At 57.5% G+C, this 57,671-nt stretch carries 44 protein-coding genes and 2 pseudogenes (2 of these 46 cut by a window edge); 29 read left to right on the forward strand and 17 right to left on the reverse strand.

The window, feature by feature from the left end; genetic code table 11:
• From HX812_RS24395 to HX812_RS24430, 8 genes are all read left to right on the forward strand, one after another.
• Positions 1-309, forward strand: the end of a protein-coding gene (locus HX812_RS24395) for a GntR family transcriptional regulator (RefSeq protein WP_177128152.1). It extends 447 nt beyond the left edge of the window; 309 of the gene's 756 nt are visible here — the last part of the coding sequence; the start codon falls outside the window, past its left edge; it ends in the stop codon at positions 307-309.
• Positions 306-2,036 (forward strand): fumarate reductase/succinate dehydrogenase flavoprotein subunit, encoded by a 1,731-nt coding sequence (locus HX812_RS24400; RefSeq protein WP_038847095.1) that lies wholly within the window; start codon positions 306-308, stop codon positions 2,034-2,036. The genes HX812_RS24395 and HX812_RS24400 overlap by 4 nt, the downstream gene beginning before the upstream one ends.
• 38 nt (positions 2,037-2,074) lie before the next feature.
• Complete coding sequence (locus HX812_RS24405) at positions 2,075-2,320, forward strand: ferredoxin family protein (RefSeq protein WP_028616162.1); 246 nt, start codon at positions 2,075-2,077, stop codon at positions 2,318-2,320.
• A gap of 118 nt (positions 2,321-2,438) precedes the next feature.
• The gene (locus HX812_RS24410) at positions 2,439-3,872 is read left to right on the forward strand and encodes an ABC transporter substrate-binding protein (RefSeq protein WP_038847098.1); all 1,434 of its coding nucleotides are present in this window, start codon (positions 2,439-2,441) and stop codon (positions 3,870-3,872) included.
• A gap of 1 nt (position 3,873) precedes the next feature.
• Entirely contained in the window at positions 3,874-4,650 is a 777-nt protein-coding gene (locus HX812_RS24415; RefSeq protein WP_038847101.1) for an ABC transporter permease, read from the forward strand.
• Positions 4,650-5,480, forward strand: a complete 831-nt coding sequence (locus HX812_RS24420; RefSeq protein WP_038847103.1) for an ABC transporter ATP-binding protein — start codon at positions 4,650-4,652, stop codon at positions 5,478-5,480. Before HX812_RS24415 ends, HX812_RS24420 begins: the two co-directional genes overlap by 1 nt.
• Positions 5,477-6,421: a HEAT repeat domain-containing protein gene (locus HX812_RS24425; RefSeq protein ID WP_038847107.1), complete on the forward strand. Its 945-nt coding sequence runs from the start codon at positions 5,477-5,479 to the stop codon at positions 6,419-6,421. Before HX812_RS24420 ends, HX812_RS24425 begins: the two co-directional genes overlap by 4 nt.
• On the forward strand, positions 6,418-6,726 hold the full coding sequence (locus HX812_RS24430) for a gamma-butyrobetaine hydroxylase-like domain-containing protein (protein WP_038847109.1): 309 nt from the start codon (positions 6,418-6,420) through the stop codon (positions 6,724-6,726). Before HX812_RS24425 ends, HX812_RS24430 begins: the two co-directional genes overlap by 4 nt.
• On the opposite strand, the gene HX812_RS24435 is transcribed toward HX812_RS24430, so the two are convergent.
• Positions 6,696-7,904: a multidrug effflux MFS transporter gene (locus HX812_RS24435; RefSeq protein ID WP_038847112.1), complete on the reverse strand. Its 1,209-nt coding sequence runs from the start codon at positions 7,902-7,904 to the stop codon at positions 6,696-6,698. The two genes, HX812_RS24430 and HX812_RS24435, sit on opposite strands and share 31 nt — an antisense overlap.
• A 157-nt stretch (positions 7,905-8,061) precedes the next feature.
• On the opposite strand from HX812_RS24435, the pseudogene HX812_RS32475 reads away from it, so the two are divergent.
• Both HX812_RS32475 and HX812_RS32480 read left to right on the forward strand, forming a co-directional pair.
• Positions 8,062-8,817 (forward strand): annotated as a pseudogene (locus HX812_RS32475) (MCP four helix bundle domain-containing protein); the annotation flags it as partial.
• A gap of 132 nt (positions 8,818-8,949) precedes the next feature.
• Entirely contained in the window at positions 8,950-9,675 is a 726-nt protein-coding gene (locus tag HX812_RS32480) for a methyl-accepting chemotaxis protein (RefSeq protein ID WP_371317961.1), read from the forward strand.
• A 60-nt stretch (positions 9,676-9,735) separates the two neighbouring features.
• On the opposite strand, the gene HX812_RS24445 is transcribed toward HX812_RS32480, so the two are convergent.
• Positions 9,736-10,095 (reverse strand): helix-turn-helix domain-containing protein, encoded by a 360-nt coding sequence (locus tag HX812_RS24445; protein WP_033902872.1) that lies wholly within the window; start codon positions 10,093-10,095, stop codon positions 9,736-9,738.
• Between the two features lie 104 nt (positions 10,096-10,199).
• Between HX812_RS24445 and HX812_RS24450 the strand changes: the two genes are divergently transcribed.
• The 4 genes from HX812_RS24450 (at position 10,200) to HX812_RS24465 (ending at position 16,059) form a co-directional block, all read left to right on the forward strand.
• Entirely contained in the window at positions 10,200-10,949 is a 750-nt protein-coding gene (locus tag HX812_RS24450; protein WP_038847117.1) for an SDR family NAD(P)-dependent oxidoreductase, read from the forward strand.
• A gap of 220 nt (positions 10,950-11,169) precedes the next feature.
• A complete protein-coding gene (locus tag HX812_RS24455; RefSeq protein WP_038847120.1) occupies positions 11,170-12,423 on the forward strand; it encodes a site-specific integrase in 1,254 nt (417 codons plus the stop codon).
• An 11-nt stretch (positions 12,424-12,434) separates the two neighbouring features.
• Positions 12,435-13,955: a tyrosine-type recombinase/integrase gene (locus HX812_RS24460; RefSeq protein ID WP_038847121.1), complete on the forward strand. Its 1,521-nt coding sequence runs from the start codon at positions 12,435-12,437 to the stop codon at positions 13,953-13,955.
• A complete protein-coding gene (locus tag HX812_RS24465; protein ID WP_177128150.1) occupies positions 13,942-16,059 on the forward strand; it encodes a hypothetical protein in 2,118 nt (705 codons plus the stop codon). The genes HX812_RS24460 and HX812_RS24465 overlap by 14 nt, the downstream gene beginning before the upstream one ends.
• A gap of 1,062 nt (positions 16,060-17,121) precedes the next feature.
• Here HX812_RS24465 and HX812_RS24470 read toward each other — a convergent pair.
• Entirely contained in the window at positions 17,122-19,347 is a 2,226-nt protein-coding gene (locus HX812_RS24470; RefSeq protein ID WP_038843353.1) for a Mov34/MPN/PAD-1 family protein, read from the reverse strand.
• On the reverse strand, positions 19,344-20,534 hold the full coding sequence (locus HX812_RS24475) for a hypothetical protein (protein ID WP_038843350.1): 1,191 nt from the start codon (positions 20,532-20,534) through the stop codon (positions 19,344-19,346). The genes HX812_RS24470 and HX812_RS24475 overlap by 4 nt, the downstream gene beginning before the upstream one ends.
• A 129-nt stretch (positions 20,535-20,663) precedes the next feature.
• Here HX812_RS24475 and HX812_RS24480 point away from each other — a divergent pair, with 129 nt between their 5' ends.
• Both HX812_RS24480 and HX812_RS24485 read left to right on the forward strand, forming a co-directional pair.
• Positions 20,664-21,539 carry a WYL domain-containing protein gene (locus HX812_RS24480; protein WP_038843347.1) on the forward strand — a complete coding sequence of 292 codons (876 nt, stop codon included), beginning with the start codon at positions 20,664-20,666 and terminating at the stop codon, positions 21,537-21,539.
• Positions 21,532-22,071 carry a hypothetical protein gene (locus tag HX812_RS24485; RefSeq protein ID WP_050572377.1) on the forward strand — a complete coding sequence of 180 codons (540 nt, stop codon included), beginning with the start codon at positions 21,532-21,534 and terminating at the stop codon, positions 22,069-22,071. The genes HX812_RS24480 and HX812_RS24485 overlap by 8 nt, the downstream gene beginning before the upstream one ends.
• Positions 22,072-22,142: 71 nt before the next feature.
• Here HX812_RS24485 and HX812_RS24490 read toward each other — a convergent pair whose 3' ends face one another.
• On the reverse strand, positions 22,143-23,312 hold the full coding sequence (locus HX812_RS24490) for a hypothetical protein (protein ID WP_038843345.1): 1,170 nt from the start codon (positions 23,310-23,312) through the stop codon (positions 22,143-22,145).
• 63 nt (positions 23,313-23,375) lie between these two features.
• The gene (locus HX812_RS24495; RefSeq protein WP_038843343.1) at positions 23,376-24,107 is read right to left on the reverse strand and encodes a hypothetical protein; all 732 of its coding nucleotides are present in this window, start codon (positions 24,105-24,107) and stop codon (positions 23,376-23,378) included.
• A gap of 434 nt (positions 24,108-24,541) precedes the next feature.
• Here HX812_RS24495 and HX812_RS24500 point away from each other — a divergent pair, with 434 nt between their 5' ends.
• Both HX812_RS24500 and HX812_RS24505 read left to right on the forward strand, forming a co-directional pair.
• Positions 24,542-27,160: a PD-(D/E)XK nuclease family protein gene (locus HX812_RS24500; protein WP_152514689.1), complete on the forward strand. Its 2,619-nt coding sequence runs from the start codon at positions 24,542-24,544 to the stop codon at positions 27,158-27,160.
• Positions 27,157-30,333 carry an exodeoxyribonuclease V subunit beta gene (locus HX812_RS24505; protein WP_038843341.1) on the forward strand — a complete coding sequence of 1,059 codons (3,177 nt, stop codon included), beginning with the start codon at positions 27,157-27,159 and terminating at the stop codon, positions 30,331-30,333. Before HX812_RS24500 ends, HX812_RS24505 begins: the two co-directional genes overlap by 4 nt.
• Before the next feature lie 106 nt (positions 30,334-30,439).
• Here HX812_RS24505 and HX812_RS24510 read toward each other — a convergent pair.
• From HX812_RS24510 to HX812_RS24535, 6 genes and pseudogenes are all read right to left on the reverse strand, one after another.
• A pseudogene (locus tag HX812_RS24510) lies at positions 30,440-30,589 on the reverse strand (IS3 family transposase); the annotation flags it as partial.
• 484 nt (positions 30,590-31,073) lie between these two features.
• On the reverse strand, positions 31,074-33,968 hold the full coding sequence (locus HX812_RS24515) for a CHAT domain-containing protein (RefSeq protein ID WP_050572376.1): 2,895 nt from the start codon (positions 33,966-33,968) through the stop codon (positions 31,074-31,076).
• Entirely contained in the window at positions 33,965-34,546 is a 582-nt protein-coding gene (locus HX812_RS24520; RefSeq protein ID WP_038843336.1) for a hypothetical protein, read from the reverse strand. The genes HX812_RS24515 and HX812_RS24520 overlap by 4 nt, the downstream gene beginning before the upstream one ends.
• A 113-nt stretch (positions 34,547-34,659) precedes the next feature.
• On the reverse strand, positions 34,660-35,364 hold the full coding sequence (locus HX812_RS24525) for a hypothetical protein (RefSeq protein WP_152514688.1): 705 nt from the start codon (positions 35,362-35,364) through the stop codon (positions 34,660-34,662).
• A 333-nt stretch (positions 35,365-35,697) separates the two neighbouring features.
• Positions 35,698-39,522 carry a hypothetical protein gene (locus tag HX812_RS24530; protein WP_038843332.1) on the reverse strand — a complete coding sequence of 1,275 codons (3,825 nt, stop codon included), beginning with the start codon at positions 39,520-39,522 and terminating at the stop codon, positions 35,698-35,700.
• A 778-nt stretch (positions 39,523-40,300) separates the two neighbouring features.
• Entirely contained in the window at positions 40,301-40,912 is a 612-nt protein-coding gene (locus HX812_RS24535; protein ID WP_038843329.1) for a dTMP kinase, read from the reverse strand.
• Between the two features lie 190 nt (positions 40,913-41,102).
• On the opposite strand from HX812_RS24535, the gene HX812_RS24540 reads away from it, so the two are divergent.
• The gene (locus HX812_RS24540) at positions 41,103-41,972 is read left to right on the forward strand and encodes an oxaloacetate decarboxylase (RefSeq protein WP_038843328.1); all 870 of its coding nucleotides are present in this window, start codon (positions 41,103-41,105) and stop codon (positions 41,970-41,972) included.
• A gap of 103 nt (positions 41,973-42,075) precedes the next feature.
• Here HX812_RS24540 and HX812_RS24545 read toward each other — a convergent pair whose 3' ends face one another.
• Positions 42,076-42,975, reverse strand: a complete 900-nt coding sequence (locus HX812_RS24545) for an alpha/beta fold hydrolase (RefSeq protein ID WP_080642341.1) — start codon at positions 42,973-42,975, stop codon at positions 42,076-42,078.
• A gap of 105 nt (positions 42,976-43,080) precedes the next feature.
• Here HX812_RS24545 and HX812_RS24550 point away from each other — a divergent pair, with 105 nt between their 5' ends.
• The 3 genes from HX812_RS24550 to HX812_RS24560 all read left to right on the forward strand — a co-directional run bounded on the left by HX812_RS24550 (position 43,081) and on the right by HX812_RS24560 (position 46,195).
• On the forward strand, positions 43,081-43,983 hold the full coding sequence (locus HX812_RS24550; protein ID WP_038843360.1) for a LysR substrate-binding domain-containing protein: 903 nt from the start codon (positions 43,081-43,083) through the stop codon (positions 43,981-43,983).
• A gap of 235 nt (positions 43,984-44,218) precedes the next feature.
• Positions 44,219-44,482 carry a peptidoglycan-binding protein gene (locus HX812_RS24555; RefSeq protein ID WP_038843324.1) on the forward strand — a complete coding sequence of 88 codons (264 nt, stop codon included), beginning with the start codon at positions 44,219-44,221 and terminating at the stop codon, positions 44,480-44,482.
• Between the two features lie 9 nt (positions 44,483-44,491).
• Positions 44,492-46,195: a penicillin-binding protein 2 gene (locus HX812_RS24560; protein ID WP_038843322.1), complete on the forward strand. Its 1,704-nt coding sequence runs from the start codon at positions 44,492-44,494 to the stop codon at positions 46,193-46,195.
• Here the strand turns inward: HX812_RS24560 and HX812_RS24565 are convergent.
• The gene (locus HX812_RS24565) at positions 46,192-47,073 is read right to left on the reverse strand and encodes a LysR family transcriptional regulator (protein WP_038843320.1); all 882 of its coding nucleotides are present in this window, start codon (positions 47,071-47,073) and stop codon (positions 46,192-46,194) included. The genes HX812_RS24560 and HX812_RS24565 overlap by 4 nt on opposite strands.
• A gap of 294 nt (positions 47,074-47,367) precedes the next feature.
• Here HX812_RS24565 and HX812_RS24570 point away from each other — a divergent pair, with 294 nt between their 5' ends.
• Positions 47,368-48,402 (forward strand): D-cysteine desulfhydrase family protein, encoded by a 1,035-nt coding sequence (locus HX812_RS24570; protein WP_038843318.1) that lies wholly within the window; start codon positions 47,368-47,370, stop codon positions 48,400-48,402.
• 16 nt (positions 48,403-48,418) lie between these two features.
• Here HX812_RS24570 and HX812_RS24575 read toward each other — a convergent pair whose 3' ends face one another.
• Positions 48,419-49,123 (reverse strand): GntR family transcriptional regulator, encoded by a 705-nt coding sequence (locus HX812_RS24575; protein WP_038843315.1) that lies wholly within the window; start codon positions 49,121-49,123, stop codon positions 48,419-48,421.
• A 98-nt stretch (positions 49,124-49,221) separates the two neighbouring features.
• Between HX812_RS24575 and HX812_RS24580 the strand changes: the two genes are divergently transcribed.
• The 5 genes from HX812_RS24580 (at position 49,222) to HX812_RS24600 (ending at position 55,802) form a co-directional block, all read left to right on the forward strand.
• A complete protein-coding gene (locus HX812_RS24580; protein WP_038843312.1) occupies positions 49,222-50,223 on the forward strand; it encodes an Ldh family oxidoreductase in 1,002 nt (333 codons plus the stop codon).
• A 30-nt stretch (positions 50,224-50,253) separates the two neighbouring features.
• Positions 50,254-51,465: an iron-containing alcohol dehydrogenase gene (locus HX812_RS24585; RefSeq protein ID WP_038843310.1), complete on the forward strand. Its 1,212-nt coding sequence runs from the start codon at positions 50,254-50,256 to the stop codon at positions 51,463-51,465.
• A 38-nt stretch (positions 51,466-51,503) separates the two neighbouring features.
• Positions 51,504-52,952: an NAD-dependent succinate-semialdehyde dehydrogenase gene (locus HX812_RS24590; protein WP_235165395.1), complete on the forward strand. Its 1,449-nt coding sequence runs from the start codon at positions 51,504-51,506 to the stop codon at positions 52,950-52,952.
• A gap of 163 nt (positions 52,953-53,115) precedes the next feature.
• Positions 53,116-54,492 (forward strand): amino acid permease, encoded by a 1,377-nt coding sequence (locus tag HX812_RS24595; RefSeq protein ID WP_038843358.1) that lies wholly within the window; start codon positions 53,116-53,118, stop codon positions 54,490-54,492.
• Positions 54,489-55,802, forward strand: a complete 1,314-nt coding sequence (locus HX812_RS24600) for an amino acid deaminase (protein ID WP_050572375.1) — start codon at positions 54,489-54,491, stop codon at positions 55,800-55,802. The genes HX812_RS24595 and HX812_RS24600 overlap by 4 nt, the downstream gene beginning before the upstream one ends.
• Before the next feature lie 6 nt (positions 55,803-55,808).
• On the opposite strand, the gene HX812_RS24605 is transcribed toward HX812_RS24600, so the two are convergent.
• A complete protein-coding gene (locus HX812_RS24605; protein ID WP_200864473.1) occupies positions 55,809-56,633 on the reverse strand; it encodes a hypothetical protein in 825 nt (274 codons plus the stop codon).
• A 259-nt stretch (positions 56,634-56,892) separates the two neighbouring features.
• On the opposite strand from HX812_RS24605, the gene HX812_RS24610 reads away from it, so the two are divergent.
• Positions 56,893-57,666, forward strand: coding sequence for an SDR family NAD(P)-dependent oxidoreductase (locus tag HX812_RS24610; protein ID WP_038843303.1), 774 nt, complete (start codon positions 56,893-56,895; stop codon positions 57,664-57,666).
• Here HX812_RS24610 and HX812_RS24615 read toward each other — a convergent pair.
• Positions 57,651-57,671, reverse strand: partial view of a LysR family transcriptional regulator gene (locus HX812_RS24615; protein WP_038843355.1) — the 3' end only. The gene runs 894 nt beyond the window's last position; only the last 21 of its 915 coding nucleotides appear in the window; its start codon lies off the right edge, out of view; it ends in the stop codon at positions 57,651-57,653. The genes HX812_RS24610 and HX812_RS24615 overlap by 16 nt on opposite strands.

A 57,671-nucleotide genomic window follows, 5' to 3' on the forward strand; every position in this document is an offset into this window, starting at 1 on the left:
ACCTACCTGCCGCAACCCCTCGGCGAGCGCCTGGAAAAAGCCGACCTGGTCACCCGCGATATCTTCCTGATCCTGGAAAACGACTGCGGCCTGCAACTGGGGCATGCGGACGTCGCCATCGACGCCGTGCTGGCCGACAGCGACCTGACCCAGGCGCTGAATGTGGAGCCGGGCTCGCCGATCATGCATATCGAGCGCCTGACCCACACCGCCGACGGCCAGCCGGTGGACTTTGAACACCTGTATTACCGTGGCGACGCCTTCCAGTATCGCCTGCGCATCGACCGTGAACGAGGAAGCCGCCCGTGAGCCGCACAACCCTGGAGCTGGAATACGACATCGTGGTGATCGGCGGCGGCACGGCCGGGCCGATGGCGGCGATCAAGGCCAAAGAAGCCAACCCCGCGTTACGTGTGCTGTTGGTGGACAAGGCCAATGTGAAGCGCAGCGGTGCGATCAGCATGGGCATGGACGGGTTGAACAACGCGATCATCCCCGGCCACTCGACGCCGGAGCAGTACACCAAGGAAATCACCATCGCCAATGACGGCATCGTCAACCAGGCGGCGGTGTACGCCTATGCCACGCACAGTTTCGAGACCATCGAGCAACTGGACCGCTGGGGCGTGAAGTTCGAAAAGGACGAGACCGGCGATTACGCGGTGAAAAAGGTCCATCACATGGGCGCCTATGTGCTGCCGATGCCTGAGGGGCATGACATCAAGAAAGTGCTGTACCGCCAGCTCAAGCGTGCACGGGTGACCATCACCAACCGCTTGGTGTGCACGCGCTTGCTGACTGACAGCGAAGGCGCGGTCAACGGCGTGATGGGCTTTGATTGCCGTACGGCCGACTTCCAGGTGATCAAGGCCAAGGCCGTGATCCTGTGCTGCGGCGCGGCGGGCCGATTGGGCTTGCCGTCGTCGGGCTACCTGATGGGCACTTATGAAAACCCCACCAATGCTGGCGACGGCTACGCGATGGCTTATCACGCGGGGGCCGAACTGGCGAACCTGGAGTGCTTCCAGATCAACCCGTTGATCAAGGACTACAACGGCCCGGCCTGCGCCTACGTCACCGGTCCGCTGGGCGGCTATACCGCAAATAACAAGGGCGAGCGCTTTATTGAGTGCGACTACTGGAGCGGCCAGATGATGTGGGAGTTCCATCAGGAACTCGAAAGCGGCAACGGCCCGGTGTTCCTCAAGCTCGACCACCTGGCCGAGGAAACCATCCAGAACATCGAGACCATCCTGCACAGCAATGAACGGCCGAGCCGTGGCCAGTTCCACGCCAATCGCGGCACCGATTACCGCAGCGACATGGTGGAAATGCACATTTCCGAAATCGGCTTTTGCAGCGGACATTCGGCCTCTGGTGTGTGGGTGAACGAGCGTGCGGAGACGTCGGTGAAGGGCCTGTATTCGGCCGGGGACATGGCGGCGGTGCCACATAACTACATGCTCGGCGCCTTTACCTACGGTTGGTTCGCCGGCACGAATGCTGCGCAGTACGTGGTCGAACGTGAGTTCAGCGCCGTAGATGCCGACCAGGTCACCGCCGAACAGGCCCGAGTCTACGCGCCACTGGACCGTGAAACCGGCCTGCCACCGGCCCAGGTCGAATACAAGCTGCGCCGCTTCGTGAACGATTACCTGCAGCCGCCCAAGGTCACCCGCAAGATGGAAATCGGCCTGCAGCGCTTCAGCGATATCGAGCGCGACCTGGACCAGATGAAAGCCCACAACCCCCACGAATTGATGCGCGCCATGGAAACCAGCGTGATCCGCGACTGCGCCGAAATGGCCGCCCGCGCTTCGCTGTACCGCGCCGAGAGCCGCTGGGGCCTGTACCACCATCGCGTTGATCACCCGCTGCGCAATGACGCCGACTGGTTCTGCCATTGCCACCTGAAAAAGGGCGATGACGGGCAGATGGTCAGCTTCAAGAAACCCGTTGAGCCCTATGTGATCCCGCTGGACGCCGAAGAAATGCAAGCCTACGACCGCCTGCGTGTTGGGGCTGATGCTGCTTGACCCTATAGAGAGCGCAAAAGCGCCCAGGACACCGTGAAATGGCCTACCAACCCCAGGAAATATTCTTTCGCTCCAACGCGCCGGTAACGATCGACGAAGACAAGTGCATCGCCGAAAAAGGCTGCACGGTGTGCGTCGACGTGTGCCCGATGGACCTGTTGGCGATCAATCCCGCGACGCAGAAAGCGTACATGGCGTTCGACGAATGCTGGTACTGCATGCCCTGCGAAAAGGATTGCCCCACCGGCGCCGTCAAGGTCGAGATCCCGTACCTGCTGCGCTGAGCGTTACAACTCCAAGCCATCCGCCAACTCCGGACGCCACTGCCGTACCCCTCGTTTCCCACCGTGCCTGATCACGGCGGAGACGATCCTATAACCATGATTCGAGGGGAAACACCCAATGTTCTTGCGCGCAACCTTTGCCAGCCTGGTGCTGGCTTCCATCAGCCTGTCGGTACAGGCACAAACCATCCGGGTCGCCATCGGCACCCAGGACACCACCATCAACTGCGCCGCCGGCGGCTTGCTGATCCGCGAGCTGGGCCTGCTGGACAAGTACTTGCCCCACGACGGCAAGTACAAGGACGCCACCTACGATATCCAGTGGAAGAACTTCACCAGTGGCGCACCGCTGACCAATGAGATGGTGGCCGGCAAGTTGGATTTCGGTGCCATGGCCGACTTCCCTGGCGCGTTCAATGGCGTAGCGTTTGAGGGCGCGGGCAAGCACAGCCTGTTTATCAATGTGCTGTCGGGCAATATCAAGGGCAGCGGCAATGGCATCGTGGTACCGACCGAGTCTAGCGCGCAGTCGTTGGCGGACTTGAAAGGCAAGACCATTTCGGTGCCATTCGCGTCCACCGCGCACGGTATGTTGCTGCGGGCCGTCGCCGCCCAGGGCTGGGACCCGCTCAAGGACGTCAACATCATCGCCCAGGCGCCGGAAGTGGCGGGCTCGGCGTTGCAAGCCAATAAAATCGAGGCGCATGCCGACTTCGTGCCGTTTGCCGAGCTGTTTCCCAACCGTGGTTTCGCCCGCAAGATCTACGACGGTTCGCAGTCCAACACACCGACCTTCCACGGCGCTTTAGTGGATGAAAGCTACGCCCGCCAGTACCCGGAAGTGGTGGTCGCCTACTTGCGCGCCAGTATCGAAGCCAATCAACTGCTGGCGGCAGAGCCTGAAAAATACAGCGAGCTGATCGAGAAAGTCACCGGCGTTGAAGCCGAGGTCAACTACCTGTTCCATGGCCCGCTCGGCGTACAAACCCGTGACCTGAGCTGGAAACCAGAGTATCGCCAGGCCGTCGGCACCGCCATCGACACCCTCAAGCTGCTGAAAAAAGCCGACCGCGGCCTGGACCTCAATACTTTTATCGACGACCAGTACATCCGCGCGGCCTTCAAGGCGTCCGGCCTGGACTATCAGGCTCAGCTGGGCAACTACGCCCAGGCCCCGCTCAAGGCCAACGACGCGTTGACCGGCAAGCCGATCACCGACTGGAAGCACGTGGCGCAAATCTGGGTGAAAGGCGAACCCAAGGTGCGTGATTATGCGTCGGCCGAGTCTGCCTTCAGTGCACTGGCCAACTTGAAAAAAGACGGCAAGGCAGTGCGTGCGGTGTACGCCCAGGCCGAAGACAGCGGCATCAAGCTGCTCGCCAATCAAGCCTGGTTCGCCAGTGACCGCCAGGGCAAGCTGAGCGCGTTCCTGCTCAAGGGCCAAGCCCAGCAATTCGCTGACGCCCAGGGCGCCCAGGGCGGCCAGGGCGGCCAGGGCGGCCAGGTGTTTGATTTCACCAGCGCTGGCGCCCAGGCCGTGGCCGGTCGCTGATATGTCGACTTATCGCTGGCTGCCGCGCGCGGCCTCATTGCTGGTGTGCCTGCTGTTTTGGCAGCTCGCGGCCAGTCATCACTGGAACCTGTGGCTGGTGACCTTTGCCAACGTGCCCACGCCGGGCGCTGTCGTGGAGGCAGCGCTGGGCCTGGTGGATTCGGGCAAGCTGGCCCAGCACCTGAGTGCGAGCCTGACCCGGGTGTTCGAAGGTTACCTGGCGGCGGTGCTGGTGGGCGTTGGCCTGGGCATTGCCATCGGCCGCTCGACATGGGCTGAAGATGTGCTGTTGCCGCCTCTGGAGGTGATCCGTCCGATTCCGGCAGTGGCCTGGATTCCGTTGGCAATCCTGATGTTTCCATCGTCGGAGCTGTCGATGGTGTTTATCACCTTTACCGGCGCGCTGTTTCCGATCCTGCTCAACACCGTGCATGGCGTCGAAGGCGTCGATCCCCGGCTGATCGCGTCGGCGCGCAGCCTGGGGGCCGGGCGCCGCGCAATCCTGCTGGAGGTGATTGTGCCGGGCGCCGCGCCGAGCATCATCACCGGCTTGGCCATCGGCATGGGCACCTCGTGGTTCTGCCTGGTGACGGCGGAGATGATTTCCGGGCAGTTCGGCATCGGCTATTACACCTGGGAGTCGTACACCATCCAGAACTATGCCGACATCGTGGTCGGCATGTTGTTGATCGGCGTGCTGGGCATGGGCAGCAGTTGGCTGGTCAAGCGCCTGGGCGCCGTGTTCACCCCTTGGCATCGCCCGCGAGGTAAAGCCTGATGGAAGGTCGTATAACAATCAGTGGATTGTCGATTGTGCTCGGCGAGCGTGAACAGGCGTTCGAGGCAGTCAAAGCGCTGGAGTGCAGCATCGAGCCAGGGCAATTCGTGTGCATCCTGGGGCCGTCGGGCTGCGGCAAGTCGACCTTGCTTGGCGCGCTGGCCGGGCACCTGGTGCCGAGCCAGGGCACGTTACAGATGGATGGACAGGCGGTGGTCGGCCCGTCCCAGCAGCGCGGCATGGTGTTTCAGCAGCACACGCTGTTCCCGTGGCGCACCGTGCGTGAGAACGTCGCATTTGGCTTGAAAATGCGCGGCGTGGGCAAGGCTGAACGGCTGGCGGCGGCGGATGAAATCCTCGCGCTGGTCGGGCTGGAAGGCTTTGCCGAGCGTTGGCCGAACCAGCTCTCGGGCGGCATGCAGCAGCGTGTGGAAATTGCCCGTGTGCTGGTCAACCGGCCGAGCCTGCTGCTGATGGATGAGCCGTTCGGCGCACTGGATGCGCTGACCCGCATGAAGATGCAGGCGTTGTTGCTGGATATCTGGACGCGCATCCGCACCACTGTGGTGTTTGTCACCCACGATATCGATGAAGCCCTGTTCCTGGCTGATCGCATCCTGGTGATGAGCCCACGCCCTGGGCGCATCATCGAAGACTTCCAACTGGATTTTCCCCGACCACGCCACACCGAACTGATGACCACCCCCGAATTCACTCACCTCAAGCGCCATTGCCTGGCACTGCTGCACCATGAAGATGGCCGCCAGTTGCCACGCCTGAACCCGCTCGGGTTGCCCACCGATCATTCAACACCGCGATTTGCCATATGACCTATAACCCGGAAATAGAAGCCTTGCGACCACGTCTGCAAGCCACGGACGCCGGCATGCGCCGCATTGCCCTGATTGACCTGGCCGATCTGGAAGACCCCGATAGCCTGCAATGGCTAGTGGACAGCCTGCGCAACGACTCGTCCATAGAAGTGCGCGCCCAGGCCGCGACCTTGCTGGAAGCTTGGGAAGACGGCGATGTGGTGCAGGCCTTGTGTGAAGCGCTCACGGATGCCGATTCGTCAGTGCGCGAAGCAGCAGCGCAAAGCCTGAGCGTATTGAAGACTGCCGAAGCGGGCAGGTTGCTGCTGCCTTGGACCGGGCACGCCAATATCAGCGTGCGCACCGCCATCTTCCGTGCCCTGCGCGAATTGCGCCTGGACGCTGCTGCGCCGGCAGCCTTGTCGGCCCTGGTGGATGTTGATGCGGGTGTCCGCCGCGAAGCAGTGGGCGTGCTGGGTTGGCTCAAACATCTGCCCGCGCTTGAAGCATTGGCCACCTTGGCCAGCGGTGACCCCGACACCGAAGTCCGCCGTGCCGCCACCGGAGCACTGGGCTTGGCGAGTGACGACCAGGTCCTACCGGCGTTGCACCAAGCGTTGCTGGACCCGGCCTGGCAAGTGCGCGAAGAAGCTGCGACCACCTTGGGCAAAGTCGGCAGCCTGAATGCCGGAGACGCACTGGTCGCCGCGCTGGCGGATGAGTATTGGCAGGTTCGCCTGCGCGCTACGCGCAGCCTTGGCCGGTTGCATTACTTACCCGCACTGGAAGCCTTGATCCAGACCCTGGGCCACAGCATCAGTAACCTGCGCAAGGAAGCCGCCCTGGCACTGGGTGAATTGGGCGATCGCCAAGCGCTGACGGCCTTGCGGGATGCCGCCGACGATGGCGACCCGGAGGTGCGCAAGGCCGTGCGGATTGCCTTGGCGCAACTGCAATGACCGTCGCGCCGAACGCCATAGGCAAAGGTCGCGACGGTCGATTGCGCCTGGAATGGGCGCAAGGCGCGCAGTGGATTGATCACGCACGCCTGCGCCGGGAGTGCCCGTGCTCCCAATGCCGGGCGTTTCGTCTGCGGGGCAGCCAGCCGTGGGTGTCAGAGGCGGTGAGGGTGGTGCAAATCCACCCTCAGGGTTATGGCGTGCAACTGGTGTTCAGCGATGGCCACCAGCGCGGGATTTATCCCTGGGCGTATCTGGCCGCCATGGGCAATGATCAGGAGGAGGGCGGGGCGCTGGCCAAGTGAGCCGGCAGGCGCCGCAAGGTCCACAGTGTGGTGAGCATCGCGGCGATGGCGCACAGTGCAATGCCCATCAGCATCGGCGCTGGTGTGTGATCGGCGAACACACCGATCACCGTCATGGACACGGCTGCCGTGATCATCTGGATCGCACCGAGCAAGGCTGACGCAGAACCGGCCACCGCGCCGTGGTCCTCCAGCGACAAGACGCCCGCCGCCGGTAACAGCAGACCGAGAAAACCGAAGCCGATAAACAGCAATGTCATCATCAAGGCCAGGCTATCGATCCATAGAGTGGTGGCTGCCAGTACCGCCATAACCGCCGCCACGGCCACCACCGACCAACGAATCAGCGGCGCCAGGCCATAGCGTGCGCTGAGGCGTGCCGTGAGTTGGCTCATGGCGAAAAACGACGCAGCATTCACTGCAAACCCCAGGCTGAACTGCGTGGGCGTCAGGCCGTAATGTTCGATGTACACGAACGGCGCGCTGCCGATAAACACAAAGAACGTCGCCAAACCGAATCCGCACACCACCGACAAACCGATGAATACCGGGTCACGCAACAATGCGCCGTAGCTGCTGAAGGCGTTGCCCAGGGTCTTGCCCAAGCGCCGTTCGGCGGGATGGGTTTCCGGCAATTGCACGATGGTCATCACCAGGCACGCCACTGCGAGCACCGCCAGCACGGCAAACACTTCGCGCCAGCTCCACAAAGAGATGACCAGGCTGCCAGCGAGCGGCGCAAGGATCGGCGAAACACTCATCACCAGCATCAGCAACGCCATGAGTTTCGCGGCTTCATGCCCGGTGTACAGGTCACGCACGATGGCGCGCGGAATCACCATCCCCGCGCACGCACCGAACGCCTGCAGGGCACGAAAGGCGATCAGTGATTCGATCGTCGGCGCCAGCGCGCAACCGACACTGGCTACGGCAAAAATCACCAGGCCGACATAGATCGGCGGCTTGCGCCCGAACACATCACTGATCGGACCGTAGAACAATTGGCATACGCCGATGATGACGAAGAATACGGTAAGGCTCATCTGCACCAACGCTGGCGAGGCGTGCAGGCTCGCGCCAAGGGTTGGCAGCGCCGGCAGATAGATATCGATGGCGAACGGGCCGACGGCAGTGATCAAGCCCAGCAGGAGGGCAAGGTGGGCGATGCTTCGAGACATGAGCAGTTCCGGGCAGAGCAAGGGCCGGTCAGCTTAAGGGATACGCGCAGATCCGCAAACTTAGGCTTCAATAAGCAGTAGGGATGGCCGATAACATGAGCAGCGGGGCTTCTGCGGTTGGGTTCCCAACCGGCTGACCAGGCACGGGGATACCAGCATGACGATCAAACTACGCTTGATGCTGTTGATAGCGACCGGATTGCTCGCCGCCTTGATCATGAGCCTGGCCGGCTACCTGGGAAATACCCGGATGGGCACTGCCGTGCAAGACAGCGAAGTGAGCATGACGGTGCTGCGCAACCATATGGAAGCCGACATGATGCACGACGCCCTGCGCGCTGACGTGTTGTCGGCGATGCTGGTGGGCCTGGGTAAAAGCACCAGCAGCAAGGCCGAAGTCGACAATTCTTTGAAAGAGCATGCCGAGCACTTCCGGCAGGTCTTGGCGGACAACCTCAAGTTGCCGCTGGACGCTACGCTCAAGGCAAGCCTGGAAAAAATCAAACCTAGCCTGGATAACTACATCGCCACCGGCGAGCGCATCGTCGCCCTGGCGCTGGACAATCCTGAAGCCGCGCGCGGGGAACTAGGCACATTCAACGCCGCGTTCAGCCAGTTGGAAGATCAAATGGCGGGCCTGAGCGAGTTGATCGAAACCAATAACCAGCAGACCAGCATGGGCACCCGGCAGACCATCAGCAACGCCAACGTCACCCTGGGCGTGGTGTTGATTGCCAGTCTTCTACTGCTGTTGGCCCAGGGCCGTTGGGTGATCCTCAGCATCATGGGCCCACTACAAGCGGCTAGCCGCATTGCCGCCAGCATCGCGCGTGGCAACTTGAGCGAACCCATCGTCGAGCCCCAACGCAAGGACGAAGCCAGCGCCTTGATCCGTAGCCTGGCGACGATGCAAAAGGACCTGCGCGGCATGATCGACGTGGTGCGCAGCAACGCCCATGGCGTCAATGGCATGAGCGAGCAACTGAGCCGTGGCTGCCATGAAGTGGCCGGCAGCAGCCAGCAACAGAGCGCCGCCGCCAGCACCATGGCCGCCGCAGCGAGTGAAATGACCGCGAGCATCGAGGAAATCACCCGGCATGCCGGACGCGCACTGGACATGGCCAACCAGGCGCAAATCTTGGCCAAGGACGGCGGCCGGGTGATTCATCAGGTGGTCAGTGACATGGATGGCATTGCCCGTTCCGCGCAGCAATCGGCCCAGGTGATCCGCACACTGGACAAGGAGTCTGAGGCCATTTTCAGCATTATCCAGGTGATCAAGGGGATCGCTGACCAGACCAACCTGCTGGCCCTGAATGCCGCGATCGAGGCCGCCCGTGCGGGCGAGCAGGGGCGCGGATTTGCCGTGGTTGCTGATGAAGTGCGCAGCCTTGCTGGACGCACCAGCGCGTCGACCCAGGAAATTGCCGCCATGGTCGGGCGTATCCAGCAGAACACCCGGGAAGCGGTGACCAGCATGGAGGAGGGCGTTGCTCAGGTGGACAAAGGCATGGCGGTCACTGCCGAGGTAGAGCGGGCGATTCGCGAGATTCTCCAAGCGACGTTGAACACCACGGAAATGGTCAACGATATCTCCCGGACCATCGGCGAACAGAGCCTGGCCAGCAATGAAATTGCGCACCAGGTGGAGATGATTGCGGGGATGTCAGAGAGCAATAGCCGAGTGATCGGGCAGACGGCGTCGACCACTGATGAACTGTCCAACCTGGCCGGGAAGTTGTCGCAGTCGGTTGATCGGTTTCAGATGTAACTTATTGATTTAACTCAACTAAATAGTCATTTAGTTGAGTTGGCTATCAGGGCAGGGGACTCAAGACTGGGAGAGGGTGGCCGTACGCCGCTCAGCGATACGCTCAACGGTTTGCATATGCTCCGTACCCCATTGGCACAGCCCGCCCAACGCCGTCGCCAAGGACCGCCCGAACGGTGTCAGCGAGTACTCGACCTTGGGCGGTATCTCCTGGAAATCCACGCGGGAGATGATCTCGTCGCGCTCCAATTCCTTGAGTTGCTGGATCAGCACCTTATCGGTCACGCCGCCAATCGCGCGTCTTAATTCCCCATATCGATGAACATTTTGCGCAAGGTTGAACAGCACCAGCGGCTTCCATTTACCGCCAATCACCGCCAGGGCGGCCTCGAGCCCGCAATTGAATGAGTTGTTGGCCATGATCGAGCTGACTCCACGTAGGGTACTTACCAAAAGGTGCATACTATTCAAAAGAATAGCGTAGATCTACAGTTGGGCCTCAACCTTATTCATTGGAGTTCACCATGAGCAGGCTCAACGGAAAAATCGCAGTCATTACCGGTGGCAACAGCGGCATCGGCCTGGCAACCGCCATTCGCTTCGCGGCGGAAGGCGCTCAAGTCGTCATTGTAGGCCGTCGACAAGAGGAATTGGACAAGGCGCTGCAACTGATTGGCCCTGAAGCCATCGCCATACAAGGCGACATTTCAAAACTGGACGACCTCGATCGCGTGTTTACCCAAGTCAAAGCCGCCAAAGGCCGGGTCGATGTGCTGTTTGCCAATGCAGGCCTGGGGGATTTCCAGCCGATCGGCTCGATCACCGAGGAATCGTTTGACCGTACCTTCGGCATCAACGTCAAAGGCACGCTGTTCACTGTACAAAAAGCCTTGCCACTGATGAGCGCCGGCAGCTCGGTGATCCTCACAGGTTCGACCACAGGCACCATGGGCACACCGGCATTCAGCGTGTACAGCGCCACCAAAGCGGCGCTGCGTAATTTCGCCAGGAGCTGGGCGCTGGACCTGAAAGGCACAGGCATTCGCGTCAACGTACTTTCACCAGGGCCGATCTCGACACCGGGCTTGGACCTGGCGCTTTCAGGTACAGGCCAGAAAGACGCAATCATCGACGACATGACCGCGCAGGTTCCGTTGAGCCGTATTGGCAAGCCCGAGGAAATTGCAGCGGCAGCGTTGTTCCTGGCATCGGATGAGAGCAGCTTCATGACCGGCAGTGAAATGTTTGTCGATGGAGGCTTTGCTCAGGTTTGAGTGAGATAGGGGTTTTGCCTGTTGAAATCTGATGGGCACTGCCCCTGATCACGCAATACGATATTACGCATAATGTATATTATGTTAAACGAGGTGCTATGTCAGATATGTTCATAAGCTACGTAAGTCACTGATTCGACCAATTCGTATTTGACGCCTACTCTCTCAACGGGCCATGTCCATAGTGTTCATGACGAGTCCTTGAATGAGGTGGCTTTCGATGAAACTGATTCAGTGCAGGTTCTCTTCAGGTCAAAGACTACCGCTGCTTGTACAAGCTGGTGATGCGACGCCGTTGCCCATACTCATTCCGTTCATCTACGTCCAACTCAAACTCAGGCACCGCGCTTACAACACGGCTGCGGCGCACCTGCGCGCGATCCAGGCTTTCTACGCTTATGCCAAAAGCCGAGATCTGGATATCGATGAGACCATCTTGGCCTGCGACTTTGAAGCGATTCTGGCTTTGCTGGACGGTTACGCTATTTGGCTCCAAAGTGGCCGTCATGCCGATAATCTGATCGCCCGAATCGGCAAAGCTGGCACTGTACTTTGTCAGCAGATCAGTTCACGAACACGTGACCAGTACCTGCGCCTGCTGAAAAAATACTTGTCTTGGTGCGTCACCCGTTACATCCCGCGCGTCCGTCAGAATTCAGCCACACAGGCTGACATCAACGTGGTATTTGCCGATGTTGCCGACGCCATTGAGCGACGCTTTGAGAGCCATATCATCAATGCTCGTCCCGATCGCACTCGTTACCGCAGCCTGACAGATACGCAACTACAGATCGTTCGCACACTGATTCGCCCTGGCGCTGCGGCGAATCCGTTCCCGGAACGTTTGCAACTGCGTAACTGGCTAATGATTGAATTGCTCTTGGAGACCGGCATCCGTCGCGGAGAGCTTCTGAAGCTCTACACCACGGATATCAATAAAGGTTCTCAGCACGCCTATGTCAGCATCAATGATCGCGAAAATGATCCCCGCGACCCGCGCGTTGAAGAGCCTGCGCTCAAAACACATGGGCGGACCGTAGGCATCTCCGCACAGTTGTATGAGGTCTACGAGCGCTATATCCAGCGCGACCGGCGCCCTCTGCGTGACGGTAAACCGATGAAATTGCTGTATCACTATTTGTTCATCTCGGATCGTGGCCGCCCTCTGTCGATCCGCGCGTTGTCTAACGTTCTTGATCGGCTGTTTCTGACTATTGAGCTGGCTCATCCAGGATTGTTGCCTACACTTTCTGCGCATGACTTTCGCCACACCTTTGCAGACCACTTTTTGGCTTACCTGGTCGAAAAGCGTGGGCATGACCTCGAGCGGGCCACGGACGAACTACGGCGAGTCTGCGGTTGGTCTGAGACCTCGACTATGCCACGCCGTTATGCAGGTCGTTATCTAGCCGAGTCGGCCAACCTCCACAATGCCCAGCGCACCTCGGCAGCCTGGAGCCGACTTGACAGTTAAGGAGGTTCTCCGTGACCAAATCAGCCGATCAAGAACACGCGTCACCGCCCTCCTCTTTGCCAGCTTACGTGTTCAGGGGGCCCGCTCACGTTGCGATTCGAACTCGCACTAATGACCAACCACGCTACGTCGATACCCGGCTAAAGGTGTGGACATGGTACGACGGTGGAGTCGCGCTGAAAATTGATTGGGTCGAGCTAGCCTTAGCTCCAGAGCTTACTGAAATAGCCAAAGGCTTTATGGCTTATTCGTTAGAGAAGTATGCTCCCCAAACAGCATTCATGTTTGCTAGGTTTCTTGTCTACTTATCAAGCACCAACCTCGCCCAACACTTTCCTTGGGGTCAGCAAAACTTTATTGCCAAATTAGAAGACTTTAAACAAGTTAGGCACAACCTAATTGGGCTTCGCAGATTTTATCGCTGGGCAATGGATAGAGGAATTAATGGATTCGATCCAATTACATATTTAAAAATCAAGGAGGTAAAATCAGATCGGGTTGACCCCTATGCTCGAATTTTTCTCTCGCAGTCTGGGTTAGAACTTGACGAGGAAGTTCGATTGCTCAAACGCATTGAACGAGAACCTAAATCTGACTCTTGGGAGGATGTTCAGCTTAATATAGTGCTTCACTTGGGTTTCGAACTCGCACCTCGGTCGATTCAATTTCATTCACTTGACATTGCTGACTTTGAGTTTATTGAGAGCGCAGGTCACGAGAAGTACTATACCCTGTGGTTACCCATGGCCAAAAAAGTCGGCCAGCGCAGACCTGAGCGGCGCCCCCGCAAGATAACCACCCGCCTGGGTGAGAAAATCTCACGCCACGTTTTAGAAATTCAACGCCGTTTTGGTAGCGACTGTGAACCATTATTTGTCAATCCTTGTGGAAGGCGTCTCTCGGTTATTGAAATCGGTACGGGCCTCAAATACGAGCTGCGTGAAGCTGGGATAGATAGGCCGAATCAGGTATCCATGTTGTTGCGCCATCACCTCGGGCAAGGCTTGGCGGATCAGGGTACTCCAGCAGACATGATTGCCGAACTGCTCGGTCACAACAGCACGGTTGCAGCGCGTGCTTACGTAACGGCCACCCCTAACATTGCCCGGATCAAAGAGAAAGCACTGGGTAAGAGCCCGGCCTATCAACGCATCATGCGCAGCTTATTAACTGGGAAAATCGTCCAACGCCGCGATGCAACTCCTGAAGCAGCCGTCCGCGGCGTCATTGATACGCAATACATAGGCGATATTGGTGCATGCGCCCTGCCCGTTCATACCCACTGTCCCTACAACCCTATATACGCGTGCTACACCTGCAAGAAGTTCCACCCCTTTGCTGACGGCCGCCACGAGCAGGTAAAGGATGCGCTCCAGCGGGAGGCCCAACGGTTCATTGATATGGCAGAACAAGCCGGTGATCTGAGTCACAACCGGCCCCTCGCCCAGCATCAGACAACCATCCTGGCAGTAAGCGCTACGATCGAACGCTGCCGGCAGCACACGGAGGGTGCCGAAGGTGACGCTGTCTAGGGCAAGGCTGAGCCTCGAAAGCTTTATTGCACAGGAGCAAGCGATTTTTCGGTCATTACCGATTTCAACACCATGGGCGGAATCATTCTGGGGTATCGGAAATTGGTTGCCGCAAAGGGATGTTAACAAACATGCACTTACGTTTGAGACGCACCGACAAGCCCTGGAAAAGACAGGTTATCCTGCACCGCCGAAGGGCCCACTCCCCTTTGCTTTCCAAGACTTTAGCAAGGCTCTAATTGTGTATTTACAACGCACCAGAAGCCTGAAGTTTTCGATGGTGGCTGCATACAATATTGCTGTTCGACGGCTGTACAACACCCTGTTTGAGCGCGGTGTATCCGACCCCACACTCCTGACGCGAGGCGATTTCGACCGCGTCGTAGGCTTTCTCCGTGAGAGCGGCTACAAGAATATCTACGACGCGATCTCTCACCTCCAAGTAATAGCGAATACGATTGATAATCTCCAATTAACCGAGTTCGCCATCCACTTTGAGCATGATGCAAAACCAGAAAAACGCCGACACGATTACATTTCATTGCACGACCCTGATCGTGCGGTAAAACAGCGTAAATCTGATGATAGATTACCTTCTCGTGAGGCGATGGAGGCATATGCACTATGTTCGAACAACCCACTTAGTGACGGCGAAGAAATTTTGCTGCGAGTGATCGACTTATTGATAGCGACTGGGCAACGAGGTAACGAAGTAGCCGTAATACCCTATGATTGTTGGGTCGAAAGGCCGATCAAAGGGACGACAGGAGAAGTAGTTGTCGATGCACATGGCAAGCCTCTGGTCGAATGCGGGATTAGGTACTTCGCGGAAAAGCAATTTCAGTCCCGTGTTCATTGGCTGGCTGAAAGCGACATTCCTCTAGCCAGGCGCGCAGTAGAGCGATTAAAAACGCTAACCAATGAACAACGAGAAATTGCCGCCTGGCAAGAACTCCACCCAGGACGTATTTGGAGCTACCCCCCTCAGTCAGTGATCTCCGATGCAAAGGTCTTGGACTGGCTAGGTTTTAGCGAAGCAAGAAGCGCAAGCAGAAATCTATACCTTTTCCTCACACGCAACGGTGTCCATCCATTTGACGATGAACCGGATGAAAAGCAAGGAAGGTCGTTAAAGCGACGTTACGTCGCCGGGGAGATTGAGCGACTGATCGTCCCGAGGATCCGTGGGCACGCGGCATTGACAGAAAATGTCGGGGGACAAGTTCGTATCGTACTTAGAACCAGCGAAACGCTTGCGATCGCTTTCGACGGCCAATTTCGTTTCGGTGGACGTGAGGCGAATGTGTTTCGTGCGGTCCCGCGTCGGGTCACCCTCGGGGATATCAATCACGCATTAGGTGACGATGAAAAATATACGTCCATTTTTTCGCGTCGTTCATTAACCGAATCCGATGGAACTCCGATTAGGCTAACAAGCCACCAACCTAGACACTGGCGGAACACAATTTACCACTTGACCGGTATGAGCGATGTTCAGCAAGCATTGGCTCTGGGGCGAAAACGCCTCGACCAGAATGTTTATTACCAACACACGAGCATTGAAGAATACACCGCAGCCCATCATGAGTTTCTGGCGTTCAATAGCTATCACGAGCGCCTCGACTTTCTACATACAGCCATAAGAGGTAAGCGAATTCATGGCGCTTTGACCGATAGTTACCATGCTTTGCTATCAGATAAAGGTACAACAATTGCGGAAGCATTCCTCACCGTACACGCCACGGCGCTGCATGTGACCCCTTTCGGAGGTTGTATCCACGATTTCTCCCAGGCCCCCTGCCCTAAGCATCTTCAATGCTGGAATGGCTGCTCGCATCTACATCTGATGGGCACTCCATCGGAGCGGGTCAACCTTGAAAAACAAGCCAAGAATCTGACGAAGGCAATATCCATCATGCGCGACGCAGGCACCGGGGAGGCAGGCAGCGATGTATGGCTAGCAGACCAGGAAAACAAGCTCAAGAATTTAAAATCTGTCCTTGCACGCGATACCAATGGAGGTGTGCAACGCGTGTTTCCAAACGGGCGTCCAATCACGGTTGTGGACTCGGACAAACGACACAGTTCGGTATCAGATGACTAGGGGCAACTATGGCACGACGACAGACATTGAGGGGCGGCACTCTTGACGAAGCAATAGACGCTCTCCTCGCCCAGATGATTAGCTCAGGAGTGGAGATCGCTCCCATTTCCCGACCGGAGGTGCAGCGCCGGTTGGGCCTGACAAGCCGAGCTACGCTAGGAGGTGACCGTGGAGAAAGAATTGAGGCCGCCCGTATTGTTCAAATGAGAGAAAGCGGGAGGGATCCGGATGGTGCCCGCCGGCGCAGGAGTCTAGAAGAGCGTATTGCAAGTCTTCAAGCGGAGAACGCTGCGTTGGCAAGACAGCGAGACAAGCTTTTCGAGGCTCTGTCAGTAATAGCACACAACTGCCTTATGAACGGTTTGGACGTAGAGTCAGTAATGGCACCGTTGAGAAACACCCGATAATCAGGCTGAGTAGTCTTCGTATCGACTACAAATTACGGCATGGTAATCTGCCCACATTGCTAGGCAGTACTGCGTCAGCTCTTACGACTGCACATTACGGTACACGTTCGTCCCAGACGCAGAGCGTTGACATGAGCGCCAACCGCTCGTAGAGTTTGGCTTGTAGACCTTGTAGACCTTGTAGACCTTGTAGACCTTGTAGACCTTGTAGCCCTTGAGGCACTTGAGCTTTAACTCCCCTTGAGGGATCTGCAAAGCCCGGTAACGACCGGGCTTTTGCCTTTCTGCTGTATTGCTCTGAACTCTCATAAGACGTTCCCTCGTATTCACCCTTTTATCGCCGTTGTGTTTTCAACCAGACGCGGCTTGCTCAGGGCTCCTCGTACTCGCCTCAGTTTAGGGCAGCGAGGTATCTACAAAACGCAGGGCGATTCAGTCGCCGTCCGAGTTAGAAGGTCCTGCTGAGCGCTTGAAAGAGGTGATGAGAAAACCTGCTGGATCACGCCGTCAACGCATTCCCCACCAGAGTTCGCCCGATAGAGAAAAATACGATTTCTACCCCGACGGCGGGGGGCATCATCCCACTGCCTCCTCTATTAGCCAAAAGGTTCATCTCATGGCTACTGACGAACAGTGGGCCTGGGAGCTTGGTGAATCAACACACAAAGATCCCTACAGCACCTTTGGCAGCGATCACCATCAGCGCTGGCAATCCTTCAACGCTCATCTGCCTATGCAGGGTACTCAGCAAATTCTCGTCGAGCTCACTCGGGCGAGCCGGACAACCGTCGGGATGCGAATGCCATTCGCCCACATAATCCACCATGCCAGCAGTACGCTTGTGTACTACCTCCAGCGCTTCTGCCTGGCCCTCTTGCCCTCTAATGAAATGGCTCGGACTGGCCTCGCTGTCCGGCGGTGCCGGCAGAACGTCAACAATGACAATCGTCTTCGTTTTGAGATCCGTGACGCCGAGGATTGCGCCACCCGTTTCGTTCGGAAGGGCCTTCTGTCGAGCGGTGTACAATTTCTGAACCAGTGACTCGTCGTACTTCACCGTCCAGCCAGATGATTGCGCAGTATGCACTTGCGCGGTGTCGATCTCATGAGCGGTAACCGATCCGGATCGGTCATCTGATTCCCAGACACAAATCCTTGCCTGCGACTTGGCGACTGACTGCCGAAGCTGCCTGGAAAGAATTCCGGCATGACCATGAATAGATTCACCCGACATCCTTACCGAAATGTCACGACAGCCACCGCCCACCCAGCGATCCCCCAGAGGCTGGGCCAAGTGCTCATGACCCCACTCGTTTTCCAGTATCGCTCGGTAGTACTGCCCCTCCAGACCGTCAATGCGCCGAAGCCTGTCCTGATCTTCGAGAATCATCACACTTGAGAGACCTGAAGGTGTAACGAACAAGCTCACGGTGCGGGGAGCTTCCGGTCTACGGGCGAGCTCACGTGGTGCCTCCAACGTTGTCGTTACATCCACCAAGATTTGGGCACCGCTCAACGACGAGGCGATCTCCTCGGTATCCTCAAGTATGCTTTTGGCAATTGCCTTGGGTGGATCCCAGTTCGGAAAGATTTCTACAGCCAGATCCCTCACTACGTTGACCTTTGGCCGGCCAACGTATAAATCGAACGCCACATGGCGGCATAAATTGTGAGGCAGCACCCGATCAGGGTCTATGAACGTCCACCGCCCCCAGCCTTGGCGAATCCATAGATCAGCCAACACGCTACCTAACGCCCCCACCCCGGCCAGGACGCCTTGGATGTCACTGTTCTCCTCAGGGGTGCCCGATAGATCACGAGCGGCTTTGGCTGTGAGAGCACTTCGAACTTCTACCGACATGAGCGGGATCAATCGCCAGGCAATACTGCCAGCTCCACCGAGGATCACGCTACGGTGACTCAACCCTTTCGAATCAGGGGGGCCTAGCATATCTAGGGCCGTTGCTAGGTCAAACAGAGAGACGTCCAGCATGTACCCAGCTACGTCAAAGCGTTCAGCCTCGCCGTCGCGTACGCGCGGAATCCAGACAGTAATGAGTACACCTTGGCCTTGGGCGGGAGCAGCAGAAACACCGCCTTCAATGGCGTCGTAAACGGTCGCATGAAGCGACTGATAGAGGTCGCTGCCCCAGCTTACGAGTTGATCATGCAGATCACCCAAGGTCTCTGGATAGCGAGCCAACGTTGGCGATCCCACAGGATTGACCACCATTGAGACCATCCTGACCAGCTTCGACTGGTCGCCTGGCCGAGTGGGATCGGCCCTCAAGATGATCGAGTCACCTACATCCACTTTGCAAATGGTCAACGTGTTGCTACCCGATTTTGCGTAATCGGTATAGTTGGAAGGCAGGATAAGCTGGTAAGGGCTCATGTAAAAAAGCTGCTCAACCGGCTGATCACTCCGGTGCAGTTTCAACAGAGCAGACTCTCGCAACCACCAGAACATTCGAGCGATGAAACGCTCCGGCGTCCAGGTTCGCTCGACCGTCGACCAATTGCTGTCGTACAGACAAAGCACCCTAGCCCCGCCTATGGAAGGTGGATGCTGGTGCGACAGCACAGGGAAGTCTTTACGCAGCGTGTAGACTACTACCGGCACGCGGAAGTCGGGGTTTACACCGACCGCCAATCGCTCGCGTCGCCTGACTCCTCCGAGATTACCCGAATCCACTGTACCGTCGCCGGCATCGATGACAATGTATTCGCTGATTATCGTCCCTGGTTTGTCCTTCCTGATTTCTCGAACATCGGTGTAGGGACAAGCACGTAAAGCTTTGAGGAGTGCCTGGGTATGGGGATAGAGGTGATCCTCATCTGCACAGTCCAAAACCTCACCGAGCTCGTAGTAATCGATCATTTGAACTTGCCAGCGCGTGGCGGAATCGACGCCGCTACGGAACTCGGTACCGCTCCAGCAAGCGCTGCAGCAACGGCCAGCAGTTTGACCTTACCATCCGACCGAACCTCGAAGTCCATGCAAGCCTTCTCACCGAGATCCCCAGTGCAAGAGAACCAACCATCAACTTCGTCCAGGATGCCCTGATACTCACGCTTCGCCCGGATGCAGGGCGGATCGCAATAATCGTCGAGAATCTCAACACTGCTGGAAACGATCGTTGCACCATTGCGTGCCTGGCTCAGGGCTTGACGGGCATCCCAACTTACCTTGGCGTTCTCGCCCTTGCCCGACCAGCTGTCCCACGAAAGCGTGTGCCAGGAACAGTGGTGCGGAGCTAGGAGCAGATCATATTCAAGCACCTCGGGCGTGGACTCGTAATGACTCCACATCCGCTCCCAGATCAATACCTCAGCGTCACCGCCAACAAGGAATTTGGTTTTGGTTTGCGAGTAAGCCGACGGCGAGATCTGAATATTCATGATCACGCTCGATTCGTTTTTTGTCAGGTCTTCTTCAAGATCCGCATCATCTTCATGCGGTGCCGGTGCGAGCAGGTGCGAGGTGAAAAACTGCGGAAGGTTTTCACCTGCGATCTGGCTGAAAGTCTGGCCGGCTTTAACCAGGATTGGGCCAAGATCGTCAGTCTTCCCCTGGTTGTCTTCGCCCATGATGCGAATGCGGTTCCCATCACCTGCAAAGCGATAATTGCGCCAGTAGATCACTCGCCGCCGCGCTTCTTTATCGAAAGCTTTCGCGTCGTCACAGAGGATGTGGTTCTTCGAACTCCGACGGAATACCAGAGGCGACGACCACATTTCACGGATCAAAATCCGCCTCTCCCAACGATCCTTGCCGTCGTCAGGGTAGTCCGCAGGATCGCCAAGCCAGAAGTGATTTCTCAGGCCTGCACAGTGGTCTTGGTCAGGATGACTCAATAGGAAGGCGTTGACGAATGGGCGGTCTTTGGCATCCCACTGCAGCCGCTCTCGCAATGCCCTGCCCACGTCAGGAGTGTCATCGTCTGGGTTGTCCGCAGCCTGGCGGATCCGCGAGTCAATCAGAATGGTGGTGACCAACGTATCGGCCAACCGGATCAACGTCATGTCACCGGTACCCACTTGAAAAAACGTCACCTTGGCAGCCATATATCCCTCCCCGGGCACTGGGCCATCTTTGAGAAACGCTACAGATACTGTAAGATACGTATAGAAACTCAATCCGTCTAGATACTATTCGAATATTTTTATACCCATTACCTACCAGGCTGATTTCAGATGACTGCTACCGCTACTCGTACCGGACGCTGGGGCCAGGAACGCCGCCTTGAATTTATAGATTTTCGGCTGCTGTGGGAGCGAAAACTCAATCGCTCAGACCTGACCATTTTTTTTGGGATTTCTGTTCCTCAAGCGTCATTGGATTTCGCGACCTATCAAGAACTCGCTCCTGACAACATGGCCTATGACCGAACGCTGAAAGCGTACGTGGCAGGCCCTGATTTCAAACCCGTCTTGACCAACCCGGATCCAGCGCACTATCTAAATGAGCTACAGCAGCGTGGCATAGGCAATATCGCCCCAACGGATAGTTTCATCGGCTGGGCGCCCCCAGTGGCGAACCTACCTTCTCCCATGAGGCAGGTTGATCAACAGATCCTGATCAAGCTCATCAGGGCGCTCCAGGCAGGCGAGGCAGTGGACGTCGACTATCGATCAATGACCAATTTCGACGAGCCAGCTGTTCGGACTATCTTCCCCACATCGTTCGCCCATGACGGCTTTCGTTGGCACACCCGCGCCTTCTGCTTCAAGTCAGGGATATTCAAGGATTTCGTTTTAGGTCGCATCAATGCCCTGAAGACTTCGTTTGCCCCTCCTTCAGAGGTGCCAGAGGACGTTGAATGGGAGACCTTCATCGATGTGGTGATCGGCCCGAATCCGAGCTACCCGCCACAAAAGCAAAAAGCAATCGAGCACGATTACCAGATGGTGAATGGCGAAGCTCGGCTCAGAGCTCGCAAGCCACAGTTGTATTACCTAAACCGCCGGCTGAACCTGAATGTGAAGCCAGGCGACCCGGTCAGTGAGCATCAGCAGATTGTGATGCTTCGGATTGAGAATGCTCGCAAGGAGTCAGCAGCAGATGAGTGAAACCACTTCAGCCAAGCCAAAGACAGATCTGACGATCGTCATCATCATCTATCTGCTGGCACTTCTGGTCTTCGCGACCTACTCCATCGGTGCGATGGCTCTGGGTTGGCTTTCTGAGCCCTATAGGCCTCTGAGAGTGCCGTTGATGTGTGGCGCGATCGCCTACGTTGGCGGTGCCCTGTACTGCTTCCGTGCGATTTACCTCAACAAGTGCGTCCACAAGCGCTGGGATCCGGACTGGCACGTCTGGTATTTCATCCGCCCCATCACCAGCACAATCGCCGGTGCGGTGAGCTACCTCTTCTTGAAGGCAGGCTTGTTGGTACTGGAGTCGACCGCGAACGCCGGAGCAAGCGAAATTGGATTTTTCGCACTGGCCTTCATAGCCGGCTTCAACGTCGACAAGTTCGTGGCGAAAATTGAGGAGGTCGCGAAGGCGGTGTGGGGCATTGATAAAACCCGGAGTGGACAGACTCGGGCTGGTGAGGCGGAGCCGGTCAAACCGCCCACTCCAACCTCCCCTCAAGCCTGAATTAGGTTCTTGCTTGGGAGTTTGATGCGGCAGGCTCACTGCCTGCCGCTGAGACTTCGTCAGACAGCAACTCAAAGCAGATTCGGCAGGAGAATCTTCAGCTGTAGGAAGACAAACCGCAAGAAGCAACCGCCACTGGCCAGGAACAGGCCAATGAGAGTGAGCCGGCATAACGGGCGCATCGTGTTTTGCCACTGCGCCACAATACGAGTGAATGTCAGCGCAGAAGCGTCGGTGCGGAACAGGTAGATGAAACCTTCCGCGTACGCCGACACCACCAAATTTCGAGGGGTTGGTAACCGCGATTGAAAATCCAGTGAGTTGTCGAACCAGCGCACCACCAAGTCGCCCTCCTTGCCCACCTTAGCCATTTCCGCCTCACTCTCATTCATGACGCTCAAGTGGAGGTTACGCAGAGGCATATTACGTGGGCACATTCGATGTACCGGCATGAACTTTTGGAATTCGTTCGGCTTGAATTCTTCTCGCCAGATCGCTGTCGATGTCAGTTTGGCGTATTCATGAAGTGCATACTCGATCCGTGCGGATGCGAATTCACCAAAGCCGCCGTAGGCTGGAATTTCACCATGCCGAGTGATGTCAAGCGCAAGTCGGTGTTTATAGGACTCTGGTTTAATTCCGCCTACATCCAAGTCATAAGGTTTAACGCCCCACCAGCGTCGCAGCTCATCCTCAACAAGAGCGAGTAGCCAGCGCCGCCCCTCAATGCCAAGGTATTCCTCCTTCCCAGCAAGCGTGCGCTTTAGCAGAACCGGACACTTCCACTCGAACCAGATCACCGCTAACAAGTAAAAGCCCCCGCCCACCAGCAACCAGCTCAAAGGCCCGACCGCGGCTTCTGCGCCCTTCAATGGCGGAGCTGCCTGAATGAATGCGGCGACCAACCCCCCCACCGCTGCGAGCTTGATACCGGCGCCTGACTTCATCCGCGACCAGAACGACCAACTCATCATTTGTCGAAACCGATGATATGCCATTTCCTGGCGCGTGTTGCGTCGCTCAGCCAAGGGAGGCCTGTAGAGCTCCTCATTCGGGAATTCATCCCAAAACCAGGAAATCCGGCTGAACTCAAACCGCCTCTCCCGACGCTTGTAACGACGGTGCTCTTTTTCCGATTCCGCTATCCGCCGGCGCATCTCATCGGTGAGCACGAACGCCTTTTTTGGCTTGATTGAGTCGTTTTGGTTTTCAGGTTCTGTTAGTTGGTTCTCAGCTGACAATGTGCCGCTCCTTGTCTGTTTGCTTCCGCGGGCTGCAAACGCAGGCGGTTCACAGCAAGCAAGTTAACGAACCAGATCAATGTCCTTAGCGTATACGAAGCCTTCGGTGGTGGTGATTGGTACGTTGGACGGGCTGCAAAAAACGTCGTGTTTGCCAATGTTGTTTTCAGCGCGATAAGACCAATTGAGCTCCAGGATTACCTTCTTTTCGCGTAGCTCTGGGATTTCTCGGCATTTGTCTGCAATAGTATTCGTAATGTTGAAAACGAATTTGTACATATCAAATCCGAGTTCGTAGACCCTTCCGTCAAGCCTTAGGCTAGGCTTTTGGCAGAACATTTCGAGGTCTTTCATGAGATTTGCGGCGTAGTCGAAGATCTCAGCGATATTACTCATTTCCCTTTGAATGAATCGCAATTTGGCTTTGTAATTTTTGTTTTTTTCGTCAGGTATCGTGTTATCGATAAATGATTTCACGCTTTTTGCGAGCACTTCTAGTGGTATTAGAAGGTGTTGCGAATGGCTAACGAGAACATTTTCCGCGACCTTGACACGGAGACGAATTTCGTTAACGTCGCCGACATGGTGAAAATAGTTTCTGATAAGCCGGAGTATTTTGAATTCTGGAGCAGTTTTGATGCTGCAGTTGAATAGCTCAAGCAGCTTATCAGCCGTAGAGTGGAGGTTATTCAGGTAGGTAAACAGCGTGTTGATGTCCCGCTCTTCAGAATGCCTGATGTCCAACAGTTCGCGCTGGCTGTGAAAATACCGATCAATAAACGTGTACTTCTCCATGTGGCTAGGCTCCACTCCCCGGCTGGTTTCACATCTTATTATAGTGAGGCGCAAGATTGTTCGAACTCATGCTCATTCAGCCCGCTCTGCGCACAGTCCAGGGCGAGGTAAGCCATGTGCTGGCAACTTGCACGCGTTCCAGTTTGCGCGAATAGGCCGTGCTATTTCCATTCTAGTGCGTAACCACCACAGCCAATGCTTGTAGGCGGTGATTCATCCAGAGCGAACGGCGCCCAGTGCGTGACGGAAAACCGATATTTCTTGCGAGGTTGCAGTAAATGGTTGCCAAGTGGTGGCGCTCCTTCAATCAGTCAAACAGATGCCAATAACGGTACGCGAATGGTGACTTTCGGTTAGTCTTGTCGACTAGGAGCAGGGGAACAAGATGCAATAGGACACCTGCATTCGATTGCCGTCAAGGAAGTCAGCGCAGCATGCACATCACTTTTGGCCTTTTCTTGGACGCCCGTCAGGGACCGTCCCCAACGAACTTCTTCAATAGCCCGATAGTCGGTCGCCTCGGTTTTCTGTCACTGCTGGAGACCTACCTTGGTCTAAGCGCGCCAGAAGCCTCAGCGGCCAGACGCGTGACCATCTACTCTGGTCTGCTGCGGGCCAATGACAACGGCTCGCGCTTCTACAGTGAGTCCTTGAAAGTCGACAGTATCGGTACGGCCGCGCGCCTCCTGGCTTGGCGTGACGAGTGGCGGCTTGGCGGCTGGGACGGTTGCGCGAACCCGGAGCACCCACCGCGAATCCAGGACCTTGCAGCCGTCGAAAACGCCGCTCTCGCAGCTCTACCGCCAGGAGAGGCCGAGCGCTTGCATCTGGTGATATACACTCTGAGTGCTTCCGGCCCTGGTCCCATCAAGTCAGTTCACCTGGTTGACCCGCCGGAGGACTTCCCGCGCCTCTGGCAACAGGTGTTGGATTACCTGCCCGAGGTTGAAGTTCGCCTTCCTGAACCACAGGGAGCAGGCCAACTTCGCGAGGTGCAGGAGCACGCCCTGACCGTACTGAACGGAGGCTCTGCGGGGAGTTTGGCCGTGCAGACCGACGGGAGCGTTTTGCTGGTACACACCCTCGCAGCCACTACTGCCGAACACTGGCTAAGCATGCAACACGCGCACATGCCCGAAGACCGAATGATCTTGGCCGAGGAGGCTGGAGACTCGTTGGACGTATCGCTGTCCGTGACTGGCAACGTCAACTGCGGGTTCGAACGCCCTAGTCAGCTCCGCCCAGCCCTTCAGGCTCTATCCCTTGCATTGGAGCTGTGCTGGGACCCAGTGGACATGAACCGATTGTTGGACTTCCTGACCCATCCGGTCGGCCCATTCAGTCGCGCTGCGAGAAGCAAGCTCGCACGCGCTGTCGCCAACCAACCCGGGATAGGCGGCGAAGCTTGGACGACGGTCAAGAACAGGATCGCTGCAGGTGACGATGCCCAGGAAGTGACAAATGAAATCACCTTCTGGCTGGAGTCAGAGCGCTGGTCACGCACAGTTGGCGTGCCGCTAGATGCACTGATTGCTCGTGTCGATCGGATGCAGGAGGCTATGCGGCGTCGCCTCTCAGGTGAGCCCGCTGACGCGGCAAGCTTTGTTGCGGCGCATAGCCAATGTGCGGCTGTTCAAGAAGCGTTAATCGAGCTGGCTCGGCAAGGTATGGCTACGCTATTGCCTCGAGAAGTTGAGCAGTTGGTTGCCCACGCCACACCCGCCGGAGCAACCAACCCCACTGCGGTTTCCCAAGTTGGTTGCATGCGCTCGACCAGTACGGCAGCCGCGTGCATCGAAGCAGCTGATGAAGTGATCTGGTGGATGCCGTCGACGCCTGCCCTGCCCTCGCCTCTACCTTGGTCTCCTGCCGAGGTGAACGCTCTGACTCAATCAGGTGTGCAGTTGCGAGACCCGGCGCGTGAACTCGTGTCGTTAGCACTGAAGTGGCTGCGGCCACTACTTGCCGCGAGAAAAAGATTCATCATCGTCTGCCCTCCTCCTGGTACAGAAATACATCCGATTCGCCAGCTTATTAAGAAGCTCGTACCGGATATCGAGTCCACTTCGCTTGACTTGGACACTGCACTCAACTCCACGCTTCTCGGGGTAACCGCCGAGGTGCTTGCACCTCAGGCGCTGCCCGCTATTCCACGACACATCCAACTCCCTCATCCCGTGCAGCTCGGCGACGCCCCACAGTCGTTTACTACGCTCAACGAGCTCTTCAATGACGCGGCTCTATTCGTTTTGAAACGAGTGGCGAAGCTAGATCCTACTTCAGTCCTGGGGGTTGATGAGGGCAACCGCCTGCTGGGCATCCTCGCTCATCGGGTGCTCGAGAAACTCTTCGCGCACAACAATGCCTTGAGTTGGTCAAACGCCGATGCCATTGCTTGGTTCCGCGCCGAAGCCGACTCGCTGTTGCTGACTGAAGGCGCTGTACTGCTTATGCAGGGGGCGGGGGTAACGCAGCAACACTTCCGGAAGGTTTGCGAACGAGCCATAGGGAGTCTCCTCGATCACCTCAGGCTCGCAGGTGCCATTCAGGTTCAGACTGAGGTGGAGTTCAGAGGAACCTTGGGAGCAGTTCCGCTGATCGGCAAAATTGATCTCTTGGTCACGCTTGGTGACAAGCGAACTGTCGCCGTGGACATAAAGTGGAGAGGCGATACCTACTACGCCGGGCTGCTTCGCTCTGGTGAGCACCTACAGTTGGCGCTCTACTCCAGCCTCATAGAGCAAACAAGCGGTGTCGCACCCGCCGCGCTTGGCTATTTCATCCTGGAAAGCGGCGGACTGTACATCACCGCTGCCGACATTTTCCCAAAAGCGCAAGTCAGAAGACCGCCCGACGGCGTAACCGTCTCCAACCTACTAGACCGTGCCCGCACCACGTGGGAGTGGCGCAAACAGCAGTTGGATGCGGGGACCATCGAAGTCGTTCCGGAAGATCCGAGTGACGAGTTCCAAGGCCCTGAGGGAACCCTTCCGGTCAACGGTCCAAACAAATGGGACCGAGACCACCTTATCTTGCTGGGAGGCTGGAAATGATGAACAACATCGAATTCATCAGTGCAGGCGCCGGCAGTGGCAAGACCTACAAGCTGACCGAAACACTCGCTCAAGCTCTCGAATCGGGCACAGCGCGCCCTCACGCCATCTTGGCCACGACCTTCACCGTGAAGGCCGCTACCGAGCTGCGCGAACGCGCCCGCTCCTGGCTGCTTGAAAATGGACGTATAGACCTGGCCACAGCTATCGGCCAGGCCCGCTTGGGCACCGTCAATAGCGTTTGCGGCCAGATGCTCAAGCGTTTCTGCTTTGAGCTGGGCCTGTCTCCCGATCAGACTGTATTGGGCGAAGGTCAATCCAAGAGACTGCTCAAAGCTACACTTGCCGAGTCGATGGAAGCCGACGCTCAAACGGAGCTTGTTCGGCTCACAGAGCGGTTCGGCATTGAGCAGGCGGACTGGTCCAAGACTGTTGAGGCTGTCGTTAAGGCCGCGCTCGACAACGATATTGGACCGGAGGAGCTTCGAGTGATGGGTTCCCAGAACGCGGACGCGATGCTCACGAATTGGCCTGCTCCGGCTACTGGGCTGGACCCAACCGAAGCATTGGCGACTGCGCTGGCCGAAGCACACAAGGGGGTAGCGGCATACGTAGAACAGCAGCAAGCTGTCGGTGCCAAAGTTGCAGACAACCTATTAAAAGGCCTAGAGGGACTTCAGAAGCTAGATCGACTCTTCCGTGAAGGCCGCTGGTGCTGGCCCGACTGGATCGGCGCAGCCGGATTTGACGCCGGCGCCAAGGTCAGAGATATCGTGGCGCCAGTCAAATCCGCAGCGCAGGTCCACGAGTCTCACCCGGCCTTTCATGCCGAAGTCCGCCAGTACCTTGACCAGATATTCAACCTCGCCGCCGACGTTCTCAATGCCTACGAGCAGGCTAAGAAGGCGCTGGGTGCCGTCGACTTCAGCGACCAAGAGGTGTTGCTGCTACGTGCGTTGAGGACAAAGCCATCTGTCCGGGAAGTCTTGGCGGCAGAACTGGATCTCATCATGGTTGATGAGTTCCAGGACACCAGCCCTCTCCAGCTGGCGCTTTTCATCGAGCTGGCCAAGCTGGCTAAGAAGTCGGTGTGGGTCGGCGACCCCAAGCAGGCTATCTATGGCTTCCGCGGAACTGACGCAAGCCTCATTTCCGGCGTTCTCAACGCCATCAAGGGCTGGGGCGGAATCTTAGGGAAGGTCCTGGACACCTCCAGGCGCTCCAACGAAAGCCTGGTCTCGCTCACTAATGGTCTATTCATCTCTGCGTTCGAGCCCGAGCTGACGCCCGAACAGGTTCGGTTGCAGCCACTGCGCAAGGACATTCCGGACCAGCCCGCGCTGTTGAACTGGAACTTCGAGAGCAGCCGAAACGACTCGGATTACCTATGTCTTGGCCAGGCCATCCGCGAGCTGCTGGAGTCCGGGGCCAAGGTCGAAGACAAGGACACCAAGGAGCTCCGTCCGATTCAGGCCGGTGATATAGGAGTGCTTTGTCGCTACAACGACCAGGTCGAATTTGCCGTTACGTCGCTCACCCACTGGGGCATCCCGTCAGCCAGTCCACGCTCCGGCTTATTGGGAACTGCCGAAGCCATCTATGTCATGGCCTGCCTGAGGCGTATGAGCGACCCAACCGACACTGTCGCCACCGCGCTGGTTCTAACCCTGGCTGACAGCACTCCGATCGAAACCTGGCTTGCAGACAGGCTGCAGCATCTCGCAACGGACGAGGCCAAGCCATACGAGTGGCTCACGACGGGCGATAGCGCCCATAAACTAATTGCCCGATTGGAAACACTGCGTCCGACGCTAATGGCTTTGACGCCACTGGAAGTGCTGCGACTTGCTGCTGCCGAGTCCCAAGTAGCAAGACTGGTCGGCCAATGGTCCACTTCTCCCCACGAGAGCCGCAACCGGATGTCCAACGTCGAGGCACTGGTCGAGCTCGGAAAGACTTTCGAGGACGAGTGCGTCGCCGCGAAGCGGCCAGCGACGGTTAGCGGCATGCTTCGTTGGCTGGACGAACTCGCTAGCCAAGAGGATGATAATCGGGCAACTTCAGCAGACAACGCAGTCTCGGTTCTCACTTATCACGGGGCAAAGGGACTGGAGTGGCCAGTCGTCGTGCTGACAAGCCTCGATGCGATAGCACGTACTTCGCTTTGGGGCGTGCGCGCGAGGACAGTTGGAGACTTCGACCCGCAGCAGCCACTCGCCAACCGCTTCGTCCACTGCTGGTTAAAGAGCTGGGGCAAGCGGTCCCAGCCCCAAGCCGCACTCAATGCCGAAGCCAGCGTAACTGGCCAAGCCATGCAGGCAGAGGCATTGGCGGAGAACAAGCGTCTTCTATATGTGGGCCTGACCCGTGCACGTGACATGAGCGTCGCACTATCTTTCGTGCGCAGGTCAGGCCCGGGCCGCGCCTGGGTCGGCGAGATTAAAGGTGCAGCCGAGCTGTTGTTCGGTGACTCAGAAATAATAACGACTTCCGAAGGCAAACAGCTTTCCAGGCTATCTAAGTCCTGGAACAAGGATGAGTGCTCAACGGAGCCACCTGCCAAAGCCCCCGAGGCTTGCCACTGGTTTACAACTCGTCCGCGCGTGCAGGCCGAACCTTTGTGGCACCGACCGAGCTCTGCTTCGGGCGGTGCATTCACGGTTGTCGAGACCGACGCCGTCGGAGTTCGGCTAAGCCTGGCAGGAAAGCCCGACATGGCATCGCTGGGCACGGCGCTTCATCTATGTATCGCACGCGCAGGCGTGCTTGGCGGTATTTCTCCCCCTGACGTCGAGGGCATTCTGAAGACCTGGGCCGTGGCTGGTTCTGTAGATAAGGATGCCGTGTGCACCCAGACCTCAGCGTTCCAAGCTTGGATAGCCAAGCGCTGGCCCGACTGTCCCGTTTACGTCGAGGTACCCATCGAAGCAGATGGCCCGAACGGCACTCGTATCCGGGGCCGCATCGATTTGCTGGTGGAGTTGCCAGACGGCTGGATTCTGGTGGACCACAAGTCGAACCCCGTGGGGTCAGCCAGAGACGACGACCTGATAGCCTTGCATGGGCCACAGCTAGAGTCCTATGGCCATGCCCTTCTCAGCGCAACCGGCAAGCCCGTGAGCCAGCGATGGCTCTATTTTCCGGTTGCTGCACGAGCCGTCCGCCTGTCCTGACGCTCTCAGAAGTGCGCCGAGTTTAGATCAATAGAAAAAGGTGGTGTAGAGATGGATGTAAAGTTCCTCTCGGTTTCGCAAACACAGACGGCGCTCATTGTAGTGGTCAATTAATCCCGGACACGACGTTAAGTTTTTCCTCGGCCCGCGCTGGTGCCAACCCCTCGTTGAATTGGTGAGGCCGAATCCAGTTGTAGCGATGCATCAAAAAATGGCTGATATCGCGCTGCGCTTCCTGCGCAGTTCGATGGCCCACCAATGCCGAGTGAACGGCTGGCTTCGATGTAGCTGTAGTTTAGTTTGAGCACGAGGTCGGCGGCCTCGCGCTTGAATTCAGGAGTAAAGGAGCGCCGTTGCTTGGTTATCTGACACCTCGAGCTGGCGAGCATTCTCGCCTAAATGGGTGTCCGGCTTCATTAGACCACTACAAATGTCCTTTTCGTGGCCCTCTATCCCTTTTCGGGTTCGGATATATCTATCCGCCGATTTCATTCTTGATCGATCCATCACTCTGCGTGGTTGTCATCCTAGGATGGGGTCTCATGAGGTCGTTAGTTTACGCTGAGCGCCAATTGAGAAACTCATCGAGGTGATTCAGGATGCTGATTGAGTTTGATCTGAACCAGAACGATGCCGACGTAGGAACTTGGCCGTCGTCCTGCGTTCCAGCAGTGCTGCGTGAAAAAAACAACGCCTGCCTTAGCGTGCAGGCGGCTTCAATCGAATCGCCCTCCTCGCCATTATCCAATGCGTCCAGTCATCACGACATAGGGCGCCCAATGAGCGGCCTGGCTCTGCTCAGTTCTTAAAGACATTTCACGATAATGTTGGCTGAGTCCGATCTGCGCCTGTTGCAACGCACCTGCGATAGCGCGAGGGGATTCAAACGTGTCACACGCCTCGTAAAATACTTTGAAAAACGCCGGTGCACTCTCATCCAAGGTTTCCCAAAGGCTCGATACAACGCTCCCCACGCCTGCGCGTAACAGCGTTAGCGAAAACCCCTCTACGTCCAGATCCTGCCGCGCCGTACCGCACGCCGAAAGCACAAACAACCCAAGATCAGGGGCATTGCTCGCCATTGCATTACGCAATCGACTAATGCTCAGGCTGCCATCAGCGAGCGCCAGTATGGAAAGCATATCGCTGGTTGCGTTGAATGCGGCGTGTGTGGCCAGGTGAAGCGCACTGCTGCCCTTCCCGCTTCGACACAAGTGATCGAGCAGGCGCTCGGTGGTGCAGTCTTCATGGCCGTATGCGCTCAGGCTGCGCGGCTGTGGGCTGGAGGCAAGTACCTCCTGGATCGCCTCACGCTCCAGGGCGGCTCCGGGCAGGTGTGCGCCTGGCAGTTCTGAGCATGCGAATACCGTTACAGTAGGGCCAGCGTGTTGCGCAACGGGCAACTTGCCGTTCGCGGCCGTGTTGAGATACGCAGTGGAAAAGCGCTCAAAAACATATGCTTTGCCATCAAACAGCGTGGCAAACGGAACGCCGTCCAGGGGGCTGTCGGCCTCGATCCACAGGTGGGTGATGCCTTTGAGTGTGTCAGTCAGAGGCTCAATCAAAATGCGGTACAGCGCTGAGGACATCGATAAAAAGCCGCTCTCCTCCATGGCGTGGGATCGGCGAAAAGCGAAGGCCAGCAGGGATATTTCTTGAAAAGAGGTGTCGACTCTATGCGTGGTTGTGGTGTCGCCGACCTGGACAGTGATCGTCACGTACCCATCGGATACCAGATAGCGGATACGTGCATCACCCGGGATCAGCGCCTGCACGGATAAGCTACCCTGGGCTTCGAGCTGCCGGTCTTTGCGTAGCCTGACTTCTGTTTCCAGCGCCTTGTCCAAACCTGACAGCAAGACGCCCATGCGTGCGATGGTGGCTTCGTTCAGATGATCTACCGACGAAATCGAGGCTAACAATGCGGGTATACCCGATCGATTCAGCGCAGCGGCTTCCGCTTTGGTGATCGCAACCGCGGCTTCAATCTCAGGCGGGACGCCTTCACGTCGGGTATACACTCCCCATGCGTCATCCTTGAGCAAAGCAAAAGCCTGTTCGGCTTCGTTGTATCTGCCAGCGAACGTGAGGCCTTGGGCGAGCTTTCGGTGCATGTGGGAGCGCGACCGCAAGTACATGGTCGATCCGGCCGAGCTTGGGAAATCGCCAGGAAATGCCTCCCTGTAGACGGCATGCACCGCCGCTTTGCAGAAGAGCACCGCGGCATGGCGGGCATTGAGTTGCTCAAATCCCTCTACCATTTTCAGACGAATGTCCGAGTCGGGATTCAAAAAGCCTTCCAAAGCTCCGGCATCCGATCTCGTTCCCCAGTGCGAGAACCCTGCGAGCAAACCCCAGGCAAAATAAAACCAGGCCTGTTCAGTCTGACCCAGGCGGGCCTCCGTCATACCGGCACATACCCATACGCGTCCTTCGAACCAGGCTTTTGAGCCAATCCGTCGGCACAGTTGCGCGGCCTTGGCAAACCAGGCTGCCGCGACGCGATAGGCTTCTTGCTGGTCTGCATAAGCTTCTGCGCGATTACCGATATTAAAGAACGCCAGCCCCATGCCACCGTGGGCATGTAGACTTTGGTAATCGGCATCAGCTTGCTGGTCAGGATCCTGATTGTCCCCGGCCAGCTGAATCGTCTCTCCAAACGCTGCGGATGCCCGCTGATCCAGGCCAGCACCCAGCAACGCGTTACCATAATTGTTGAACAGAATGCCTCGATCATCAGCGCCAGTCACGTACTCTGGCGCCTCGCGCGCCGCCCAGACAGCCGTGTGTGCCGATACGACTGCAAGGTTTCCAGACAAGGTGCGATCGAGCGCGATTACCAACCCACTGACATGCAAAAACAGCTCAGACGGTTCGCGTTCTGTCGACATGCCATGAAGCGCGGCCATCAGGGCCATACGCAACGTATAGGGGGTGTCCTCCATGTGGAGCGCTTCATGGCATGTAGCAGTCGCCCAGCCAATGACCGCCTGCAGCGCCGTCGCGCCATATACCGTGTCGCTGAGCGTCGCTGCCTGGTCCATGCGGTCGAGCGTGGTGTTCAGATCCCCCCTCCAAGCATGCGCTGCCGCCGACAATCTCAGGCAACAATCCGCTATCGTTGGCTCAACCTGATGAATCTCACATAACCGACAAGCAATCTCCAATAGACGGGTTGCTCGATAGCGCCTTCCAGTTTCGTCCAGGGCCATGGCAAGCTGCATGAGTGTTGCCGCCATGGAAGATCCGGTGCCGCGCTCTCGTCTGCAGATGGAGAGCGCGAGACGTTGCGCTCGTACCGCATGATGGGGTTTTCCGTCGTCCAACAGACAATGTATTCCCCAGTCGTGCAAAAGCGCACAGCGGTCGAATGAACGCTTATCGAACAGAACCCCGGACAACCAGACCAGGAATGCTGCTTGTCTATTCACGGTCAGCGATGCATCGGGCCTTGCCAACAATGTGCGAGATAACCATTGCTGCGCATTACTGAACAGCTCGATGGCACGCCCATTTTCACCTGCCCCGATTTTTCGGGCCAACGTGACGAGCTCTTTCTTCCCTTTCATCCTTGGATGGTTGAAAACAGATAGGCATTCTCGGAAAAACTTGTTTTCTTTCATCGCGATGTTCACACGCCCTGCGAGATCCAGCAGCCATTTTCCCCGTGCCGGACAAGCGCCATGGTTTCGGATCGAGTCGGGTAATCAGCGAGTCGCTCCAGCAACGCCTTGACGTCACCGTTTTCACCGTAACGAGCCTCGTAAGCGTCTTGAAGAGCTTCCAGGGTGGCTCCGCCCGAATCCTTGCGTAACAGCATTAAGACGAAGAATTCATGCTCCTCAAGCCGCGCTCCTTTTTGATACATATTGAGCGCGACTTTGATCAGTTTTCTGCCCGCCGAAAAAGCCAATGCCGCCATCTTGGCGTCGGATGCATGGCCAGATGAAGCCAACACGGATGCGGAGATCACATCCCGTAGAACAGACGCTAGGCTGTTTAGCAACTGCAGGTCCGCATCCCGAATAACCCAGCGCGTGGGTTTAAACACTGCGCGATGAGTGCTATCACCTGCGACCTTGGACGAATCCACTCGCCATTCATCTATCAGCGTTTGTGCTACGACTTCAGCGTTATCTCCCAGTCCAGTGCTGTTCAGGTGCTCAGTCAGAAACGTGATCGCATCTGCGCGATCGAAAAATTGGTATGTCAAAGCTCTACTCCGTCGAATGAATGGGTCGGGCGTGCATCGTTCAGAAAAACGAGCAGGTAACGCCGTCAGCGGTTCATTGCGAACACGGCTCTTTGCCTGCTTGTTGGTGGACTTTATGACTCCGGCGAATCGGTGGGTTCCCGGCGCTCAGATTCCGGATCCGCGACGGGTGGTGTGCGATTGATGGTGTCGGCTGAATAGATCAGCGTCCTGATGTCTGTGCCCAGAAGGTTTTTTTGGCCCTGATCGAAGGTACTGATAACCGTCTGAATATTGTCCACCACGTTCTGGTCGATCAGATCGTCTTGAGAGCTCACTTTCTGCTTCAGGATGTTCACGATGGCGGAATGTGCTGTGGCAGCAAGGCCAAAACCCTCTTTGGTCTTGAACATATTGATGAATATGGCGTGGTTGGGGCTTGTGCTACCCAGGATGCCTACCCACTCAGGCTCGGTTCGTTCCGCAGATCCGTAGTATTCCAGGGCCGTGGATTTGGCCTCTGGGTACAGTTCGTCAGAGCTCTGGGTAATTCTGCGAATGAAATCTGCATCCATGGCGTCAGCGGGTTCGAACTTGATGGCCATGAACCGTTCCCAGTCATGGAGCCAGCTGAACAGCTCGCTCAGCTGCGCGATTGAAAAGAGCTCATTCGCCAGTCGGACGGTACGTCCCCTGACGTCAAGCCCATGCCCTTCACCCCAAGCAAAGCGAAAATAAAGGCCGCGTTCTGGCACCCGAAGATCGATATGTATCGGGCCTGCGGGATAAAGCCGATGGGCAATGCCAAGTCCAATCGCTTTATTTTCAGGAAATCCCATTATGATCATCCGCGTGGCGTCCATGGCATCAATGAGAGCGCACGAGGCGCTCTCCTACGACTGTTCGGATACGCGGTAAAGCAGGCATGCTTTTCCTTCGAGAGCAGCGGCCCTCTCACGCTCCATCTGTTTTTGAATAGCTTAAGGTCCATACGTCACCTTTGAATGCTTACGCACATGCTATGCGGTTGGCGAGTAAGCTTCCGGTTACCGCTGCATCGCCGGCGCTCCACCAACCTGACTCGGTGACTCCGACGCTTGTGAGTCCCTCGTAGAGAGAGAGCGGTTCGCCACCCCCTCTTCAAGCCACTCAACCGTTGTCAGAATCATTCATTAACTCGATCCCGTTTTCCTCCCGGTCGCCTCTTCAACATCGGGCTGACCGACGCCGAGGAGCTCGGTCTTGATCCAGGTGTCCAGGGTATCCACCTGAACAAATCGGGTGGAAACAGGGTACGGTGTATGAACCATCCAGTAGTACAGGTCGCGACTCACATAAAGCTCGACGTCTTCGCAGACTTCAACGCTGGATTGCGGCCACTCCAGCAGCTCAAGCATTCGTGACCGATGCTTTTCAAGAAACTGCCTACGCCTCAAGATTCGACTGAATTGCCCTGCCTTGTCATCTTCGGCCTTACCAAAGATGCGATCGCGCAACCGGCGACCATCCTTGACCGTAAAGGGCGGCTGGTTGTACTTGCACTCTACGGTCGCGATCACATTGGTCTCTGGCCAATACGCCAAGACATCGAAGTCGCCCACATCTTCAAAGCCCTCTTTTCGAAAGCGCTTGAAAAAATCAATGCCCCTCCAAACGTATGGGGTATGACGAAGAAAGATTTCCTCCGTCCGGTGCTCCAGGCGTTTTTCAATGCTTTCTTTCACGCCACGGATAACAGGCTCGACGTGTTGCCAGCCGAAATCTGCGGGTAGGTAGCCATCCCGTACCGTTGACATCCAGAGGTTCATCGCTCGGCTGGCCGTCTCTGCTCCCCATCTTAGATTCTCGCCATCACGTACCAAGGGTCGAATGGTGTAGCGATGAATCCGCTTGTTATGTTCCCAATAGGGAACATCGCCTTCGTCCACGTCTTTCTCAGCCAGCCTGCGAATGCCAGAGTCCGATAACGTCAGAAAGGCCACAATTTTCTCGGCGTCGACGAGATCAAGATCGTCGATGCTGTCTACCAGCCCTTGGGCGACGTGACTAGGTGTTGCCGTGTAAGAAAGCGACAATTCACTCGCAAAGCCGTGTCGCTGAGCTTGTGACAAGACGGTGAGCGCGACAATCAAAGTGTCCAAATCGAAGCCTACGTCAGCGATGAAAGCACGTTTAAGCGGCTCAGAGGACAGCAGCTCTTCAGACTCACCTTCAACTGCATCTTGCTTGTTTGCACCCTGCCCCAGCCTGATCCTGGCGTATTCTCGTGCGAAGGTAGTCTCTCGGTCATCTGAGCCTTGTGAATAAAATACGGTGGGGATATAAGCGTCATCGATCTCGACGCCTCCCACGTCTATCCCGTTGTGAAGGACGTTGCTGGCGCCGGTCAGCACCATCAGCCAGTCAACAAGACCAATCAGTTCCTGTAGAGCCTCCTTTGTCACTTCGCCGTCCCCCGTCATTGGCGAGCTCAGCGTTTTTTCCAGTAGGTATCGATAGTGCCGAGCCATTACGCCAAAGTCTTTGCGTGCCTCTTCGATCGCATCCAAGCGATCGTAATCCACGGCATGACTAAGGCTTTGGCGTGCACGCTCGATTTTTTGCCTTTCGGCTACAAGGTGTGCCTCGTGCTGCTCCACGCACGCCTGTATCAACTGATGCCTGTCGAGCGATGCGAGCCGGCGTTCGAGATGACTGCGAAGGCTAGCTCCTGCAGGGTCAATTCTGGTTTTTGCTTCCGACAGTTCGTAACGACCTGGCACCAGTCCAAGCGACTGGATTTCTTTGGCCAGTTGTTTGCGAGCGCGCTTGTAGTCCGATAGCGAAGGTCCGATGGGAACCACGTGGTCAGGAACGTCTACGCGCCTGACGACCACGTTCAGCTGATATCGAGCAGCTTGCATGGTTCGAGGTGCGACGCGTTGTTCTAGAGCGTCTGGCAAACGCAGGCCCATGGCTGCATGACACTTCTCAAGCACTTCCAGCAGGCAGCGGACCTCGAATGTGCCGTCTACGGCGCCGTTGAGGCCGGCAAGCACTGCGGCGATATCGATTTTCAGATGAAACAGGCCAGGGTGCGAGTCATCTGCTACAAGTGACGTGACCACGGATGCAAATTCGCCAAGGGGCCTGGGGACTTCAATCATCTCCACAGCGCCAAAAGCATCCGGCGTGCAAGAAAACAGGATATGCGGCTGCTGAAATAGCGCGACGTCCGGCAGCAGCTCGCCGCAACGGTATCCGCAATCCACAAGAAGCTGTGCGAACAGATCAATAATGCGAGCCTCTTCGCGACTCATGCCGCCGGGTACTTCAAGCATGGCCTGAAAGGTACTGGCGCCAATCGAGGTTGAGTACGCGGCCACGTGATGGTGCCTCGAGTGGAGCCCGGTTACTCCAGTGGTCTGGGAGAACAGCTGCCACCCGGATGAACCATCCGGGAATATCGCCGGTGCCTGTGACCAGAAATCCGAAAGCACGATGAAGCGCCAGGAGGTTCCCCAGTGCGGATCCAGTCCGATGAAGTTCGGTGCAATAGCGCCATCGACCAATACGCCATGGGTATCCCGGTAGGACGCAAACAGATCAACCGATCCGCGAGAAAACGGGCCGACCGTACGTGCCTGATCGTCAACGTATCGCCAGTAATGGTGCAGATCATCCAGATCCCGGAGACTATCGAAAATGGAGATGAAGTCTGCCAACGGGATTAATCGTGTGGGTGGTTTCGGCAGGTCAATCATCCCAAAACCCGTGCCCTTCAACGTCGGGACGAGGATGATATGAAGCTTGTCAGCGGTGAGGTCTGGCCCATTCTGGGACAATTCAGCGCCCTGCTCGCCCGCGAACCGAAACGATAGAGAGGCTCTGCGCCTCACTTTGGCATAAACATCTGCTGCCGTGGCAGCAAGCCGCTCAACCGATGCGTGATCGCACGCGCAGACTAGGTACACGCCCGAATCATCAGAGACGATGCAGCTGACGGGCAGATCTTTGCAAACCTTGCCGTCAACCAGCAGCGTCAAAGGTCCCATCACTGTCTCTACAAATCGCTCGGCAACGAACAATGCGAGCTTTCGATGCGCTTGAACGCTCACATTGCCAGTGCTGCTGCGAGCCCAGTGATCAATCAGGACGCCTGGCGCATTGCGCACGGACATAGGAAACCAAACGTCCTGAGCATCCAGCGCGAGAAATGGCAGCGCACTACCCTCCATCACAGAGTTTCCGAAACTATCCCACGTCAGTGGTGTTGTAAATCCCCCCAGTGCCGCATCCAGAAAAGTGCCTGCCTTCGCCCGCCACTTGGCAAGATCACGCCCGAGTTCATTCAGCATGGGCTCGCAAGCCAGCCAGAAAGTCTCAGGGACGATTTCGATATGCCCAGTCTCGGTCTCGGTAGCTCCCAGTTGATGAGGATATGAATGGATGATTTGCGATTGAAGAGCGATTACCAGATCCATGTATGCGAGCGCTTCAGGAGCGTGTGCATACGTGATTCGGAAAGCTTCTACAAAATCAGGCGTGCGCTCAATGCAACTGCCGTAGAACATGGGAACGAAATGGCGGCCGAGGCGCGCTTTGACCTGGCCCCAATCGGCCTCTGGCAAAAAATCTTCGAGCATTGGAAACTCAGGCCAGACCGCGTACAGCGCTTCTGTGAAATCTTTGAAATCGGCATAACTGACGATGGCCTTTGCACTGACAGAATCCTCCTGGAGCTCCAACAGCACCCGCCAGGCGAAGATGTGTTTGACCGGGCTGGCGGTGTTGGCAGGCCACAGCTCTGAAACGCTTAACGCCAGCGCCACATCAATGCGGCTGTACTGATGAAACAACGTACGCGTTGCTTTCAACTGTTCGGAAAAGAGCTCTGCAGCTCCTTTGCGGGTGGTGTTCCGCTCTTGGGAACTGGATATTTGGCGCAAAAATGCAGCCGGGTCTATCGCTGCGCTAGCGAGCTTTCGTTCCTTTTTGGCACGAGACTTCTTACCCATATGACCTCTTCCGGTTCACAACAACGCCTCCCACGCAACAGAACAATTTTTGATCCGACGGTGTGGGTGAGAAAAGACAGCGTGATTTCATCGCATGGCCAAGTACGTTGTCATTGCGATGCGAAGCCATGGCCATGACGGTGAAGTTGTGGCCCTGAACCGTTGCCGCTCTTGCACGTTCTCTTTCAAGCGTGTTTTGCCCTCCAGTCTGCTTTATCGTTTCGCAGTTCTGATCTGATTTGCGATTATAGATGATTAATTTTCATTATCTTAGCCAGAACTCAAAACACCCGCCTGAAGGAGGTTAAGCGTCATCAGGCTGCTCACATCGAGTTTAAGATTTATGTATCATCTGAATCGATTCCCCTTTCTGACACAAACGCTCATCACTGTGAAGCCGATCACTTCAGTCACTTTGAATCGCCCCGGATTCTCTAGAGACCTTCGAGCCTAACAATTTAGGCTGTTGGGAGGTGCCATGAGCGAACCGCGCCGGGGCAAACCACGCTGCTCAATTCTGAGCCTGCCAAGTTCTGCCAGATTTTCAACCAAGTCCCAAAGCATATTTTTTGAACTGGCATCCATCAGCCTCTGGACTGGGACCGTGAGAGGTCGGGGCGGCGAGGCTAGGGATGTCGGGGAAACTGGGTCTATGAACATCAATTGATGAACAGGCGCGTTGATCTCTAGAGCAGTTAGCCAGTAGTTTCAGGCTCATGAGCTGCTTATGAACATCTGACATCGCCCACTTGTTAAATTCCGTATCTGGCTGTTCGTATCACCGCACTATTTTCCGGATCTCAGCCACTACCTGCTTCACCGCATCTTCGACCGTACCTTCATTGCGGCACAGCACCCAACCATGATCTGCAACGGCTCTCTCGAACCTCTCGGTACACACGACATGCTCTGAGTACTTGTGGATCACCGTGCCACCCAATCCACGTGATCGTGCCGTTGCCCTTGCCCATGAAATATCCGGCGCGGTGACGACTCCAACATGCAGATCCGGCACTCGCACGTTGCGCTCCAGATTCATCTGGAGAATCTCTGCAAATGGGATGGTGTGTCTAAACGCAGCATCAGACGGATACCAGCGATCCATCAGGATAATGCTGCCCCGCGGCTGCTGAGCCAGCACGTTCCGGGAAATCCAGCTACGACTGTCAGCAAAGCGTTCGCACACAGCCCATTCCATTTCCTGCGAAGAATTCCTGGCCAGTTCGTTAACAATCGCCATGGTTTCCCTTCTGTACGGATCGCTTTTTCTCTCGCACAGTCGGATGACTTTCTTATTGTCTGCCCTCAGCGCTGCCGTTACGGCCTCCAGCAGCGTGGTTTTGCCGGTGCCTTTAGGCCCGTCCAAAGAAACAAAAAACGTAGAGTTCATTTTTCACACAGCACTTGAGGCAATGCTGACCACTCTAACTGCATTTCTGGAATTCAATCAGCTCATCCTGGCATTAGCCCCCACCCTAATGCTGAAACGTCATCATCTCCCCTCCACCCGCATGTTAATCTCGCCCCACCACGAATAGACATTGATCGTCACAAGACGATGACCAGAACCAGGAAAGCCCATGCCAAAGATTTCTCACTCAGCCCTGCGCCGTACCTTCCGTGAATTGCTTGCCACCCCAACCTGCGTTGAAACCGCTTCCGTCTTTGACCCGATGTCGGCGCGCATTGCCGCTGACCTGGGTTTCGAAGTCGGCATCCTCGGTGGCTCCGTTGCGTCGTTGCAGGTATTGGCCGCACCCGATTTCGCGCTGATCACCCTGAGTGAGTTCGTTGAGCAAGCCACACGTATCGGGCGTGTCGCCCAACTGCCGTTCATTGCCGACGCCGACCACGGCTACGGTAACGCGCTGAACGTGATGCGCACCGTCGAAGAGCTTGAGCGTGCCGGTGTGGCCGCGTTGACCATTGAAGACACGTTGCTGCCCGCGCAGTTCGGCCGCAAGTCCACTGACCTGATCTCCATCGAAGAAGGCATCGGTAAAGTCCGCGCCGCGCTGGAAGCCCGTGTTGATCCGCAGCTGTCGATCATTGCCCGGACCAATGCCGGTGTGCTGCCGACCGAAGCCGTCATCGAGCGCACCCTGGCGTATCAGAAAGCCGGCGCCGATGGGATTTGCATGGTCGGTGTAGCGGACTTCGAGCATCTGGAGAAGATCGCGGAGAACCTGACGGTGCCACTGATGCTGGTGACTTACGGTAACCCCAAGCTCAATGATGCCAAGCGCCTGGCAAGTCTCGGCGTGCGTGTGGTGGTTGCTGGCCACGGCGCTTACTTTGCCGCGATCAAGGCGACTTATGACAGCCTGCGTGCCCAACGCCAGTTGACCCACAGCACCGATAACCTCAGTGCTACCGAGTTGACGCACACCTACACCTTGCCGGAAAACTACGTGGCGTGGGCTGAAGAGTTCATGGACGTCAAAGAGTAAAGCGCCCCGCTCCGCTTTCCTTGCTGGCAAAAAAAGTTCCAACGCCCCGGTTGATCAATGGCTGTCGAGGGCGCTGGAACAAAACTGAATAAAACCGCAGGGTTTAAGCGAGCCGGGCTGCTTGCTGCAGAAATCTCAAGATTTCATAGGCGATCAATTCAGGCGCCTCGCGCTGTGGAAAATGCCCCACCCCCTCGATAACGACCCGTTCGTAGTGCCCGGAAAAGAACGCTTCACGGCCTTTGGAGCTGTCTGGGTGATTGCACGTATCGGCACCGCCATGCAGGACCAGGGTTGGTAGCGACAGGATCGGGGCTGGAATCAGTTTCAAATCTGCGGCATCCGATACCGCATCGCCGTCAACGAATCCCCATCGATGGCGGTAGGAATGCAACACCACCTCCGCCCAATCCGGCCCCTCGAATGCACGGCTGGCGGTCTGGAAATCGTCCTCCGTAAACCATCCGGCAGGTGACCAGGTCTCCCACAGAGTGCGGGCGAATTCATGCCGATTCTGTTCAACTGTTTCGCGCCCCCTGGGTGTCGCCATAAACCAGTGATACCAGTAATTTCGCGCTTGCTGGAGGGAAATGGGTTGATGAGGATCATTGGTCCCGTAGCCCACCGACACCATCACCAAGGCCGAAGCAACACCCGGCCGGAGCCCGCAGGCGTTGGCAACAGCCCTGGCTCCCCAGTCATGGCCGACCAGCACGGGCGCTTGCAAATCCAGGGCGTCGATGAAATCCAGCAGGTCCAGCCCCAAGGTTGCCAATGCGCCACTGCGTGGTGTGTCGAGGTCACGGAACGTGGTGGGCGCGAACCCCCGCAGTGCCGGCGCCAATATGCGAAAGCCGGCATCGGCCAAGGCTGTTGCGGTGCGCATCCAGGTTTCAGGACTGTCCGGCCAGCCATGCACCAGTACGGCGACTCTGTTCGAGCCGGGGTTCCATTCCAGATAACCGACGTTCAACAGCGGTGTGGACACAAAGGCGTAATTCATGATGGTTCAGGCTCCAGGCGATTAGCTCAGACAGATGCTATCGCCGCGAAACAAACTGATTCATGATGAATCACGATTGATTGACAACTTTTTGAGGTGAATGCCGTGAGCCTGGACAATCCCGCCGTTTCCCTGGATCTCTCCCTGCTGCGGACCTTTTTGACGGTGGTCGATTCAAGCAGTTTCGCCTCAGCAGCAGAGGTACTGGCCATCACGCCTTCGGCCGTCAGTGGCCATATCAAGCGTCTGGAGGACGACGTCGGGGTCCGGCTGCTGACCCGGACAACCCGCCGTCTGGCGCTGACCCCCGAGGGAGAATTGCTTTACACCTACGCACGAAACATCACCTCGCTGGAACGGGAGTTTCGCGCAAAGTTGCGCGGCTCGCATGTCGAGGGCCGAATCCGTGTTGGCTCTTCCGAGGACTTCGCAGGCACGTGGTTGGCCGAGGTACTGCAAGCCTTCGGGCGCAGTTTTCCGCGCACGGCCATTGAAATGAAAGTCGGCATCACCTCCGATCTACTGCAACAGCAGCAGCAAGGCAAACTCGATGTGGTGTTCGGCAAACAGTGCAGCCGAGTAACGGATGAAGGCGATCTGTTGTGGGAAGAACCGCTGGTGTGGGCGTTCAATTCAAAGGCCGTACTCACTGACGACAGCCCTGTTCCACTGGCGGTATTCCCGGAGCCCTGCGTGTATCGTGAAGCCGCCATCCGCGCATTGTCGGGTGCAGGGCGACCTTGGCGGCTGGCATTCGAGAGCAGCAGCATGGCCGGGTGCATTTCCGCCGCCCTGGCCGGTTTTGCCGTTGCACCCTTGGCCCGTAGCCAACTGCGCGAAGGTATTAAAGAGCTGGGGGCAGCTGAAGGTCTACCGCCCCTGGCCTGCGCACGGTTCTATGCCTTTTACGACAAATCCGAAGGCCCCCTCAGGGCCTTGGTCGAGTCCGTCAAGGACATTGGCAGGCGCCGCCGTTTTATCTCGCACTCATTCCAAACCAGCGGTTAATTCAAAAAGTACCCGTGCTGCGTTTTTTAGCGTGTATCCCTGCTGTATCGTAAAACCGATACACGCTTTCAAATCAACGCAACGAGGCAGTACCGTGAATAGGATACGCAACAGGGTTAGGGTTCACGGCGCTGTACTGTCTGGCTGTTTGTTAGTTGCGACATGCACTCAAGCCTCCCAGGCACCTGTCCCTGCCTATGGGCTGTATAACGTTGCCGATTCACTAAAGAAGAACATGCAACAGCCGTATTACACGACCCCTTACTTACTGTCTGATGCACTGGCCTCACGCCAGGGCGTTGCCTTGATTGTTTGCGTACAAAAGGCCCTGGCCGAGCGGGAGTATTACGCCGGGGAGATCGATGGCATCGTCGGGCAGGAGACCGAAACCGCGCTGTTCCTGTTTCAAATGGACCTGGAGTTGAATATCACCGGCAGCATTAACTCCGCCACCCTGGAAAAACTCAATATCGTCACGCCTGAATGGTTTAGCCAGTAAGCCATTTCTATGAACCCGTCTGTCACTGAATCCCCCTGGCGCTTTCGAGTGGTCATCTCACTCTTTGCAGCGCTGGTCGCTTTAATCTCCTGGCGCATCCTCGACTTGCAGGTCATCAACCGGCAGTTCCTGATAAAACAAGGGGATGCCCGCAGCCTGCGCCATCTCCCACTCCCCGCCCAGCGCGGCCTGATCACCGACAGAAATGGCGAACCGCTGGCTGTCAGTACCCCCGTCATTTCCTTTTGGGCCAATGCCAGGGAGCTTGCCATTGCGCAAGACAAATGGCCGTTGCTGGCGGCGCTGCTGGAAATACCTGAACCCCGGCTGGCCGCGTTCCTGGAAAAAAACGCGCATAAAGAGTTTGTTTACCTGAGCCGGCGCCTGCCACCGGACAAAGCCGATGCGATCACCCACGGGGTCCATGACAACCACATCCCCGGCGTGTACAGCCTGGAGGAATCCCGTCGTTTCTATCCGGCAGGTGCTCTGACCGCCCATGTCGTGGGGTTCACCGACCTCGACGACAAAGGCAGCGAAGGCATCGAATTGGCGTTCGACAATGTGTTGAAAGGGGTTGCGGGACGCCAGCAAGTCCTGAAGGACCGGCGTGGCAGCCTGATCCGCGACCTGGGTACCGCCAAGCCGGCAAGGCCAGGGCAGGACCTGGCGTTGTCGCTGGACCTGCGCTTGCAATACATGGCAAACCGGGAGCTTCAGGACGCCATCAGCGCCAATGATGCCTTCGCCGGCAGCGTGGTCATCATGGATGTCCGCACCGGGGAGGTGCTGGCCATGGTCAATTACCCCACCTACAACCCCAACAACCGAAGCCATCTCCAACCGGTGATGATGCGCAACCGGGCCTTGATTGATGTGTTTGAACCGGCCTCGACGATGAAGCCCTTTTCCATGAGCGCGGCGCTGGAGTCCGGGCGCTGGAAGCCTACCGATACCGTCGAGGTCGGTTCGGGGATTCTCAAGATCGGCCGGTATACGATCCGAGATCTGTCCAGGACCCAGGGGCCGGTGCTGGACATGACCGGCATCCTGATCCGCTCGAGCAACGTGGGAATGAGCAAAGTGGCATTCGATATCGGCGGTGAAAAGGTCTTCGACCTGATGCGCCGTGTCGGCCTGGGGCAGGAAACCGGGCTGGGTTTTCCCGGTGAGCGCGCCGGCAACTTGCCCAATTACCGGGAATGGCGCCCGGCCGAGACCGCGACGCTTTCATATGGGTATGGGTTATCTGTCACGGCCGTCCAATTGGCCAAGGCCTACGCGATCCTGGCGGACGGTGGCAAAAGCGTGCCGATCACCCTGCTTCGGCGGTCCTCGGCGCCCGCCTCCGTCCAGGTGATTCCAGCCACCGTCGCGGATACCCTCAAGCACATGCTGCAACAAGTCATCGAAGCCCCCAAGGGCATATTCCGGGCCAAGGTGCCTGGCTACCATGTGGCCGGTAAAAGCGGCACGGCGCGCAAAACCAGTACCGGCGTAAAGGGCTACACAGCGAACGCCTACCGCTCCGTCTTCGCGGGTTTTGCGCCCGTGCAGGATCCTCGGTTTGCCATTGTGGTGGTCATCGATAACCCACGCAAAAACGGCTATTTTGGCGGGCTGGTAGCGGCTCCGGTGTTCAGTCGGGTCATGGCAGAAGCTTTGCGGATGTACAACATCCCGCCTGACAACCTGGGCGAAAACACGCGTTAGCCCAGGCGGGCCATGACGAAGTCGACAAAAGCCGCCAGCTTGGGCAGGGACTTTTTCTGGCGCGGGTACACAATTTGTACCGGCTTGGGCTCAGGCAAAAATGCCTCCATGATGCTGACCAGCTTGCCGTCTTTAACGGCATTGGCGACCAGAAAGTCGGGCTGCATCAGTATGCCGTTACCTGCAATGGCGGCCTGGAGCAACACCTGGCCGTCATTGCTCTTGAGCACTGCCCGCTCTGGCCAGGGAAACTCCGCATCGCCGCTTTTCAGCGACCAGGCAAATGTGTTGCTCCAGGAGGTGTGCGTCAGAATATCGTGCGTACGCAAATCCTCGGGCGTGGTGGGTGTTTGCCGCGCCTGGAGGTACTGAGGCGCCGCACAGATCACCATGCGATAAGGCGGAAGCGGCTTGGCAATCAGATTGGCTTCGATCAGTTCGGAAATCCTGAAGCCTATATCGAATGAGCTTTCATACAGGTCCATGACCTCGTTGCTCAGGATCAACTCGATCTGGATGTCCGGGTAAGCGCGCATAAAGTCCGAGACCAACGGCGCCACCAGGGAAACCCCCAAGGTCATGGGCGCGGTGATGCGCAACAACCCGCTGGGCTTGCCGGTGGAGGCCTCGACCAGGCTGTAGGCATACTTGACCTGCTCCAACGCGAGTTTGGCTTCCTCGTAAAACAGCCGGCCCTCGCCCGTCACCGATTGACGTCGCGTTGTTCTTTGAATCAATTTGGTGTTGAGTGTGGTTTCCAGGCTTTGAATGTGGCGGCCTACCATGACAGCGGACATGCCCACCAATAAAGCAGCGTCGGCAAAACTTCCGGCTTCGACCACTGCCACAAATACTTCCATCTGCCTGAGTTTGCTCATGAGCGAATCTTCACACCTTAAAAAACGACGCTAACAACAAGGCTGCAGAAAAATACGCACGCCTGTTAAGTTCGTCAACACTCACTATCGGAGCGATAACTTTATAAGTTAGATAGCGGCGTATTAAGTACTTCGGGTTCGACTATTACTAACTCACGCTACTTTTCTACTGTGAAGCGCAAAGGCTAGATTGCTAACCTCAGGTTAGTAGACAGCAAACGGCCGGTCCATTTATTGCTGGCGCGTTTGTGCATAAAGTCATCCGTCATCACCCTGAGCGACGAGGCTTTCCCCATGCAAACCCCACTGGATACCGCACTCAGCGCCTTTCCCAAGGCCGACCTGCTGCAAGGCCCAACCCCGATTCAGCGGGCGTCTCGGTTGGAACAGCACTTGGGCTTGGTCGAACAAGGCATTGGCCTGTTCCTCAAGCGTGATGACCACATGCTCATCGGCGGTGGTGGCAACAAGCTGCGCAAGCTGGAATTTCACCTGGGGGCTGCGCTTGCACAAGGCGTTGACACGATTATCACCGTGGGCGGTATTCAGTCGAACCATGCACGCTTGACCGCGGCCGTCTGCGCAAGGCTGGGAATCGCCTGCGAATTGGTACTCACACGCTCGGTGCCCAAGACGGAGCTCGAGTATGAACTCAACGGCAACGTGCTGCTGGACCAGCTGTTTGGTGCCGAAATGCATGTGCTGGACAAAGGCGCTGACGCGTTGACCATGGCCGAGGTCAGGGCTGAGCAACTGCGCAAAAAAGGTCGCAAAGTGCTGGTGATTCCAACGGGAGGGTCTACGGCAGCAGGCAGCCTGGGCTATGCGCGCTGCGCCGGGGAAATCGTCCGGCAGGAAGCGTCACTCGATCTCGCCTTTACCCAAGTGGTCGTGCCCAATGGCAGCGCCGGTACCCATGCGGGGCTCGCCGCCGGGTTCGAATGCCTGGGCAGAGGCGCGGCGACGGTGAAGTCCTATTCCGTGCTCAGCGATCAGCCAGCCAGTGCGACCCGCACATTGCAACTGGCCCGGGACACGCTGGCATTGCTCGGCAACAACGCTGATTTAGGCGCAAGGGCCATCCATGTTGATGGCAGCCAATTGGGTGAAGGTTATGGCGTACCGACCCAGGCCATGGTGGAAGCCGTTCGCCTGATGGCGCGCTACGAAGGTTTGCTGATCGATCCGGTGTACTCGGGCAAAGCGTTCGCTGGGCTAGTCGCCGACCTGCGGCAAGGGCGCTATCGCCGTGGCGACAACGTGTTGTTCATCATGACGGGCGGCACGCCTGGGTTGTTTGCCTACCGCGAGGCATTGACCACGGCCTGAAGAAGGCTTGCCCCACCTAAGGCAGGGCTTCGAAAATAGGCGCCATGCGACTGCGAGAACGGAGGATATGCTCCTTCATCGCATCACTGGCCGCCTCTGCATCTGCGGCCAGCAGCGCCTCGACGATCAACCCATGCTCCAGACGTGCCTCATCCGTGACATGGGTATGAAAACGCAGGCGGAACAAGTGCATGTGGGCATGCAGGCGGGACAAGGTTTCGGCGACCAGATCGTTGTCGCCGAGCTGGATGATCCACGCATGGAAGTCCGCGTCATGCACGGCAAACTTCCCATACGCCACTTTGGCGTCGTCGGCGGCGGATGACTCCATCCGACGTGCCAGCGTTACTAGCGTATCGCGCTGTTCGTCGTTCATGTTTCTCGAGGCCCTGGCCACCATGTAGGGCTCGAGCATCAGCCGCATATCGTAGATCTCTTCGAAGCGCTTACGCGAAGGCATCGGCGCCGCGCTATACCCCACGTTATGCGTCTTGATCACCAGCCCTTCGGTTTCCAGGCGGATCAATGCCGCGCGGATCGGCGTCTGCGAGACGTTCAGCTCCCTCACCAAAGCATCCACCGACATGCGGCTGCCTGGCGCGATCTTCAGAGAAATGAGCTGGGACAGCAGTGTTTCGTAGACCTGGTCGCCCAGGGACGTCGAGCGAATGATTTCCGGGGCGGACGATGAACCGGCGTTGGCAAAGGAAGAAGTGACCACAGCAAGCCTCTCGAAAAAATCGTTGACACCATGGTATCGCCCGATTAGCTTAAATCAAATCGTATTTCCGATCGGATTTTATTTAAGAGGGCAAACGCTTGGAAACCATCAGCATCGATCTGGCTCTTTCAACCAGCATCAGGGCCCTCGAAAAGGCCGGCGTCTCGCCCGAAAACGCGAAGATCCAAGCCGACCTGCTACTCGAAGCCGAGCTTCGCGGGCGTGCCTCTCACGGCCTGCAACGCTTGCCTCGCATCATCCAGCGCATTGAAAACGCAGTAGCCGATCCCGATACCGTCGGTGTCTCGACCTGGAACGGCACAAGCCTGCTTGAAGTGGATGGCTGCAACGGCCTGGGCCCCGTCGTGGCGTTCAACGCCCTCGCGCAGATTTCGGCGCGAGCTCGGGAAACCGGCGTCGCTGCGGCAACGGTCAGCCACTGCAATCACATCGGCATGCTCGCCCTCTACGCGCAACGCATTGCCGAACAGGGCCAGATCCTGATCGCCATGACTACCAGCGAGGCACTCGTGCATCCCTGGGGCGGGCGCAAAGCCATGATCGGCACCAACCCGATCGCCATCGGCGTACCGGCCACTCCCCTGCCCTTTGTGCTGGACATGGCCACCAGCCTGGTTTCCATGGGCCAGGTGCACGACTACGCCAATCGCGGCCAAGCCCTGCAGCCGGGTTGGGCGCTGGACATCCATGGCAACCCGACACTGGATGCCAAAGCTGCTCGGGACGGCGCCATTGCCCCGTTCGGCGATGCCAAGGGTTATGCCCTGGGCCTGGCTATCGAAGTGCTGGTTGCCAGTTTGACCGGCTGCGGGTTGGGCACCGACGTCAAAGGCACGCTGGACAACGACCAACCGTGCAACAAAGGCGACATTTTCATCGTCTTGCAACCGGCACACAACGCCGCGCACGCCATCTCCACCTACCTCAATGCCATCCGCGAATGCGAACCGGCCAAGGCTGACCGTCCGGTGCTGGTGCCGGGCGATCGAGCCCATGAGGTTCGCCGTCACAACCTGGTTGACGGCATTCGCCTACCCGCCGGTGTCTGGCAACAAATTCGAGTCTACGCGGGCGAGTAAGCCGCCTGCCTTGTGAAACAGGGGAACCCAATGAACAACAATAATTTCGGCCTGACGCGCAGCCCAAGCGCGATTCTGTTTGGCGACGGCCAACGTCATGCACTGGGGCGCGTCACGGCACACGTGGGTCAACGTGCGCTGATCTGCACCGATGAGCGCTTGTCGATTTCGCCGTTGCTGGAGGAAATGCTGCAAGACCTGACCAGAAACGGTGTCGCCTACCGCGTGTTCGATGGCACGCAACCCGAGTTGCCGTCCGATGGCATCGAAACCTGCGTGCAGGAACACCGCGCGTTCAACCCGGATGTCGTCATCGGCATGGGCGGTGGCAGTTGCCTGGACATGGCCAAGCTGGTAGCCCTTTCGCTGAGCCACGGCGGATCCCTTGAGCACTATTACGGAGAACTGAAGGTGCCAGGGCCGGTGCTGCCGGTCATCGCGATTCCAACCACCGCCGGCACCGGCTCCGAAGTGACGCCGGTGGCGGTGATGGCCGACAAGAAGCGTGACCTGAAAGTAGGGATCTCTTCGCCTTACCTCATCCCGCACATCGCGCTCTGTGATCCGGAACTGACCGTCACCTGCCCTCCGGGGCTGACAGCCCTGTCCGGCGCCGATGCCCTGACCCACGCCATTGAAGCTTTCACGGCGGTGGTCAACCCGGCAGATCCCCTGCTCTCGCAAAGCCGTGTGTTCGTTGGGAAAAACCTGCTCAGCGACCAGCACGCCCTCACCGCCATCAAAGCGATCTTCGAATACCTGCCGCGGGCGGTCGAGAATGGCGCTGACCGAGAAGCGCGCAGCCAAATGATGTTCGGCTCTCTCCAGGCCGGCCTCGCGTTTGGCGTTGCCGGTACCGCCGCTGCCCATGCGATCCAATATCCGGTTGGCGCACTGACCCATACGGCCCACGGCCTGGGCGTGGCGGCGTTATTGCCGTATGTGATGCGCTTCAACGCCGAAACCCATCTGCACGCCTACGTCGCAATAGCCCGTGCGATCGGCATCACGACGGCATCCCCCGAGCAAGCCGTCGATGAGCTCATTCATCAAACCCGGCAACTGCTCAACCGCATCGGCATCCCTCGCACCCTTGCCGACCTCGGAGTTCAGGAAAGCCAGCTGGACTGGATTGCCGAGCAGTCACTGCTGTCCGCGCGACTGATCAACAACAACCCCCGTCGCCTCGAATTGGGCGACTTGCAGCTGCTCACCCGCCGCGCGTTCCACGGTCATCTCTGACAACTCAACCACGCAGGTAGAACAACAACATGGTGCATATGACCCAACCTCACGACTCACTGCCCACCGATCTGTTCATCGGCGGCCAGTGGCTGCCCTCGACGTCTCGCCAGCGCATTGATGTGATCGACCCCTCGACCGAAGCGGTGATCGCCAACGTCGCGGATGCCACGCTGGAAGATGCGCGCGCTGCGGTCGACGCTGCGGCAGCGGCAGCGCCTGCCTGGGCGGCGACGCCACCGCGTCAGCGCAGTGAAATCCTGCGCCGCTGTTTTGAGTTGATCAGCCGTGACAGCGACAAGATCGCGCGGTTGATCGCCCAGGAAAACGGCAAGGCCCTCAGTGATGCGAAAGGCGAAGTGGCCTACGCCGCCGAGTTCTTCCGCTGGTTCGCCGAAGAGGCCGTGCGCATCAACGGCGACCTGAGCAAGGCACCCAGCGGCCAGGCCAATACCCTGGTGCAATACGAACCCATCGGCATTGCCTTGCTGATTACACCGTGGAACTTCCCTGCGGCCATGGCCACGCGCAAGATCGCCCCGGCACTTGCAGCAGGTTGCACGTGCATCCTCAAACCCGCCACTGAAACGCCCCTCACGGCCTACCTGATCGGTCAGATACTCGCTGAAGCCGGTGTGCCGGACGGTGTGGTCAATATCCTCACCACCCGCTCGGCGGGCAAACTGTGCAGCGAGATCCTGGATGATCCACGGGTGCGCAAACTCTCGTTCACAGGCTCGACAGAGGTCGGTCGTGTCCTGCTGCGCAAGGCCGCCGACTCGGTGATCAACTGTTCCATGGAGCTGGGCGGTAACGCGCCGTTCCTGGTGTTTGAGGATGCCGACCTTGAGGTTGCCATCGACGGCGCCATGCTCGCCAAGATGCGCAATGGCGGGGAAGCTTGCACGGCTGCCAACCGCTTTTACGTGCAGCGCGGCATCGCCGAAGCTTTTTCGGCGCGTCTGGCACAACGCATGGCTGACCTGCGCGTCGGGGACGGCGTCGACCCGCAAACCCAATGCGGCCCCATGGTCAATGCCGCTGCCGTGGACAAGATCAGCGCGTTGGTCAACGACGCCTGCGCCAAGGGCGCCAAAGTCATCGCCGGTGGTGATAAACCCGCGCGCCAGGGTTACTTCTATAACCCGACGGTACTGGTTGATGTACCGCCCACGGCCGATCTGCTGCGCGAGGAAATCTTCGGCCCTGTCGCCCCCATCGTCGTATTCGATACGGTCGACGAAGCGATCAAGTTGGCCAATGCCACCGAGTACGGCCTGATGGCCTACGTGTTTACGGCGGACATCGGCAAGGGCATGCGTATTTCGGCTCGCCTGGAGAGCGGCATGATCGGCCTAAACCGCGGCATCGTGTCTGATCCCGCCGCGCCTTTTGGTGGTGTCAAGCAAAGTGGCCTGGGGCGCGAGGGGGCTCATCACGGCATGCTCGAGTTCCTGGAAGCCAAGTACATCTCCGTGAATTGGTGATCTAAAACGCGGTAGCAGCTGTTCGACAACGTGCACCCTGGTAACGCTTCGAGTGTTTACCACCCTTGTGTGTGCCCGTTGAAGCGCGGCTGCCACCGACTTTTATTGATTGCGATTGCGTCATCCATTGTAAAAAAAATAAATCGGCATGGTGAACAACGCTATGAATACCGCGACAGAAAACAGCGCTCTAAACCGCGGCCTTGGCCCTCGGCAGATGAACATGATGGCGCTCGGAGCAGCCATTGGCGTGGGGTTGTTTTATGGCTCCGCCAGTGCAATCAAGACCGCCGGCCCGGCCATTCTCCTGACCTATGCGGTGTGCGGCGTGTTTGTCTTTTTTGTGATGCGTGCCTTGGGCGAAATGGCGGTCCATAACCCGGTGGCCGGTTCCTTTTCCCGGTATGCATTCGACTACCTGGGGCACCGCGCAGGCTTCATGACGGGATGGACCTACTGGTTCTACTGGATCGTCTGCATCATGGCCGAAGTGACGGCAGCAGCGATCTACATGACTTACTGGTTTCCGGATGTACCGGCCTGGATATGGGCCTTGAGTGCGTTACTCGCCATGGGCGCACTGAACCTGGTGGCGGTATCGGCTTTTGGTGAAATGGAGTTCTGGTTTGCCGCGATCAAGGTCGTCACCATCGTATTCCTGATCGTTACCGGTACGGGGATTATTGTGTTCGGCCTGGGTAACGATGGCGTCGCACTGGGTTTGAGTAACCTATGGAGCCATGGTGGTTTTATGCCCCACGGCGCTTGGGGTGTGCTGGCGGCGTTGCCGATGGTGACTTTTTCCTACAGCGGGATCGAGATGATCGGCTTGACGGCCGGTGAAGCGAAGGATCCGGAAAGGTCCATCCGGCGCGTGGTCAATACAGTGTTCTGGCGCATTGCGATCTTCTACGTCGGCGCATTGTTCGTGGTGATGTCGTTGTACCCGTGGGACCTGATCGGCGCACAGGGCAGCCCCTTTGTACTGACCTTCGAAAAACTGGGGATCCGCGAAGCGGCGGGCATCATGAATTTCGTGGTGCTGACGGCGGCCTTGTCGTCCTGCAACAGTGGGATCTTCAGTACCGGACGCATGGTGTTCAACCTGGCAGAACAAGGCCAGGCACCTGGCCGCTTCCGCAGGATTTCAGCGCGGGGGATCCCAGTGTACGCAGTGGGACTCGGCGTACTGGTGACGTTGATCGGCGTGCTGCTGAACTATATTGCCCCACCTGATTTGTTTATCTGGCTCACGTCAATTGCCACCTTCGCCGGCCTGTTTACCTGGACCATCATCCTGCTGTCGCACATCAAGTTCCGCCAGCGTGTCACCTTGAGCGCCGACCGACGCATGATGCCGTGGTCGCCCTGGAGCTCTTACGCCACCCTCGCCTTTCTGGCACTGATTACCGCCATGCTGACGCTCTCTGAAAACACCCGGATCGCCATGATCGTCGGCCCGATCTGGCTGCTGGGGTTGTGGCTGTCCTACAGCCTTGTGCAAAAACGTAATGGGCTCACTACCGAGGTGTATGAATGAACCTGCCTGCGCAACAGATTGCTGGCCTGAAAGACATCGCGCGCCGCGTGCCCTTGACCCTCAACCGGCATATGAAAGGCATTCCCGAACAGTTGGTCGGGTGCCCGCGCCACGCTATCGCCGACTTGCACCTCTCGCTGCTCAACGAAGATGTGCCATTCCCGGTGGCCACCCTGAAGGCCTCGGCGCTTACCCATAACAGCCAGTGGATGAGCCAGTATCTGCGAACGGCCAATGTCAGCCTGGCGCCCCACGGCAAAACCACGATGAGCCCGGAACTCTTCGCCCTGCAGCACCAGGATGGCTGCTGGGGGCTGACGCTTGCTACCTTCCAACAGGTACGAGCAGCCCGTCGTCACGGGGTGAAGCGCATCATCCTGGCCAACCAGGCGGTGGGCCGACAGGAAATCCGCTATTACCTGGAGCAACTGCGCGACGACCCGACGGTCGAGATCTTTTGCTACGTGGATTCCCTCGACGGCGTACACCGCTTTCTTGAAACCGCACAAGCCATGCGGGTCGGCCGCCCGCTGGAGGTGCTGATAGAGCTGGGCTACCCCGATGGCCGTGCGGGCTGTCGGAGTCTTGAGGACGTCGTGGCGATTGCCGAAGCAATTCGCCAGAGTCATGGCCTGATCCAGCTTCGTGGTGTCGCAGGGTTCGAAGGGTTGTACCAGAGTCGTGTCGACGAGGACCGCCTTGCCCTGGTTCGGGCCTTTCTCCAGCGAATCGCCGAAGCCGCCCTTCAACTGGACCAGTTGCACTTGTTTGCCGACGCCGAGGTGCTATTGACCGCCGGTGGGTCCGCCTACTACGACTTGGTCATCGAAGCCTTCGGCGCGGTTGCATTGTCCAAACCGGTCAGGATTGTCACGCGCAGTGGCTGCTACCTGACCCACGACAATGGCCTGTATCAGGCGCTACATGCCGAATGGTTGGAAAGAAACTCGCACAGCGAGCGGTTGCAGCCGGCCCTGGAAGTATGGGGGCAAGTGCTGTCCTTGCCGGAGCCTGCGCTGATGATTGTATCGGTCGGCAAGCGCGACTTCGGCACAGACGCGGGCCTGCCCGTGCCCCATCACTGGATCCGGCCAGGTACCGGTTTGCTGGAACTGCCGAGCGGTTGCGTAATTGCCGCCACCAGCGATCAGCATGCACATGTGCGGGTACCTCAGGGGCACAGTTTTCATGTAGGTGACTGCATCGGTTTCGGCGTCTCCCACCCCTGCACTACCTTTGACAAATGGCAGGCCATTTACCTGGTGTCTGACGACTACAGCGTACTGGATGTGTTCCAGACGATGTTCTAACGTATTTCACTCGCCGCGCCGTCCCAGCATGACGATGCCGGGGCGCCCCGGTTGGTCCACGAAGGTCCTCACGCCTTCCGGCTGCCAACTTTCCTTCATCACCGCCCCCAATGACGTGTAGTACTGCGCCAGTTGCGTGATGTCATTGATGATCGTCCAAGTGTTCTTGCGCACCGCCGCAATCGGAAACTCGCCTGGCCTGGCGACGGCCCCGGAGACACCGCCGGTCTGTTGCACATTATCTTTTTCATGGCTGACCATGTAGGACAGGTAATTGACCTGCGGGCCGTGTCGCAACACATTGTGCTGGCGCACGGCGAATGGCCGGTTACTGTCATCCAGTGCCACTTCGCGGTTGATGCAATCGATCACTTGCTGCTCTTCAATGGAGCCCGCCAGCACGGTTCGTGGCCGTCCAGCGCCACGGAAGGTGATGATGTCGTGCGCGTCATAATCCCCGGTGAAAGCCTTCTTCTGCCAGTTCCCGAGCCGCTTGAGTGCAGCGAGGCTGCCTTCTAGGTTCTTGATGTCGATGGGTTGGATCGACGTGTCATCCTCAAGGTCGCCACTGAGGTAAACGCCGACCAGTCCCGTTGGGTCCCAATGACCCACATAACCCTCCAGCCCGGCGGTGCGCAGGCGCAGCAGCAAGTCGTTGGCCTTGTCGGGACCATATGCCTTGGCGAGGGAGCTTTGCTTGATGGTTTTTTCCAGGATGTTATGGCCCTTGGCCGCTGCGCCACGCTCTAAAGCCAGGAGTGTGGCGCGGCCAGCCGACCTGAAACTGATGGAGAAGTTGCCTTTGATTGAGGCTCGCTCAATGGCGTCCATGTGCTTTTCTAAAATGAATTCACGGGCAACGCGTTGCCTTGTTTTTGTGTCATCCGGCATCGTTAAGGCCAATTTGAGGTAGGAAGGTTCTCCTCTCCAAACGTCCTGGTCACGGGTTTTATTCCATGACGGCCAAACTATGAACCTAAAGCTCATAACTCGTTAACTATTGCGTGGATTATCCAGGGTAATCATCCGCCGTAACCTGTGCCCATAGCGCAAGCACACCGCCTTGCGCAGCACATGAACGGAGCTTTCCATGACCTTATCCACTCCCCGCCAGCTTGAAGGCAAAGTCGCGCTGATCACCGGCGCCAGCTCTGGCATTGGCCGTGCAACTGCCGTTGTCCTGGCTCAACGCGGCGCAAAGATCGTTGCCGCTGCCCGCCGCCAGAGTGAGCTGGACGAGGTGGTTGCCGAGATCATCGCCCACGGCGGTATCGCTTCCTCCATTGTGGTCGACGTGACCCGCGAAGCCGACATCATTGCCATGGTCAAGTTTGCCGTGGACACCTACGGCCAGCTGGACATCGCCTTCAACAATGCCGGCACCGAAGGCGTGTTCGCGCCGCTGATCGAGCAGGACAATGCGCGCTTCGACCTGGTGTTCGAACCCAATGTGCGCGGCGTCTTCAACTGCATGAAGTACGAGGCCAAGGTGATGCTGGAGCAGGGCTTTGGCAGCATCATCAATAATGCGTCCATGGGCGGCGTGATCGGTTTCGAGAATGCCGCGCTGTATATCGGCACCAAGCACGCCGTGGTGGGCATGACCAAGACCGCGTCCATCGAGTGGTTCAAACAAGGGGTGCGGGTGAATGCGCTTTGCCCAGGGCTGATCGAAACACCCTTCCACCATCGCGGGATCTGGCCGTCGGTGGAAGCCCAGCAGGCGTTCGCCGCCAGCACGCCGGCCAGTCGTTTCGGCACGGCTGAAGAGATGGCGACGGTCGTGGCGTTCTTGGGCTCGGAAGATGCCAGCTACGTGTCCGGTCACGCCCTGCTGGCCGACGGCGGCTACTCGGTGGCCTGACGGTT

The sequence above is a fragment of the Pseudomonas sp. IPO3749 genome, from assembly GCF_013386605.1.
GTDB lineage: Bacteria > Pseudomonadota > Gammaproteobacteria > Pseudomonadales > Pseudomonadaceae > Aquipseudomonas > Aquipseudomonas azotoformans_A.

Excerpts from the sequence above, each read along its gene's own strand:
- HX812_RS24600 (WP_050572375.1), top strand. The coding sequence starts at position 54,489 with ATGAACCTGCCTGCGCAACAGATTGCTGGCCTGAAAGACATCGCGCGC.
- HX812_RS24590 (WP_235165395.1), top strand. The coding sequence starts at position 51,504 with ATGACCCAACCTCACGACTCACTGCCCACCGATCTGTTCATCGGCGGC.
- HX812_RS24470 (WP_038843353.1), bottom strand. The coding sequence starts at position 19,347 with ATGATCGATTACTACGAGCTCGGTGAGGTTTTGGACTGTGCAGATGAG.
- HX812_RS24565 (WP_038843320.1), bottom strand. The coding sequence starts at position 47,073 with ATGAGCAAACTCAGGCAGATGGAAGTATTTGTGGCAGTGGTCGAAGCC.
- HX812_RS24540 (WP_038843328.1), top strand. The coding sequence starts at position 41,103 with ATGCCAAAGATTTCTCACTCAGCCCTGCGCCGTACCTTCCGTGAATTG.
- HX812_RS24410 (WP_038847098.1), top strand. The coding sequence starts at position 2,439 with ATGTTCTTGCGCGCAACCTTTGCCAGCCTGGTGCTGGCTTCCATCAGC.
- HX812_RS32480 (WP_371317961.1), top strand. The coding sequence starts at position 8,950 with ATGGCCGCCGCAGCGAGTGAAATGACCGCGAGCATCGAGGAAATCACC.
- HX812_RS24450 (WP_038847117.1), top strand. The coding sequence starts at position 10,200 with ATGAGCAGGCTCAACGGAAAAATCGCAGTCATTACCGGTGGCAACAGC.
- HX812_RS24555 (WP_038843324.1), top strand. The coding sequence starts at position 44,219 with ATGCAACAGCCGTATTACACGACCCCTTACTTACTGTCTGATGCACTG.
- HX812_RS24480 (WP_038843347.1), top strand. The coding sequence starts at position 20,664 with ATGACTGCTACCGCTACTCGTACCGGACGCTGGGGCCAGGAACGCCGC.
- HX812_RS24430 (WP_038847109.1), top strand. The coding sequence starts at position 6,418 with ATGACCGTCGCGCCGAACGCCATAGGCAAAGGTCGCGACGGTCGATTG.
- HX812_RS24560 (WP_038843322.1), top strand. The coding sequence starts at position 44,492 with ATGAACCCGTCTGTCACTGAATCCCCCTGGCGCTTTCGAGTGGTCATC.
- HX812_RS24505 (WP_038843341.1), top strand. The coding sequence starts at position 27,157 with ATGATGAACAACATCGAATTCATCAGTGCAGGCGCCGGCAGTGGCAAG.
- HX812_RS24495 (WP_038843343.1), bottom strand. The coding sequence starts at position 24,107 with ATGGAGAAGTACACGTTTATTGATCGGTATTTTCACAGCCAGCGCGAA.
- HX812_RS24610 (WP_038843303.1), top strand. The coding sequence starts at position 56,893 with ATGACCTTATCCACTCCCCGCCAGCTTGAAGGCAAAGTCGCGCTGATC.
- HX812_RS24475 (WP_038843350.1), bottom strand. The coding sequence starts at position 20,534 with ATGGCTGCCAAGGTGACGTTTTTTCAAGTGGGTACCGGTGACATGACG.
- HX812_RS24445 (WP_033902872.1), bottom strand. The coding sequence starts at position 10,095 with ATGGCCAACAACTCATTCAATTGCGGGCTCGAGGCCGCCCTGGCGGTG.
- HX812_RS24425 (WP_038847107.1), top strand. The coding sequence starts at position 5,477 with ATGACCTATAACCCGGAAATAGAAGCCTTGCGACCACGTCTGCAAGCC.
- HX812_RS24415 (WP_038847101.1), top strand. The coding sequence starts at position 3,874 with ATGTCGACTTATCGCTGGCTGCCGCGCGCGGCCTCATTGCTGGTGTGC.
- HX812_RS24535 (WP_038843329.1), bottom strand. The coding sequence starts at position 40,912 with ATGAACTCTACGTTTTTTGTTTCTTTGGACGGGCCTAAAGGCACCGGC.
- HX812_RS24435 (WP_038847112.1), bottom strand. The coding sequence starts at position 7,904 with ATGTCTCGAAGCATCGCCCACCTTGCCCTCCTGCTGGGCTTGATCACT.
- HX812_RS24500 (WP_152514689.1), top strand. The coding sequence starts at position 24,542 with ATGCACATCACTTTTGGCCTTTTCTTGGACGCCCGTCAGGGACCGTCC.
- HX812_RS24585 (WP_038843310.1), top strand. The coding sequence starts at position 50,254 with ATGAACAACAATAATTTCGGCCTGACGCGCAGCCCAAGCGCGATTCTG.
- HX812_RS24595 (WP_038843358.1), top strand. The coding sequence starts at position 53,116 with ATGAATACCGCGACAGAAAACAGCGCTCTAAACCGCGGCCTTGGCCCT.
- HX812_RS24545 (WP_080642341.1), bottom strand. The coding sequence starts at position 42,975 with ATGAATTACGCCTTTGTGTCCACACCGCTGTTGAACGTCGGTTATCTG.
- HX812_RS24455 (WP_038847120.1), top strand. The coding sequence starts at position 11,170 with ATGAAACTGATTCAGTGCAGGTTCTCTTCAGGTCAAAGACTACCGCTG.
- HX812_RS24530 (WP_038843332.1), bottom strand. The coding sequence starts at position 39,522 with ATGGGTAAGAAGTCTCGTGCCAAAAAGGAACGAAAGCTCGCTAGCGCA.
- HX812_RS24605 (WP_200864473.1), bottom strand. The coding sequence starts at position 56,633 with ATGGACGCCATTGAGCGAGCCTCAATCAAAGGCAACTTCTCCATCAGT.
- HX812_RS24420 (WP_038847103.1), top strand. The coding sequence starts at position 4,650 with ATGGAAGGTCGTATAACAATCAGTGGATTGTCGATTGTGCTCGGCGAG.
- HX812_RS24405 (WP_028616162.1), top strand. The coding sequence starts at position 2,075 with ATGGCCTACCAACCCCAGGAAATATTCTTTCGCTCCAACGCGCCGGTA.
- HX812_RS24570 (WP_038843318.1), top strand. The coding sequence starts at position 47,368 with ATGCAAACCCCACTGGATACCGCACTCAGCGCCTTTCCCAAGGCCGAC.
- HX812_RS24525 (WP_152514688.1), bottom strand. The coding sequence starts at position 35,364 with ATGGGATTTCCTGAAAATAAAGCGATTGGACTTGGCATTGCCCATCGG.
- HX812_RS24485 (WP_050572377.1), top strand. The coding sequence starts at position 21,532 with ATGAGTGAAACCACTTCAGCCAAGCCAAAGACAGATCTGACGATCGTC.